Genomic DNA, 49,333 nt, shown 5'->3' on the forward strand with positions numbered 1-49,333 from the left:
GACCCCGAGGTCGCCGACGCGGCCGCCGACGTGCTGTCGGGGGTGTTCACCAAGGGCACGATGCGATCCGTCGGCGGCATCGGCCGCGACGCGGCCGGCAAGACCGGCACCACCGACGACTACGCGGCGGCTTGGTTCGCCGGGTTCACCCCGGACCTGGCCGGCGCGGTCAGCATCGGCGACCCCCGCGGCGCGCGGGATTACAAGCTGACCGGCGTCACGATCGGCGGCCGCCACTACGGCTCGGTGGCCGGGGCCACCCTTCCCGGGCCGGTCTGGAAGGACACGATGATCGGCGCGCTGAAGGGCGTGCCGCCGAGGCCGTTCGCGCCCATCGATCCGGCCCGGTTCGGGGGGTGCTCCCAGGACTGCCGGCCCGCGCCGCCCCCGTCGGAGGACGACGAGGAGGACGGGGACTCCATCGAGCTCAACGACCCCGACGACATCGAGCTCAACAGCCCCGACGGCGGCGGTGGCGGCCTGTTCGGCTAGTCCTGCGATGACACCGGGGATCGCGGCCGGCCGACACGCGTTCTGGCGACGTCCCGCGCGGGCTTCTCCTGAGTGCCGACACGCGTTCTGGCGACGTTCGGCGCGAGCTTCTCCCGAGCGCCGGGAAGCTCGTCGCCGCGCTCGGTCGCCCGGCGTCTGGACCCCGGCCGCGCTCGGTCGCCCGGCGTCCGGACCGCTTGGCCGGGTTCTGTCCCAGAGCGCGGCCGGGGAGTACTCGACACGCGGCGGGGCTCCGGCATGTGCGGCGTCGACCTGCCCGGCGGGAACAGGATCGGAACTTCTCTGATCGCATCCGGTCAAGTTCAGTCATCGACCGTATTGACTTCGAGTCGCGTAAATGTAAAGTTTCTTTCGAGAGAGCGCTCTCACGCCTCGTCCACCCCCCAGCCACCCAAGGACCAGCCGTGAGATTCACCGTGCTGACCAGCGTGGCGGTGCTCGCCGCCGCGCTTCTCGTCCCCTCCGCGACCGCACAGGCCGCCGCTGCCCCCGATCCCGGCCCCGATCCGTCCAAGGCGGCCACGGCCGAGCAGGCGATGCGGCGAGACCTCGGCCTGACCCCCACGCAGGCCCGCGTCCGCCAGGCCCACGAGGCCGGGGCGGCCGTCGTGGAGCGGCGGCTTCGCGCCCGTCTCGCCGACCGCTTCGCCGGAGCGTGGTTCACCCCCGACGAGGGGCGCCTGAGCGTCGGCGTCCTGAACGGGCAGGACGCTGACCTCGTCCGGGCGGCGGGCGCGCTGCCGGTGCCCGTACCCCGCAGCGAGAAGCAGCTCACCGCCACGAAGGCCGCGCTCGACCGCGCCGCCAACGCCAACGCCGACGCCGACGCCGCCGACGCGGCCGGCTCCGCGGACAAGGGCGTTCACAGCTGGTACGTGGACGTCGGCGCGAACACCGTGGTGGTGTCGGCGGCCGACCGCGCCGCCGCCGAACGGTTCGTCAGGGCGAGCTCTGTCGACCTCTCCGAGGTGCGGATCTCCGTCGGTGAGGCGCCCCGGCCCCTGTACGACATCCGAGGCGGCGACCAGTACGTCATCAACGGCAACACGCTCTGCTCGGTGGGCTTCTCGGTCGACAACGGCGGGTTCGTCACGGCCGGGCACTGCGGCGGCACCGGCAGCCCCACCCTCGGCTACAACAACGTCAGCCAGGGCACCTTCGCCGGGTCGTCGTTCCCGGGCAACGACTACGCCTGGGTCCGCACGAACGGGAACTGGACGCCCCGCCCGTGGGTCAACAACTACGGCGGTGGCAACGTCGCCGTGGCGGGCTCCCAGGAGGCCGTGGTCGGCGCCTCCATCTGCCGGTCCGGGCGCACCACCGGCTGGCGCTGCGGCGTCGTCCAGGCCAAGAACGTGACCGTCAACTACTCCGGCTCGCTGGTCCACGGGCTCACCCAGACCTCCGCCTGCGCCCAGCCCGGCGACTCGGGCGGCGCGTACATCTCCGGCGACCAGGCCCAGGGCGTCACCTCCGGCGGCTCCGGCAACTGCTCGACCGGCGGCAACACCTTCCACCAGCCGGTCAACGAGATCCTCGGCGCGTACGGCCTGACCCTGACCACCACCGGAGGGGGCGGCGGCGGCCGGCTCATCGGCTGGCAGGACAGGTGCATCGACGTGCCCAACAGCAACGGCGCCGACGGGCAGCGCCTGCAACTGTGGGACTGCAACGGCACCGCCGCGCAGAACTGGACGTGGCCCGGCGACGGCACCGTCCGCGCCCTCGGCCTCTGCATGGACGTGGCGTGGGGCTCCACCGCCAACGGCGCCGCCATCCAGCTCGCCACCTGCAGCGGCAACCCGGCGCAGCAGTTCGTCCTCAGCGGCGCCGGTGACCTGGTCAACCCGCAGGCCAACAAGTGCGTGGACGTCACCGGCTTCGGCGGCGGGGGCACGCCGCTGCAGCTGTGGGAGTGCAACGGCGGCGCCAACCAGAAGTGGCGGCGAGGCTGACCCGCCCCTTCCCGGTCCCGGCGCCGGGACGTTCTCCGCGCTCAGCGGGTCCGGGCGCCGGGCGTCACCCCTTGGTCTCCTGCTGGATCCGCACCATGTTGCCCGACGGGTCGCGGAAGGCGCAGTCGCGCGGCCCCCAGGGCTGGTCGATGGGCTCCTGCAGCACCTCGGCGCCCGACGCCCGTACCCGCTCGAAGGTCGCGTCGACGTCGTCGGTGCTGAAGACGCTCGTGGACAGGACGCCCTTGGTGAGCAGTTCCTGCATGGCGTCGCCGTCGGCCTGTGAACGGCCCGCGTGCGGCTCGGACAGCACGATCTCCAGGACCGGCTGGGTCGGGCTGCCGAGGGTGACCCAGCGGAACTCGCCGGAGGCGACGTCGTTGCGCACCTCGAGGCCGAGGGCGTCACGGTAGAAGGCGAGCGACTCGTCCAGGTCGTTGACGGTGATGTGGGCGTAGCGGAGTGCGATGTTCATGTCGTCAACGTTAGGCGGCGGTGGTGCGGCCCGCTTCTCGGATCCTGCTCGGCGGGTTTCTCGTCGGGCGGGTCCGCACCTTCGCCACGCAGGCGGGCATCGCCGCCACGGCGTGGTGCTCCCGGCCGCGGTACGCGCTCGGCGTCTCCCCGACGATCTCGGTGAACCGCGAGCTGAACGAGCCGAGCGACGTACAGCCGACCGCCATGCACGCGTCGGTCACGCTCATCCCCCCGCGCAGCAGCGCCATCGCCCGCTCGATCCGGCGGGTCATCAGATAGCTGTACGGCGTCTCGCCGTAGGCCGCCCGGAAGCGTCGCGAGAAGTGCGCCGGGGACATGAGCGCGCGGCGGGCCATCGTCGGCACGTCGAGCGGCCGGGCGTACTCCCGGTCGATCAGATCCCGCGCCCGGCGTAGGTGCGCGAGATTGGCGAGATCTTCCGGGCTCATGGGACGACTCTACCACCCACCTGCCCAAACCAAGATCACGGACGGGTCCGGTGAGCCGGTGAGAGCCGGAACGCTCTCACGGTGTTCCGGTACGGGAGGCGGGAGGCGGGGGTCAGGTCAGCGGGGCCCCCTCTCGCCGTTCCACGCCCCGGTGAGCAGGGTCACCTGCGGGACGCCGGTGTCCGGGCGCGCGGTCACCTCGGCCTCGACGCGGTAGACCTCGGCGAGCAGCGCCGGGGTCAGCACCTCCCCGGGCGTGCCCAGGGCGACCACCGCGCCGGAGCCCATCACGCAGATGCGGTCGCAGAAGGCCGCGGCCAGGTTGAGGTCGTGCAGCGCGATGATCGCGGTGACGCCCAGGGAGCGGACGAGACGGAGCGCGTCGAGCTGGTGGCGCGGGTCGAGGTGGTTGGTCGGCTCGTCCAGCACCATCGTCCCGCAGCGCTGGGCGAGCGCGCGGGCGATGAGGACCCGCTGCTTCTCCCCGCCCGACAGGCGGTCGAACGGCGCGTACGCCAGGGAGGCGACCTCCAGCTGCTCCAGCGCGTCCACGATGACGGCCCGGTCACCGGCGTCGTCGCCGTCGAACGCCCGCTTGTGCGGGGTACGGCCCATCGCCACCACGTCGTACACGCTGAGCTCGAAGTCTCCCGCGCTCTCCTGGAGCACGGCGGCGAGCCTGCGCGCCACCTGCCTGCCGGGCAGCCGCCACACGTCGTCGCCGTCCAGCAGCACCCGCCCCGACGTGGGACGCAGCGTCCGGTAGAACGTGCGCAGCAGGGTCGACTTGCCCGCGCCGTTGGGGCCGGCGAGCCCCATCACCTCGCCCGGCGCCACGTCCAGGCTGACCCGGCGAACCAGGGACCTGCCGCCGGCGACCACGGACACGTCCTCGGCGGACAGCGCCCCCGCCTCCGTGAATCCCTTCGCTCTCATCGAGCCCTCCGTCGCATGAGCCACAGGAAGAACGGGCCGCCGACCAGGGCGGTCAGGATCCCGACCGGGATCTCCTCGGGGCTGATGAGCGTGCGGGCGGCCAGATCCGCGACGATCAGGAACGCGGCGCCGAGCAGCGCGGCCGCGGGCAGCGCGCGCCGGTGGTCGGCGCCCAGGAGCAGCCGCACCACGTGCGGCATGATCAGCCCGACGAACCCGATCGAGCCGCTCACCGCGACGATCGTGCCGATCATCATCGCGACGAGGACGAACAGCGCGGCCCGGAACCGGTGCACGTCGAGCCCGAGGGACGCGGCGGCCTCCTCACCGGCCAGCAGCAGGTTGAGCGGGCGCGAGACGCCGAGCAGGACCGCCGTCCCGGCCAGGACGGCGGCGGCGGGAATCCACACCGTCGTCCAGGTGGTGCCGGCCAGCCCGCCGAGCATCCAGCGCAGCGCCGACTGTGTCTTGTGCGGGTCGTTGGACGTCACGATCAGGAAGCTCGCCACCGCCGAGAGCACCTCGGCCGTCGCCACGCCCGCCAGCACCAGCCGTACCGTCGTCATCCGCCCGCCCGACCTGGCCAGGAAGTAGACCGCGACCAGCGCGGCCAGGGCCCCGCAGAACGCCGCCAGCGGCAGGGAGAAGACCCCGAACAGGGTCACGTCGAACACCACGACGGCCACCGCGCCGACGCTCGCCCCCGAGGACACCCCCAGGAGCATCGGGTCGGCCAGCGGGTTGCGGACCAGCGCCTGCAGCGCCATGCCGCACACCGACAGGCCGGCTCCGACCACCCCGCACAGCAGCACCCGGGGCAGCCGCACGTCCATCACGATCGTCTCGCGGACCGCCGTCCAGGTCTGCCCGGCCAGGGCCGGGTGGATCCGGTGCAGCAGGATTCCCCAGACCTGGCCGGCCGGCAGGCCGATCGAGCCGACGGCCACCCCGAGGGTCACCGTCGCCGCGGCCAGCAGGGCGAGCAGGGCGAGGGTGAGCGGCAGGGGAGGGCCGGGGCGACGGCGCGGGACGGCACCGAAGGCCGGTTCCGTCCCTTTTATCCCGGTTGTCCCGGCTGTCCCGGTCGCTTCCGCCGCCCCGGCGGTCCGGGCGGCCTCGGTCGCGCCGGTCGCCTTGGTCGCGTCGGTCGCGTCAGTCATGTCAGTCGCGTCGGTCATTTGAAGCGGCCGGGGTGGATCTGGCGGGCCAGGGACTCCACCCCGGACGGCGCCCGGACGCCGAGCACCGTCGACGACAGGGGGAGCACCGCGAACCGCCTGTTCCTGATCGCGGGTACGTCCTTGAGTGCCGGGTTGGCGAGCAGGAACCTCTCCTTCTCCGCCGCGGACCGGTCGCCGTAGTCGTAGATGACGATCACCTCGGGGGCGCGCTCGGCCACCTGCTCGAACGACACGTCCCCCCACGCCTTGGCCACGTCGGCGAACAGGTTCACCCCACCGGCCCGCTTGATGATCTCGTTGCCGACGCCCGCGCCGCCCGCGGTGAACGCGGTCTTGTCGCCGCTGTCGTAGACGAACAGCTTGACCGGGGTCGCTCCCGCGAGCTTCTCCCCGACGGCGTCCAGGGTCGCGTGGAACCTCCGCACCTGCTCCTCGGCCCGGTCCGGCACGCCGAAGATCTTGGCGACGGTACGGACCTCCTCGTCCACCATGGCCATGGTCACCGGCCCGGACGGGCACTCCTCGACGTTCAGGTGCGAGTCGATCCCGGCCCCGGTCAGGGCGGCCCGGCCGCGTCCCTCCTTGTCGTCGAAGGCGCTGGAGAAACCCGCGTAGACGAAGTCGGGCTCGGCCGCCAGCAGTGCCTCGTAGGACGGGTACTCCTTGGACAGCACCTCGATCCGGTCATAGGCGGCCCGGTACTCCGGCAGGATCCGGTCGTCGAGGTAGCCCGTGCCGATCATGGACTTCTCCAGCCCGAGCGCCAGCATGACCTCGGTCGCGTGCTGGTTCAGCGACACCGCGCGCCCGGGTGGCCGTTCGTAGGTGGTGCTCACGCCGCAGTTGGCCACCGTGACCGGGAAGCCCGCCACGGCGGAGGCCGCCGGAGCGGCGGAGGTGCCGGCGCCTGTCCCGACGGCGGCCGTACCGCAGCCGGAGACCAGGGCGGCCGAGGCGAGCGCGAGCAGCAGGGACAGCGAGCGTCTGCCCGTCGTCATGTATGGGTCCTCTCACAAAGGGGCCGACGAGTCGTCGGCGGGAACCGGTGTCACACCGGAACGCGTCGTGAGGGGCGGTGAGGGAGTTCGGGCGTGTTCGGGTGCCGTGCGAGACAACAGCACCGGGCCGATCGGTCCCATGGGCATAACCGGCACGCCGTCCTCTCCGGGGAGATCCGCCCCAGTTCCATCGAGGAGGCGACCGCGTGAGTCTCCTGGCTCTCGGGTCGAGGCTCGTCCCGGCCTTCCCACCCGTCCTCCGGGCAGTGGCTTGTTCGGGATTCGCTCGCCGATCACAGTGGCGGGACCGCGCCGGATTCACACCGGCTTCCTCGTTCCGCGCTCGCCTTTTCGCTCGTCATCATTACACAGGATGCGACAAATCACCCGACCGGCCCTCGGGCCCGTCACCGTGTTCGCCGTCATCGTGTTCGCCGTCACCACGTTCACCGTCACCACGTTCACCGTCACCACGTTCGCCGTCACCACGTTCGCCGTCCCGCGTGACGCGGGCCCCCATCCCGGTAGGGCGGCGCGGGAAGGGCCACCCGGACTATTGCAAGGTATTTGCAAGTGATAGAAGTTCCCATGTGACTCAGCTTCTCCAGAAGTACGCCACGCTGTGCGCCGCCCTCGCCCTCGCGGTCACGGCCTGCTCCGCGCCCCGGGGCCCGGCCACCGCGCCGGACGACACGTTCGTCATCGGCCTGAGCTCGGAGTTCGACAACCTGAGCCCGGTGCTCGGGTTCTCCCCCGACGGCGGTTCGCTGATCTTCGACGGGCTGATGAGCCGGGCCCCCGACCTGACGCTCAGGCCCGCGCTCGCCGCCGACGAGCCCGTCGTAGCCGAGGACGGGAAGAGCGTCACCTTCACCCTGAGGGAAGGGCTGAAGTTCCACGACGGCAAACCGCTGACCAGCCAGGACGTGGAGTACACCTACGAGGCGCTGCTCGATCCCGCCAACAACTCCACGATCAGGAGCGACTACTCGGCGATCGAGGACGTGGCGGCTCCCGACGCGCGGACCGTGGTGTTCAGGCTCAAGCACCCCTACGCGCCGCTGGTGCAGCGCACCACACTCGGCATCGTGCCCAAGGGCACGCTGGAGAAGACCAGGCCGGTCGGCAGCGGCCCCTACCGGTTCGTCTCCTGGACACCCGGCGACAAGATCGTGCTGGAGGCCGACAAGGAGTACTGGGGCGGCGCCCCGGCGATTCCCAGGCTGGTGCTCGCCTTCGCGCCCGACGACAACGTGCGCGCGACCCGGATCCGGGCGGGCGACTTCGACGCCACCGTGCTCCCGCCGAAGGCCGCCACCGGCCTGCGGGGACAGGCGGGCCTGACCGTGTACGACGTGCCGAGCGCCGACTACCGCGCGGTCATGTTCCCGATGACTCAGCCGGTGACCGGCGACCGGGCCGTGCGCAGGGCGTTCAGCCTGGCCCTGGACCGGCAGGCGATGGCCGACACGATCCTCGCCGGCGCGGGCACCCCCGCCTACGGGCCGATCTCGCCCGACACCGGATGGCACAACCCCGAGGTGACCGGCGGCGCCGCCGACCCCGTGGCGGCCGGAAAGCTGCTCGACGAGGCGGGCTGGATCCCGGGTGAGGACGGCATCAGGGAGAAGGACGGGAAGAAGGCTCAGTTCACCCTGATGTATCCGGCGGGCGACTCGCTGCGCAAGGAACTCGCCCTCGCCGCCGCCTCCGACGCCAAGAGGATCGGGCTGCTGGTCGAGCCGGCGGGCCTGGACTGGGACGCCATCGAGGCGCGGCTGGGCGAGGACGCGGCGGTCATGGGGTTCGGCAGCCCGTACGACCCCGACTACGTCAACTACGAGCTGTTCCACTCCGACTTCAAGGGCCAGGGCTTCCTCAACCCGGGCCGTTACGACAACCCCGAGGTCGACAGGCTGCTGGAGCAGGGCAGGGCCGCGGGCGACAAGGCGGAGCGCGAACGGGCCTACACCGGCTTCCAGAAGATCGTCAGGGACGACGAGGTCTTCTCGTACCTGGTCTTCCTCAAGCACGTGTACGTGGTCCGCGGCAGGTACGAGGGCATCGTGCCGGGCGTGGACGCGCACGAGCACGCCACCGGGGGCCTGTTCGCCGGCATCCACACCTGGAAGCCGGTCGCGTGAGGGCGGTACTGAAGATGGTCGCCTGGCGGGCGGCCTTCGCCGTACCACTGCTGGTGATCGTCACGATCGGCATGTTCGCGCTGGCCCAGGCGTCCCCGTTCGATCCGGTCAGGCAGTACCTCGGCGAGCGCGCGCTGGTCACCTCGCCGGAGGTGGCCGAGTCGATCAGGCAGAACTGGGGCCTGGACCGGCCGGTCGTCGAGCAGTTCGCCACCTGGTTCGGCAACCTGGCCAGTGGCGAGCTGGGCGAGTCGCGCTCCCTGCACCGGCCGGTCGCCGAGGTCATCGGCGAGCGGCTCGGCTGGACGCTGCTGGCCACCGGGTCGGCGCTGGTGCTGATGCTCGCCGGCAGCCTGGTGGTGGGAACCGTCGCCGCCTGGCGGCGTGACTCCTGGCTGGACCGGGTGATCACCGGTGGCGCGTTCGCCAACGAGGCCGCCCCGGTGTTCTGGCTGGGACTGCTCGCCGTCTGGGTCTTCGCGGTCCAACTGGGCTGGCTGCCCGCGGGCGGCCTGACCGACCCGGCGTCGACCACGGTCGAACCCCTCGACGTGGCGCGGCACATGATCCTGCCGGTCACGGTGCTCGCCGTCTCCCAGTCGTCGTGGCTGGTGCTCTACGTGCGCGAGTCGGTCATCGGGGTGCTGCGGGAGGACTTCGTGATCGGCGCCCGGGCCCGCGGCCTGCGCGAGCGGACCGTGGTCGTACGGCACGCGCTGCGGTCGGCGCTGCTGCCCTTCCTCACCCTGCTCGGCGCCCGCATCCCGGAACTGGTCACCGGCGCGATCCTGGTCGAGACGGTCTTCTCCTGGCCGGGGGTCGCCGCGGCCTCCGTACAGGCGGCGCTGGCCATGGACTTCCCGCTGCTGGCGGCGCTCACGCTGCTGGGTACGGCGGCGGTGCTGGCCGGCAACCTGCTGGCCGACATCGCCTACACCGTCGCCGACCCGCGGGTGCGAACGCTGGGGGTGGGCTGAATGCCGTTTCGACGATCGCGAACGCCAAGGGTGGGCCGGATGCCGTTTCGACGACCGCTGACGCGGGAGGTGGGCTGAATGCCGGTGAGACTCGCGGCCGGCACCCTGGTGGTGCTGGCACTGGCAGTGCTCCTGGTGCCGCCCTTCGTGCAGCTTGACCAGAGCCTGGTGGACCTGCGCTCGGCCGGGCAGCCCCCCTCCTTCTCCCACCTCCTCGGCACCGACGAGGTCGGGCGGGACGTGCTGATCAGGTCGATCTACGGCCTGCGCGTCTCCTTCCTCGTCGGGCTGGTGGCCGCGCTGGTCAGCATGGTGATCGGCGGGCTCATGGGCCTGGCGGCGGGCAGCCTGGGGGGAGCGGCCGACCGCGTCCTCATGCGGGTGGTGGACGGGTTCAACGCCCTGCCGCACCTGCTGTTCGGCATCTTCATCGTCGCGCTGTTCGCGCCGAGCGCCGCCGCGGTGGTGGTCTCGGTGGGCGTGACGCACTGGACGACGGCGGCGCGGATCGTCCGCTCCGAGGTGCTCTCGCTGCGCTCGCGCCCGTTCGTGGAGGCGGCGATCTCCGGAGGGGCGAGCAGAACACGCGTCATCCGCCGCCACCTGCTGCCGCACCTCCTTCCCCACCTGGTGCTGGCGACGGTGCTGATGGTGCCGCACGCGATCTGGCACGAGACCGCGCTGAGCTTCCTCGGCCTGGGACTCCCGCCGCACCTGGCCTCGCTCGGCAACATGATCAATGACGGGCAGCGGTCGCTGCTCACCGGGGACTGGTGGTCGAGCCTGCTGCCGGGCCTGTTCATCCTCGTACCCACGCTGGCGGTGTCGGTGCTGGCCCAGCGCTGGCGCGACCGCCACACCCCCCGCTGGAGATCGGAGCTGGAACTGTGACCGACCAGGGACGGCTACGGGTCCGGGACCTGAACGTCGGCTTCCGCGTCCCCGGCGCGACGGTGCGGGCGGTGAACGACGCGAGTTTCGAGGTACGCCAGGGCAGGTGCCTGGCCCTGGTGGGGGAGTCCGGCTGCGGCAAGTCGGTGCTCGCGCACGCGCTGCTCGGACTGCTGCCCGCCAACGCCTCCGTCTCCGGCCAGGCTTGGCTGGAACACGGGGGAGGGGAGCCGGTGGAGCTGGTCGGCGCCTCGCAGGCCGTACTGGCCGGGCGGGTGCGCGGGCGCGCGATCGGGCTCATCCCGCAGAGCCCGGCCACCCACCTCACACCGGTGCGCACCGCGCGGGCGCAACTCCAGGAGGTCATCCGCGAGCTCGGCTCGCCCGCCACCGCCGACGACCTGGCGGCACGCTACGGCCTGCGCCCGCACGAGCTGGACCGCTACCCGCACGAGCTGTCGGGTGGCATGGCCCAGCGGGTGGCGAACGCGATCGCGCTGGCGGGCGACCCGTGGCTGGTGCTGGCCGACGAGCCGACCAGCGGGCTGGACCGTCCGCTGGTGGACCGGGCGATGGCGACGCTGCGCGAGCTGTGCGACGAGGGGCGCGCCGTACTGCTGATCACGCACGACCTGCGCGCCGCCGAGCAGGTCGCCGACGACCTCGCGGTCATGTACGCCGGCCGCCTGGTCGAGTCCGGGCCGGCGGCCGAGGTGCTCGGGCGCCCCCGCCATCCGTACACCGCGGGCCTGGTGGCCGCCCAGCCGGACCGGGAGTTCGTCCCCATCCCCGGGATGCCGCCCGAGCTGACCCGGTTGCCCCGGGGATGCGCGTTCCGGCCACGCTGCGGCCGCCACACCGAGCGGTGCGCCACATCCCCGCCGGTGGACGGCGGCGTGGCCTGCCATCACCCCTTGGAGGACAGGCATGCTTGAGGCGACCGGCGTCACCGTCAGGTACGGGGCGCACATCGCCCTGGAGGCGGCGTCCCTGACGGTCAGGCCCGGCGAGGTGACCGGCCTGGCCGGGCCGAGCGGGTGCGGGAAGTCGACGCTGGCCAGGGTCATGGCGATGATGCTGCGCCCGGCGTCGGGCACCCTCGCCGTGGACGGCACGCCCGTGACGCGCTGGCGGCAGCGCGCGGCGCGCGACCTGCGTACCCGGGTGGCCCTGATCTACCAGCAGCCCAGGCTCGCGGTGGACCCGCGTCTCACGCTCGCCGAGGTGATCGGCGAGCCGCTGGCCGCGAACGGGCGGCCCGACGCGAGCCGCGTCGCCGAGCTGGCCGATGAGACGGGGCTCACCGGTGAGCTGCTCACCCGGTGGCCGCACGAGGTCTCCGACGGGCAGTTGCAGCGGGCCTGCGTGGCCAGGGCGCTCACCCTGGAACCCCGCTACCTGATCTGCGACGAGATGACCACCATGCTGGACGCCTCCACCCAGGCGCACCTGGTCGGCGTGGTGAACACCTACCGGAAGCGCACCGGGGCGGGGGTGCTGGCGATCAGCCACGACCAGGTCCTGCTGGACCGCTGGGCCGACGGGGTCGTCGGCTTCCCGATCGGGTGATCCCCGTGGTGCCGCGTCCCGGGGGTGGGGTGCGGGGGCGGGTCCAGGGGATGGCCGTCCGCCGGCGGGGACGCGCTTCTCGCGCGGGCGACCGGCCGGTCCGGCCGCTTCCGTGCCGCTTTTCCGCGAAGCCCCCTTTCCGCGAAGCCTCCTTTCCGTGAAGCCGCTTTCCCACGAAGCCGCCTTTCCACGAAGGGCGGTCAGTGGACGCCGCGGACGGTGCCGCCGTCCACTCGCAGGGTGGTGCCGGTGACGTAGTCGGCGAGCGGGCCGCTGAGGTAGAGGACCGCGGCGGCGATCTCCTCGGGACGGCCCAGCCGGCCGACGTCGTTGGGCACCAGTTCCGCGATCGCGTTGCGTTCGATCTCCTGCCACGTCTCGCCCCAGCCGCGGGCCGGGGCGAGGTCGGTGAGGAAGTGCTGGACGCTGTCGACCAGGATGGCGCCGGGGGCGACGGCGTTGGAGGTCACCCCGGTGTCCTTCAGCTCGCGGGCCAGCGAGACCGTGAGGTTGTGGCGGGCGGCGAGGGTGGCGTTGTAGTGGGGGAGGTCGGCGCCCGGCTGCAGGCCGAGCCCGCCGCCGATCTGGATGACGCGGCCCCAGCCGCGCTCGTGCATGCGGGGGACCAGGCGCCGGATCATGCGGACGCCGGAGACGACGTTGAGCTCGTAGGTCTGGAGCCAGTCCTCGGCGGTGGCGTCCTTCCATCCCCGGTGGGGGTAGGCGCCGGCGTTGTTGACGAGGATGTCGATCGGGCCCGCGGCCAGCGCGGCCTCGGCCGTGGCGTCGGCTCCGGTGTCGGTGGTCAGGTCGCCGATGGCGACGTGGGCGCTGCCGCCGGCCGCCCGGACGGCGGAGACGACGGCCTCGGTGCGGTCGCGGTCGCGGCCGTGGACGACGACGTCGGCGCCCTCGGCGGCCAGGGCCCTGGCGACGGCTTCGCCGAGGCCGGAGCTGGAGCCGGTGACCAGCGCGCGCCTACCTGTCAGCTGGAGATCCATTTCATCCTCACATCGTGGTCGGGGTGCCGGCACAGGCCGGCCCCGCTATGTCTACATCCGTAGACTTGCTTTGAGTATACGCTTGTAGACATGAGTGACGACACAGGGTCCGGTACCTCCACGAGCCGTCCGAGGTCAGGAGACCACGCTCCGGGCGGGCGACGCCGCGACGCCGCCGCCACCCGGCAGGCCATCCTGGACGCGGCGGTCGCCGCCTTCACCCGGTTCGGCTACGACGGGGTGGGGGTCCGCGACATCGCCCAGGGCGCGGGCGTGACCGCGATGCTCATCAACCGCTACTTCGGCTCGAAGGAACGGCTGTTCGCGGAGGCGGTCGACGTGGCCTTCGCGCCGCGTACGGTGATCGCGGGCACCGGCGCGGAGCTGGCCGGTGAGACCGCGCGCGCGTTGGTGGCGCGGACGGCGCCGGAGGCGGAGGAGCTCGGGCCGTTCCTGCTCGTGCTCAGGTCGGCGGCGAACCCCAGGGCCGCGCAGATCATGCGCGAGGCGATCGGCAGGCACGCCGGACGCCACCTCAACGAGGAACTGTCCGGGAACGGAGGCGGGGACGGGGATGAAGGCGGGGACAGGGATGGGGTCGAGGTCCGGGCGGAGCTGATGCTCGCCGTCCAGGCGGGGGTGTGGCTCATGCGCAGCGTCCTGGGCACGACGGCGCTCGCCGAGGCGGAGCCGGAGGAGCTCGCCGGGCGGATCCGGTCGCTCTTCCAGGTGCTGGTGTGAGCCCTGCCAAAAATCTACATTGTAAAGACATCGGGCGGTATCAAAATCACCGACAGGCGGAAGGACAAAACCCCCACGAAGGGGGTGACGGGACACATGGACGTAGATCGTCGGAAGCGATAGCGTCAACCCCGTAACCATGGCGACGGGAGCTGCTGGATGTCATCGAAAACGGCCAGGTCACCGCGTGTCGTGGCCAAGCCGGCCGCTCGTTCGGCCGGCCGGACGCGTTACCTCCTGACCGTTCTCGTCGCCGTCGCGATAGCCGGGCCGCTGGGCTACTTCCTCGCTCTCCCCGACGCCTCCCAGGTCGCCATCGCCGACATGCGGGCGGCGGAGACGAAGCGGGACGTCCAGCAGATCGGTGAGCTGACGTCCACCGCGCGGACGACCGCCGGTGAGCTGAACGGGGTGCTGGCCGGGCTCGCCGAGGTGCTTCCCCGCGACGGGAAGCCCGGCACGCGGACGGCGGAGCAGGCGGAGGTCGACGGGTGGAAGCGCGTCCTGCGGCAGGCCGTCGACAGGCACGCGGACACTCCCTCCGGGACGACCGCGACCAACGTGGCCCGCGCGGGGCTTCGCGGCGCGGTGGACGCCATGGCGATCGCGGTCGACGCGTACGCGGCCGGCCGGGGACTTCCCGAGGACCTGCGGAAGCCCTTCCTCGACCTGGCGGCCCGCCAGCGGTCCGCCGCCGTCGCGACATGGTCCGTCGCGGCGACGCAGCTCGACCAGATCAACGTCGACGCCGGCAACGGCCACCAGCACGCCTACCTGACGAGCACCCCGGAGGACGGGGGCATGTCCGCGGACACCGTTCCGGAGGGCAGCCACTAGCTAGGACGGCTCCTCCGGGGCCGGGCCGCCCCTCGCGACGCTGGGGCGGTCGAGGCCCGTGGCGAGCTCGGCGATGACCTCGTCGACCTGCCGGCTCAGCATGGCGGTGGGCGGCGTCTCCTCCAGGCCCGGCACCAGCCACTGGTCCAGGACGACGCGGAGCGCCGCCAGCGCGGCGGCCGCGCACAGCGCGGGGTAGACGGGGTCCGGGGGCCGGTTCGTCGTCACCAGGCCGACGCGTTCGGCGATCGCCCCGGCGAGCGCCTTCTCCTGGGCGGCGAGCACGGCGAGCTGCTGGGGCACCAGCGACGGGGCCTTGCGGATCAGCCGCAGTGCCTCGATGTGGTCGCGGGTGGCGTCGCCCTGGTCCATGATGACGAGCACCGCCTCGCGGAACGCCCGCAGCACCGACTCCGCCCGCGGGCGTGCCCGGAACTCGGCGATGAGCGCCTCGGCCGCCGCCGCCGACGAGGCGAGCACGGCCTCCTCCTTGCTGGAGAAGTAGTTGAAGAAGGTGCGCAGCGCGATGTCGGCCTCTTCGGCGATCTGCTCGACGGTGACGTTCTCCACGCCGTGGCGGATGGACAGGCGAAGGGCCGCCTCGCGCAGCGCGGCCCGGGTGGCCTGCTTCTTGCGCTCGCGGCGTCCGGCCGCCGGCGCCGCGGAGCGGGCACCCTCGCCGACCGGCGCTGGGCTGACCATCCCGACCTCCTCACGCCCCGTGACCGGTCCCATTATGGGCTCCCCGGCGGGCCGGTCGCTCCGGGGCGGCCCGCCGGGTCGGGGGCGGGTCAGGACCAGGTCACCGGCAGCGAGTGCACGCCGAAGATGAGCATCTCGTTGCGGACCGGGACCTCCTCGGCGGGTACGGCCAGGCGCAGGCCGGGCAGGCGGGTGACCAGCTCGCCGAGGCCGACCTTCATCTCGACGCGGGCCAGCTGCTGGCCCAGGCACTGGTGGACGCCGTGGCCGAAGGCCAGGTGCGGGGCGCGGGGACGCTTCAGGTCGAGGCGGTCGGGGTCGGGCCAGTGCTGCGCGTCCCGGTTGACCTCGGGCGTGGCGATGACGACGGTCGCGCCGGCGGGGATGTCCACGCCGCCGAGGGTGACGGGCTCGGTAGTGACCCGGCTGACGCCGAGCTGGATGATGCTCAGGAAGCGCAGCAGTTCCTCGACCGTGTTGTCGATCAAGGTGGGGTCGGCGCGCAGCGCGGCGAGCTGGTCGGGGTGCTCCAGCAGCGCGAAGGTGCCCAGGCCGAGCATGTTGGCGGTGGTCTCGTGGCCCGCCCCGAGCAGGACGAGGGCGACGTCGACGAGCTGGGCGTCGGTCAGCGGCGGGTTCGCGTCGTGGACCAGCCCGGACAGCAGGTCGTCGGCGGGGTCGGCGCGCTTGGCGGCCACCAGCCGCTGCATGAACGCGTACAGCTCGGCGCCGGCCCGGGCCCGCTCGTCGGCGCTGCTGGTGGAGTCCAGTGCGACGGCCGTGCGCTCCTGGAACTCGCCCCGGTCGGCGTAGTCGACGCCGAGCAGCTCGCAGATGACCAGCGAGGGCAGCGGCAGCGCGAACGCCGGCACGAGGTCGGCCTCGGTGCCCGCCGCCTTCATCGCCTCGATGTGCTCGACCGCGATCTCGGTGACCCGCGACTCCAGCTCGCGCATCCGCCGGACGGTGAACTGGCCGGTCAGCAGCCGCCGCAGCCGGGTGTGCTCCGGCGGGTCCATGAAGACGAAGAACCCGTCCTCTCGGGTCTCCAGGCTCGGCGGCTCGGGCGCCTTGCCCTCCAGCTCGGCCACCTCGTGCGGCTGCAGCGAGGTGGCGTCGCGGTGGCGCATCTTGTCGGCGCTGAAGCGCGGGTCGGCCAGCACGGTGCGGGCCTCCTCGAAGCCGGTCACCAGCCAGGCCCGTGCCCCGTTGAGCAGCGGCAGCGGCTGGACCGCCTCCTGGCCGCGCCGCTGCCGGAGGCCGGGCGGCGGGTCGAACGGGCACCGGCCGCGCTCCACCATGTCGGGGGGCAGGATCCGGCGCATCGCGGTGGGGCTCGCGCTCGGGGACTCCTCGGCCAGGTTGTCGTCGTTCATCGGCACATCCTGTTCTCGGGCGGGCCGCCGGACCTTGGGGTCGTCGGGCCGTTCGCGGTGAAGGGGCAGTCCAGGCGTCAAACGTACACGACGCGCATCAATGCGTGTTGTGCACATTTACATCGGGACGGTTCCCGCGGCCGGTTGTGGCGCTCCCGCGGGCTGGGGGAGCGGTGCTCGTTCTCGTCGAAGGGTCCGGCATTCAAACCACTTCACTTGACGTACTTCAGGTGTAGTGCTCTACTTGGAGTGCTTCGGAACGAGGAAGGAGTAGGGGATGCGCCAGAATCCGGCACGGCGGGCCGCGCTGCTCGACGGCGCCATCGCGGTCCTCGCCCGCGAGGGCGCGCGCGGCCTGACCCAGCGCGCCGTCGACAAGGAGGCGGGGGTGCCCGTGGGCACCGCGTCCAACTACTTCCGCAACCGCGACGACCTGCTCGTCCAGGCCGGCGCCCGCGTCTACGAGCGGCTCAGGCCCGACGAGGACGTGCTCGCCGAGATGTTCGGCCGGGCGCGCGACGCCGCGTCGTACGGCGAGATGCTGCGCGGGAGCGTCGGCAGGATCGCCGCCTTCCGGGCCGGGCACCTGGCGCTGCTGGAGCTCCGGCTGGAGGCCACCAGAAGGCCGGAGCTGCGTACGCTGCTCACCGAGCGGGTCCGCGCCGACATCGACGAGAACGTCGCCCGGCACGAGGCCGCGGGCCTGCCCGGCGGCGCGACCGCCGTCCTGCTGATGTACCTGGCCATGAACTGGCTGATCGTCGAGCAGCTCACGCTGCCGGACGTCTTCACCGACGCCGAGCGTGAGGAGCTGGTCACGCGGGCGGTGGAGCGCATCGTCACCCCGTTCCCCGCCGTCACGGACTGACCCCCGGTGGTTCTCGGCCACCGCTCACCGCCACCGATCGACAAAGGATCTGTCTTGCGCAAGCTCGTTTACTTCGTCGCCTCCACGCTCGACGGTTTCGTCGCCGGCCCCGACGGCTCCGACCCCACCGGCCCGGGGGGCTTCTGGTCCCCGTCCCAGGACTACGTCAGCCACCTCGTCGAGGAGTACCCCGAGACCCTGCCGGGTCCGGCCCGGGCCGCGCTCGGTGTCACCGCCGAGGGCGTCCACTTCGACACCGTCCTCGAAGGCCGTAAAAGCTATGAGATCGGCCTCGCGGCCGGTGTGACCAACGCCTACCCCCACCTCAGGCACCTGGTCTTCTCCCGGACCCTGACCAAGAGCCCGGACCCCGGTGTCGAGCTCGTCGCCACCGACCCGGTGGCGGCGGTGCGTGAGCTGAAGCGCGAGGGCGGCAAGGACGGCAAGAAAGGCAAGGAAGGCAAGGACGTGTGGCTCGTCGGCGGCGGCGAGCTGGCGGGCACGCTCCACGGCGAGATCGACCGCCTGATCGTCAAGCTCAACCCGCTCACCGTCGGCACCGGCATCCCCCTCCTCGGGCGGAGCGCGGTCTTCGCGCCCACCGCCTGGGAGCTCGCCGGCCACACCGTCCTTGAGAGCGGGGTGGCCTTCCTCACCTACGACCGGCGCCCCGGCACCCCGCGATCCTCCGACGGGTAGCGGTGCGAGCGGGCGATCACCGGGACCGCGCGTGCGGACCGGCGCTCACCGGGACGCGCCGGCCGTGCCGAGAACCGTCGGCCCGCCTCCGGGACAGGGGCGGTGTCCTTTTCGGCGGGCCGGGGCGGCCGGCTGAAGGGTGGCCGGTCAGAGGGCGGGCACCGGCGGCGAGCCGGGCTGGCTGACCGGGTAGGTCACCTCGGCGAGGGCCCGCTGCCCGCTGGTGCTGGGATGGAAGTAGTCCCAGGTGCTGAGCTGCCCGAGGGTGAAGGAGTAGGAGAAGACGGCGCCGCCGTCGTACCTGCAGGTGCTGTACTCGGCGCAGACCCGCGCGAGCACGCCGTTGAAGTCGATGACCCGCTGCCTGACCCGGTCACGGCGCGCCTCGTCCTCGGCGGCGGTCGAGCGGGGGGAGGCCAGCATCGAGCGGCAGATGTCGAAGGCGGCCCAGGCCGTACGCGCCGAGGAGCTGTCCTTTCCGACGAACCACAGGCGCTTGAGGTCGGGGATGCTGGCGACGAACACCGACGCCTGCGGGATACCGGCCGCCAGCTCCTGCATCGCCGCCCGGAAGCGGCTCTCGAAGTCGGCCACCGACGTCATCGACGACTCCGAGGAGGCGCACGCGTCGTTGGCGCCCATGAGGATCGTCACGTAGTCGACGTTCCGGGAGGCCGCGGTCCTCGCCTGCCCGGCGAGGTCGGCGATCTTCGCGCCCGAGCGGGCGTCGTTGTAGGCGGTGAGATCGGGGTTCTGCGCCCTGATCCGGTTGCGGTGGCTGTCGACCGAGGTGCTCGACCCCGTCGACCACGACCGGCTGGTGCAGTCGGCGAACCAGCCGCAGGCGTTGAACCCGCGGGTGATCGAGTCGCCCAGCCCCGACATGGAGGCGGGTGGCGCGACGGTGTCCGAGGTCGCCGAGGTGGCGGGGGCCGCGGGGATCACGGCCCAGCCGAGGGCCGCGGCGAGGACGAGGGCGATGCGGAGGGCATGGCGTTTCGACAAGGGTCCTACCTCTGCCTGGGGGGTGTGTGCCGGATGTTGATCGTGCATCGCCCCGGGCCCGCCGTACATAGGGGAAACAGAAGACTTACGCCTTGGTCAATCCCGCAGTCAGAAACGCCCGCGCCGGTTCCCGCGGCGCGGGCGGCGGGGTGGGCTCGGTCTGGAGCCCGCACCGGCTTCCGGTGGTGCGGGCGGCGGGAAAAGAGGGAACGGGCCGGGCCCGGCCGCGCCGCCCGGTTCCACCCGGGAGCGGACCGGTCCCAGCGTCTTCGGTGGACCTTCGGGAGCGGCCCCGGCGTCTCCGGCGGGCCTCCGGAAGTGACCCCGGCGCCTTCGGCGGGCCTCCGGGAGCGGCCCCGGTGTCTTCGGCGGACCTCCTAGGCGGGGACCACGATGGGAGTCCCGGCGACCGGGTCGGAGACGATCAGGCAGGACAGGCCGAAGACCTTCTCGACCAGTTCGGCGGTGATCACCTCGCTCGGCGGGCCCTCGGCGACGATCGCGCCGCCGGCCATCGCGATGATGTGGTCGCAGAAGCGGCTGGCGAGGTTGAGGTCGTGCAGGACGGCGACGATGGTCTTGCCGGACTCGGTGTTGAGCCCGCGCAGCAGCCGTAGCAACTCCACCTGGTGGTTGATGTCCAGGAACGTGGTGGGCTCGTCGAGCAGCAGCAGGTCGGTGTCCTGGGCGAGCGCCATGGCGACCCAGACTCGCTGCCGCTGCCCGCCGGACAGGGCGCGCAGCGGCCGGTCGATCAGGTCGGCGGTGTCGGTCGCGGCGAGCGCCCGGGTCACCGCCTCGTGGTCGCGCTCGGTCCACCGGCGAAACCAGCCCTGGTGCGGGTAGCGGCCGCGGGAGACCAGGTCGGCGACCGTGATGCCGTCGGGCGCCACGGGGGTCTGCGGCAGCAGGCCGAGCACCTTGGCCACGTCGAGGGTGCTCAGCTCGGCGAGCGTCCTGTCGTCGAGATAGACGGTTCCCTCGCGTGGCTTGACGAGCCGGGCCAGGCCGCGCAGCAGCGTCGACTTGCCGCAGGCGTTGGCGCCGACGATCGCGGTGACCTTCCCGTCGAGTACGGAGACGTCGAGGCCGGTGATGACGGCTCGATCGTCGTAGCCCAGGGACAGGCCCTCGGCGCGAAGACGGCTCATCCGCCTGCTCCTTGTCGGTTCGTGGTGGCGAGCAGCCACAACAGGTACGGCGCGCCGACCGCGCCGGTGACCACGCCGGTGGGCAGCGCGACCGGCAGCAGGTGCACGGCGACCAGGTCGGCGGTGAGCAGGACCGTCGCGCCCACCAGGGCCGCGGCGATCACGCCGCCGGTGGCGGGGCCCAGCAGCCGGTTGGCGATCGGTCCCGCGACGAGCGCGACGAAGACGATGGGCCCGGCCGCCGCGACGGCCAGCGCGACCAGGACCACGGCGGTGGCCAGCAGGCCGGCGCGGGCGAGCTCGGTGGGCACGCCCAGCCCCCGCGCGGCGTCGTCGCCGAGTTCGAGCACGCGAAGCTGCCGCTGCAGCAGCATGGCCAGGGGCAGCAGGACGACCAGCGCGCCGAGCAGGAGCCGCAGCTCGGCATCGCTGGCCTGCCCGACCGAGCCGGTCAGCCAGTGCATCGCCTGGCGCGCCTCGAACAGCTGGGCGCGGGTCAGCGCGAACCCGGTGAGACCCTCGAAGAAGGCCGCCGCGCCGATGCCGAGCAGGATGAAGCGGTAGCCGCTCACCCCGTCGCGCCAGGCGAGCAGGTACATCAGCAGCGCGGACACGACGGCCCCCGCCAGCGCGAGCCCGGCTATCGCGATCCCGCTGACCTGCAAGAACACGATGCCGGTGACCGCGGCCAGGCTGGCGCCCGAGGAGATGCCCACGAAGTCGGGCGAGGCGAGGGGATTGCGGAGCAGGTGCTGGAAGATGGTCCCGGACGCGCCGAGGGCGAGCCCGACCGCGAGCGCGGTCGCGGCGGTGGGCAGCCGCAGGCCCAGGACGACGAAGTCCAGGCTCGGGTCGTCGGCGGTGCCCAGCAGCGACCCGATGACCTCGGCGGCGGAGAGGCGGAAGCTGCCCACCATCATGGTCACCACGAACAGGGTGGCGACGGCCGCGGCCAGCGCGGAGGTCACCAGCACGCTGCGGGCCGTACGGCCGCGCCGGGTGGCGCGGACGGCGTCGGAGACGGTCGTGAGGGTGTCATGGGTCGTTGTCATGTCCTCGGCCATGTCCTCACACCTCCGACAGACGGCCGTAGCGCACGATCACCACGAAGACCGGCGCGCCGAGCACCCCGAGGACCACGCCGACCTGCAGTTCCCCGGGGGCGGCCACGACCCGGCCGAGCACGTCGGCCAGCAGCAGCACGACCGGTGCCAGCAGCATCGAGTACGGCAGGATCCACCGGTGGTCCGGGCCGCAGAGCGTCCGCGCGAGGTGCGGCACCACCAGCCCGATGAAGACGATCGGCCCGCAGGCCGCGGTGGCCGCGCCGGCGAGCACCGCGACGACGCCGAAGGCGACGGCCCTGGTGAGGCCGACCCGCTGGCCGAGCCCCCGCGCGACGTCCTCGCCGAGCGCGAGCCCGTTGAGCGCCCTGCCCAGGAACAGCGCCGCGACCAGTCCGGCGAGCAGGAACGGCGCGACGCCCTCCAGGATCGGCGCGTACCGGCCGGCGAGCGACCCGACCTGCCAGAAGCGCAGCTCGTTCAGCGCCTCGACGTTGGTCATGACGATGCCGGTGGTGACGGAGCCGAGGCCGGCGGTGACCGCCGCGCCGGCCAGGGCCAGCTTGACGGGGGTGGCGCCCTCGCGGCCCAGGGAAGCGATCGCGTACCCCAGCAGGGTCGCGATGATCGCGCCCGCGAAGGCGAACCAGATGTAGGCGCTCACGCCCCGGATCCCCAGGACCGTGAACGCGAAGACGACGAGGACGGCCGCGCCGGAGTTGATCCCCATGATCCCGGCGTCGGCCAGCGGGTTGCGCGTGACGCCCTGCAGGATCGCGCCCGCCAGGCCCAGGGCCGCGCCCACCAGGACGCCCAGGAGCGTGCGCGGCACGCGCAGCTCCAGGGTCACCGTGCCGGCGATCGACTCGTCGGCGCCGAGGCCGCCCAGTGCCCGCAGGACGTCGGGCAGGCCGATGTCACGCGAGCCGAAGGTCACGCTGAGGAACGCCACCGCGGCGAGCAGGACGCAGAGCGCGACGAGCCCGAGTCCGAGGACCGGGGCTCGTCGTGGTGAAATCGTGCTGGACATCGAGAGGGATCAGTCGCCGAGGTTCTCGTCGGCGGCCTTGATCGCCTCGGTCAGCTTGTCCACCTCGGTGGCGAAGTCGCCGAACGTGTGCAGCCAGTACGCCGGCCAGGCCGCCACCGCGCCCGCCTTGGCCGCCTTGATCTTGAACCAGGTGGGCTGCTTCTTGCCCCACTCGGCGTTGGCCGTCAGCGTGAAGGACCGGCCGTCCCACAGGATCAGGTCGGGCTGGTACTTGTCGGCGTTCTCCCAGCTGAGGTTCTCCCAGTACGGGAAGCCCGGGTCGGGCTCGGCCGGGTTGATCACCTTCAGGCCCCAGCGCTGGAAGTCCAGCAGCTCGGGCGCGTACTCGGGGTTGGCGGCGTAGAGCCTGTCCTCGGCGGGCGACATGCCGAGGGCCGTCAGGCCGGGCTTCTCGGCGACCGCGGCCTTGAACTTCTCGACGGACTCCTCGAAGCGCTTCTTGTTCGCGGCGATCTCGGGGGCGTCGACCTTGGCGCCCAGGCTCTTGGCGAGGCTCTCGTAGCCCTCGGCCAGGTCCTCGATGGACTTGCCCTGGGAGACGCCCACCACGGGGGCGAGCTCGGCGAGCTTCTTGCTCTTCTCGTCGACGCCCTCCTCCATGCCGCTGTGCGCCTTCTCCGCCGGCCACCAGTCGGCGACGATCAGATCCGGCCGCAACCCGGCGGCCTTCTCCACGTCGATCTTCCCCCATTCCTGGCCGAGGAGCTCGATCCCGGAGAGGTCGAGGTCCTTGAGGTTGGGGTCGGTCTTGACCGACTCGTCGGCGTAGATGCCGACCGGCTTGATGCCGAACGACATCAGCGCGGCCGCCTCGCCGGAGTGGGCGATGATCCGGGTGGGGACCTTGTCGGCCTTGACCGTCTCGCCGGAGCCGTCGGTGAACGACCACGGGCCGGACGACGAGGGCTGGGCACCCGAGGAGGGCTGGGTGCCGGAGGAGTTCTGCGTGCCGGGGGAGTTCTGCGCACCGCAACCACTGAGCGCAAGGCTCAACGTCGCCACGACGAGAACCCGACGCAACGTGCGCATGCGGTGTTCCTATCTCACAAGAAAAAACTTCGCCCCAAAGTTAGGTTAGGCTACCCAAAATAGCAACCCTTGGCCCCTGTGACCGATCTCGCTCTTTCCGCCCAATGCTAACTACTTGCGTGTTTTGGGTGGGAAATGACCGAGATGACTCTCTCGATCGCACCGGCCACCCGGGGGTACGAGGCGCTAGCCCGCGACGCCGAGGAACACCGCCCCGGCCACCACGGCCACCGCCACCGGGTACGCCCACCACCTGGGCGCGTCCCCGTCCCTGAGAATCGTGACGCCGAGCGGTACCAGCGCGACGCACAGACCCGTCGCGGCGAGGACCGACATCGGGCCCGTGCCCTTGAGCACGCCCAGTGGCATGGCCGACATCAGCCCGAGCGCGACGCACCGCGCCGTCCCGGCCACCCCGGTGCCGAACACGCCGGCCCGCCAGGCGCCGGCGGCCAGGACGATCCACCCGGCGAGGACGGCGACGTTGAGCGTCTGGAAGACGTGGAACGCCGAGTACTGGTCGCCGACGGCCCCCCGCGTGAGGTCCAGGCCCCGCACGTCCACCAGCTGGAAGGCCAGGTGGCTCACGCCGGCGTGGAAGACGCGGGCGAACAGCCCGGCCAGGACCAGCCCCCCGCCCCACAGCGCCCAGCGGGGGTGGGAGAGCCCGATCCGCCCGGCCACGGCCATGACCGCGGGCGCCAGCAGGACGATCCCAGCGGCGAAGGCGCCGTAGGAGGCGGTCATCAGCGCGGGGTTGTCGGAGAAGGCCGCGAGCTGTTCGGGAAAGAAGTCGCCGGCCCCGAGGCGCAGCAGCACGCCCGCCAGGACCAGGCTCGGGCCCAGGACCAGTCCCGCCCCCTCCGGCCAGCGGCCGGGGAAGCGGAAGGCGGGCGGCGTGCCGTGTGTTCTCGTCATGCCCGAGATTCAACCGGCGCGGCCCGGCCACCGCACTGGCGCTGGGACGAGGCTCCGGGGTAGAGCGGGCACTACCCTCAGACGCCCAGGTAGGCGAGGACGGCGAGCACGCGGCGGTGCCCGTCGGTGGCCGGCGGAAGGTCGAGCTTGGCGAAGATGCCCGCGATGTGCTTGGCCACCGCGGCCTCGGTGACGAACAGCTCGCGGGCGATCGAGGCGTTGGCCCGCCCCTCGGCGATGAAGGCCAGCACCTCCAGCTCCCTGGGGGTGAGCCGCCCCAGCGGGTCGCGACGCCGGGCGAGGAGCTGGCGCACCACCTCGGGGTCGACGACGGTGCCGCCCTCCGCCACCCGCACGAGCGCGTCGGCGAACTCGGCCACGTCCCCGATCCGGTCCTTCAGCAGGTAGCCGACGCCGACGCCCCCACCTGATTCGAGGAGCTCGGCGGCGTAGGTCTGCTCGACGTACTGGCTGAGCACGAGCACGGCGAGGCCCGCGTGTTCCCCGCGCAGCGCGATCGCGGCGCGCAGCCCCTCATCGGTGAAGCCGGGCGGCATCCGCACGTCGGTCACCACGACGTCGGGCCGGTACTCCCGCGCCGCGAGGGCGAGCGCGGGCGTCCCCCACCGAGGCGACGACCGTGTGCCCGAACCGTTCGAGCAGGCCGGCGAGCCCCTCGCGCAGCAGGACGTCGTCCTCCGCGATCACCACGCGCACGGGATCTCCACTCGTATCAGCGTCGGCCCGCCCACCGGGCTCGACAGCGACATTCTGCCGCCGACCACCGCGAGCCGGTCGGACAGTCCGGTCAGCCCCGTGCCCCCGGTCGCGTCCGCGCCGCCCCGGCCGTCGTCCCGGACCTCCAGGAGCAGGGTCCGGCCGGTGAGCCGGCCGCGTACCAGGGCCCGGGTCGCCTGAGCGTGCTTGGCGACGTTCGCCAGCGCCTCGGAGACGACGTAGAAGGCGGCCACCTCCACGGCGGCGGGCAGCCGGTCATCCAGCACGACGTCCACGTCCACGGGGATCGGGGAACGCCCGGCGACCTCCCGGACGGCGGCGGGCAGGCCGCGGTCGGTGAGCACCCGCGTGTGCACGCCGCGGACCAGTTCCCGCAGCTCGCCCAGCGCCCGCTTGGCCTCCTGGTGGGCCTGCGCCAGCTGCTCCGCCGCCGGGGAGTCCGGCGGCAGGTCGAGCCTGGCCAGCCCCAGCCTCATGGAGAGCGCGACGAGCCGCTGCTGGGCGCCGTCGTGCAGGTCGCGCTCGATCCTGCGCCGTTCCACCTCGAACGCGTCCACGAGCCTGGCCCGCGACCGCAGGACCTCGTTCAGCTCCGCGTCCCGGGGGACGAGCAGGCCCCTGGCCATCGCCCCGCGCGCGCCCGCCCAGGCGGTGAACGCGTAGACCGCGGGAAGGACCAGGAGCACGCCCGCCGCGGAGACGGCCAGCGCCTGGGGCGGTGTCAGGTCGCCTTCGGGCGCCGGCGGCTGCACGAGGGGCGTCAGGATCAGCAGGACCGGGCCGGCGACGGTGAGACCGGCCATCACCACGTCGACCCACCACAGGGCCAGCAGCGAGGTGAGGGCCAGGCCGGCGCCGCGCCATCGCCCGCCCGCGGCTCCCGCCAGCGGAACGGTGTCCACCAGCCGCAACCGCCGGCGCTCGGTCCCGGCCACCAGCGGGACCGCCGCCACCAGGACGGCCAGCCCGGCGGCCACCCGGACCGGCACCGGCTCCAGCAGGGCGAGGGCCGCCGCGACCAGCCCGGCGAGACAGCACGACAGGACGCTCGACAACAGGTACGCCAGCGACATCCACGGCCACGAGGACCGCAGGAAGGCGGACGGGCGCAGGGAGATGGCCTCGAGTGCCGTTCGTACGCGCACCGTGAGACGATACGCCCGCCCGCGCCCGGCGGGTGTTCCCGGGCGGCCCCGAGATCGTTCCGGCGCGTGCCGGAGACCGGCGACCCGCGCGGGGAACCTTTTCGACGCGCTCGCCCCGGGGGCCGTCCTCACGGGCGAGCATGCCCTCGCCGCAGCCGACGTCGAGGGCGTGCCGGGCGCCGCCGGGGACGGCGCGCAGGATGTGGGGGTGGTAATGGATGTTGTGGTTCCATCGCCCGCCGTTCTTCCCTGTCATGTGATCATCCTGCCCCGGACGCCGTGCGCGCGTAGCCGGTTCGTCCCTCCGGGAGCCTCAGGGCGGGCCGGCGGGACCTTGCCGGTGAGCCCGCCCCGCCGGTTCCCGGTCCTCGGCTCCGGGCGGCGCGGACAGGCGGGCGAACAGGGCGGGCGGCTCGCCGGGGTGGAGCACGCCCAGCCGCCGGGTGGGCCGGGTGAGCGCGACGTAGAGGTCGTTGGGGCCGCGCGGCGACTCGGCCGCGATCCGCGCCGGGTCGACGACGAGCACCGTGTCGAACTCCAGGCCCTTGGACCGGCGCACGTCCAGCACCACGACCCGGCGTTCCAGCTCGGGGTCCTCGCCGATAGAGGCGTCCGGCAGCGCGGCGGCGATCTCCGCGCCCAGCTCGGCGAGCCGCCCGGTGGGCACGATCACCGCCAGCCGCCCCTCGCCGAGCGCGGCGGCCTCGCGAACCACCTGGTCCACGACCGCGCCCGCCGAGTCGGCGCGGACCCGCCACGGCTCGACGCCGGTGCCGCGCACCGGGCGCGGCGGGGTGAGGCCGGTGCCGAGCGCGGCGAGGACCTCGGCTGCCAGGGCCGCGATCTCGGCCGGCACCCGGTAGTTCACGGTCAGCTCGGCGAGCCGCCACCGGTCTCCCGCGTACGGCCCGAGGACCTCCTGCCAGGACGAGGCGCCCGCCGGGTCGCCGGTCTGGGCCACGTCGCCCACCAGCGTCATCCACCGCCCCGGGCAGCGCCGCATCAGCAGCCGCCAGGCCATCGGGGACAGCTCCTGCGCCTCGTCCACGATCACGTGGCCGAAGCTCCAGGTGCGGTCGGCCGCCGCCCGCTCGGCGGTGGTCCTGGTGTCGGCCTCCTCGTGCCGCTCGGCCAGTCGCTCGGCGTCCACCAGGTCGGCGGCGGTGAGGATCTCGGCGACCTCCCCCTCCTCCAGGTCGGTGGGGCGGGAGCCGTGGGAGATGTCCAGCACCCCCTGGGCGTAGGCGACCCGGCGCCGGTGCCGGAGCCGGGCCGCGGCCCGCTCGGCGGAGGTGTCCTCGCCGAGCAGCTCCGCCGCCTCGTCGAGCAGCGGCACGTCGGCCGGGCTCCAGCCGCCGCCGGGGTCGCGGCGCAGCAGGCCGCGTTCGGCCGCGGTGAGGCCGGGCGCGGCGCGGGCGAGCCGCTCCGGCGCGGCGAACAGGTCCTCGATCAGGCGCTGCGGGGTGAGGACGGGCCACACGGCGTCGATCGCCCGCAGCACCCCCGGGTCCCGGCGCAGGTCGTCGCGGATGAGGTCGAGGTCGGCCTCGGTGAGCAGGTCCTCGCCGAGGCGGACGGCGACCTCGCGGACCAGCGCGCGCACGACCTCCCGCGCGGCGATCGGCGCGGCCTGGTTGTGGGTACGGCCCTCGTCGCCGGGCAGCATGGAACGCCGGGCCGCCTCGCGGGCGCGCAGGCAGGCCGCGCGGTCCAGCCGCAGCGTCATGTCGTCGGTGACGACCTCCAGCGCGTCGCCGGGCACCCACTGCCGGTCCCGTACGGCCGCGGCCACCACGCCCGCCATCTCCGCCCTGCCCTTGATCGCGGCCACCTCGGGCGCCTCCTCGCGGCGGGCGTCGACCCCCGGGTAGAGCTCCCCGACGGTGGCCGGCAGGACGCCGGTCTCGCCCAGCGAGGGCAGCACCTGGCCGATGTAGCGCAGGAAGGTGGCGTTCGGGCCGACGATCAGCACACCGCGCCGGTCCAGCAGCTCCCGGTGCGTGTACAGCAGGTAGGCGGCCCGATGCAGGGCGACGACCGTCTTGCCGGTGCCCGGACCGCCCTGCACGACGAGGACGCCCCGGTGGTCGCAGCGGATGACCCGGTCCTGCTCGGCCTGGATGGTCTCGACGATGTCGCCCATCCGCCCGGTGCGGCCGGCGCGGAGCGCGGCGAGCAGGGCCGCCTCCCCGCCCCGCTCCGCGTCCGCCGCGCCGAGGTCGAGGATCTCGTCGCTGACCGCGACGACCGTGCGCCGCCTCGTCCTGATGTGCCTGCGCCGCCGCACGCCGTCCGGGGCGGCGGCGGTGGCCAGGTAGAAGGGCCGGGCGGCGGGGGCGCGCCAGTCGACGAGCAGCGGCTCGTGCTCCTCGTCGTGCAGCGCGACCCGGCCGATGTGGCGGCGCTCGCCGTCGTGCAGGTCCAGGCGGCCGAAGCACAGCCGGTTCTCGGCGGCCCGCAGCCCGGCGAGCCGCCCGGCGTACCTCGCCGCGGCGGCCTCCCGCTCGGCCCGCGCCTGGGGGCCGCCCGAGCTGTCGGCCAGGACAGCGTCCAACCGGCCGGAGACCCGCCCGCGGAGCTCGTCCAGCTGGCCGTACAACCCGGTGACGTACTCCCGCTCCTCGGCGATCTCCTCGGGAATTGACACTCAGGACTCCTTGTGAGACAATTAAGAGGGACTATTTTTATTTTTAAACGAGGGATTATTGTAGCCCTCCTCTCGCCCCTCCTCCAGTCCTGCCGTGCCGCCATGCGAGCACCGCGATCTCCGGTCGAGTACGACCCCCTTCGACGTTCCCGCGCCGTTGTCCGGTGCCCTGCCCGTGACATGACTCGGCCGGGGTACGGCGCCGCGACGGGCGCCGTACCCCGGCCGGGGGCGGGGGTCAGGAGTTGGTGACGGTGATGTCGTCGATGTAGGCGGTGAAGGGACCCGCCGTGCCGCTGCGGTCGTAGCCGACGAGGATCTTGTCGATCGTCTTGCCGTTCAGCGCGGAGCCGAAGTCGCTCTGGATCCGTGTCCACGAGCCGACCGTGCCCTTGGCCGCGCCCGGGTGCATGTCGACGCCGGTGGTCGTGGCGGCGGAGCTGTCGCGGAGCGTGGTGCCGTCCGTCATCACGAAGTCGACCGCGACGTTGCGCCCGCCCGCGTCCTTCGGCAGGAAGGAGTACTGCAGCTTGGTCGCGGCGGTCACCGGGATGTTCACGTCGAACACCTGGAAGTAGGCGTGCGAGGCCGCGGCGGAGGCGGCGCTGCCCCGGATGCGCAGGGCGGAGGAGCCGATCTGGTTGTCCTCGTTGGCCGCGACGGCGAGCGACTGGCCGGTGACGTTGGTGGTGCCGCCGCCGCCCGGCGTGTTGTTCCACGTCGGCTGGGCGTCGGTCCCCGCCTCCACGCTGGTGCGGAAGAAGACCGGCCCGGTGCTGAGCGGGATGGGCACCGTGGTCACCAGCGGGTCGAGACCGGTGATCATGCGGGTCGCCTTGCCCGCCAGGCGCAGGTAGAAGTCCGAGGCCACGTACTTGCCGTCGGCGCTGGTAGTCAGGAAGTACTGGTTGGTCGGCACCTGCGAGGAGTCCTCGGCGCCCGGCGCGAGGGCGGTGCCCTCGTCGTACTCGTCGAACATCGCGATGAACGCCTGCGGCACCCCCGCCCGGCGCACGCTGGTGGCCTGCTCCCACATGAAGTCGCCGGACCGGCGCGGGATCATGTTGCGCGCGCCGCCGTTCCAGTTGGACCAGGCGAAGCCCGGGTAGATGACCGGCTGGTAGGCCTGGCCGGTCGCGTTCAGCGCGTCGCGGTCGCCGGTGAGCAGGCCGTTCGTGTCGCCGACGTATCCCACCATCCACGGCGAGATCATGTCGAACGCCCGGTACACCGGGGCGAACCCGGGCTTGCCGGCGCCGGTGCGCCACTCGCGCGGCACGCCGCCGATGACGTACAGGCCGCGGTCCTTGAACCAGCGCACGATGCGCTCGGCCTGGGCGGCCGTGCCGGGCCGGTCCTCGAAGCCGAAGCCCCAGATCTCGACCACGGGCTTGCCGTTCTCCCTGGCGTACGCCGGGGAGTCGGTGAGGCGGAGCTGACCGGTGATCACGTCGGTCCAGTCCCGGGTGAGGACCTGCTCCACGTTGGCGTCGGTGAGGCCGCTGACGTCGTACTCGACGTAGAAGCCGCGGCCGTGCTTCTCGGCCGCGTCCCTCGCCCTGGAGGTGATCGTGTTGCGGACCTGGGCGTTGGCCGAGGCGGGATCGGCGACGTCGCTGCCGAAGCGCTGGATCGCGGCGCCGTCGATGCCGTGCTGGCCCATCCACTGGAAGTGCTGGTCGATGACGGCCGTCGGGTAGGAGGAGAAGAGCGTCGCGGGCTGGCCGTTGCCGAGCGCGGCGTACCCGGTCTGGTACCTGGCCGAGGCGGGGTACCTGCTCATGTCCGGGTAGAGCTCGAAGGTCTGGTTGCCCGGCGAGGGCTGGGTCCCGCGGGACCAGTGCCGCCAGTTGTTGAGCGGCGAGCCGTCGCCGGCGGCGTTGAACCACCCCTGGTAGCCCGCGTAGACCTTGTTCTTCACGGTGGGGGGTGCGGCGGCGGCCTGCGCGCCGAGGGCGGGGGTCGTGGCCGACCAGCTCAGGGCGGCCGCGAGGAGGGAGACGGCCAGCGTCGCTCTCAGGAGGGGTTTGTGGCGGTTATTCACCAATTCGCCTTCGATGGGGGGTGACGGAGGTTACGAATATGTAAATCCATTGGATTGACTATGTCAATCCGCAGCGGAAACCCCGTCACCGTCCCTGTAAAGTGCCCGCGTCGTCGCGGGTGCGGTCACACGGCGTCCGGGTGCGCCGTCCGCGTCCGTGAGCCCAGGCTGGGCGCGAACACCTCGTGGAACACGCTGGAGGCGGCCCCCACCGCCGCCGCGGCCCGGTTGAGGCGCGAGTGGGCGACCTCCACCTCGCGCAGGTGCCTGGCCATCGGGAACCCGTTCACGGCGGCGGCGATCTGCCCGTGGTAGATGTCGGCCACGGAGGGCAGGACGGCGGGCCCGCCGATGATGAGCAGCTCGACGTCCAGCAGGTCGATGAGCCCGGCGGCGCCCAGGCCGATCACGCGGGCCACCTCCTCGATCACCGTGACCGCCCGCCGGTCGCCGCGCGCCGCGGCCGCGCAGACCCACTCGTAGGCGGCGTCACCCGGCGGGACCACCAGGCCCGCGGCACCGGCCCGCTCCACCACCGCGGACGTCGGGGCGCACTCCGGGACGAGGTCGGGGCCGCCCTGCGGGGTGAGCCTGCCGGTCGCGATCGCGCACAGCTGGCCGACCTCGCCCGCGTTGCCCGTACGTCCCCGGTAGACGTCACCGTTGAGGAAGGCGCCGCTGCCGACACCCGCGCCCAGGTAGAGGTAGACGAAGTCGCCGGCGCGGTCGGCCGCGCCCAGCCAGCGCTCGCCGATCGCCGCGGCCGTGGAGTCCTTCTCGACGATGACGGTGACGTCCAGGCGAGCGGCGAGCTCGGCCTTGAGCGCCACGTGCTTCCAGCCCTGGAACAGCGGCGGGTCGAGCAGCAGCCCGGCGTGGGTGTCGAGCGGGCCCGGCACGGCGACCCCCACCCCCAGCAGGGCCTCGGAGGCGGGACCGGCGGCCCGGGCCGACTCCAGCGTCAGGCGGGTCATCTGCGCCAGGCACCACTGCGGGTCGGGCCGTTCGGGCAGGGGCAGGTGCCGCTGGTCGAGCAGGTCGCCGCACAGGTCGACGGCGACCACGGTGATCATCTTCGGGTCGAGGTGGACGCCGATGGCCGAACCGGCGTCGGGGCGCAGCCGCAGCGGCACCCGGGGCTTTCCCGCGCCCGCCGGCTGGCGGGCGTCCTCGGTCAGCAGGCCCGAGGTGAGCAGGTTGCGGGTGATCCGCGACACCGCCTGCGGCGTGAGGCCGGTGCGTTCGGCGATCTCCACCCTGCTCGTCGACACGGCCTGCCGGATGCTCTCGATGACCAGTTTCTCGTTGTAGGAGCCGAGGGCGAGCTGGTTGAAGGCGCGAAGCGCCGGGCGGAATCGGTTCCCCCCGCCCTCGCGCCGGCTCGGCATCGGCCCCCGATCCCCGCCCACTTCGCGCATGCCCTCATCCAACACCTTCCCCGTGCCGTCGGAAAGCGCCGGTTCCTCGGTGGGCCGCCCCCTGCGGAGCGGGTTGCCCCCCTCTGAAGCAGGTCGTCCCCTCCAGAGCGGAACGTTCCCTACGGAGCGGCCCGTCCTCTTCGGAGCGGGACGTCCCCGGCCGGGGGGCGATCCGCGCCGGCGGCCCCGGTACGCCCCCATGACACCGGCCCGCGCGGGTGGTGATCCTAGGATCGCTGGAAGGTCACCCCCCAACGATCGCCGACCCGGTATCCGGAGGATCCCCCCATGCGACTCCCACGTTCCCTGTCCGGCTGGACGATGGCCGTCTTCGGCCTGCTCGCCGTGCTGCTCGGCGTCGTCGGCCTGGTGTCGCCGGACACCATGCTCGCCCTCCTCGGCTTCGAGACGCCGCCGACGCGGGGCCCCGGCGACTACACGAAGGTGTATCTCGCCGCCTCCTCGATGGCCGCGGTGAACATGGGCGTCTACTACCTCCTGGCCGCCGCCGCCGACTACCGGCCCTTCTTCCTGTGGACGGTGCCGTTCCGCCTGCTGACGTGCGCGGTCTTCACCCTCCTGGTGGTGACCGGCGCCGCCCCCGCCCCGTTCGTCGGCGTGGGCGTCTGGGAGGGCGTGGGCGCGGTGGTCACCGGGGCCGCGCTCTGGTGGGAGCGCGGGCGCCCGGGCACCGCCGGGACGGGGGCGACCCCGGCGCGCCCGCCGAGGAGCACCTGATCGTCGTCCACCCGGGCCGTTCCGCGGAGAAGGTCATCCACCGTCCGTGGCGGCGACCGGCCGGGCGGTCCTGGCGGGCAGCGGGAGGCTGAGGCGGGGGAGGCCGTCGGCGCCCCGGCTCACCTCGGCGGCGACCCGGTAGACCTCCGCCAGCAGCCGTTCGGTCACGATCTCCCGCGGGGTGCCCACCGCCACCAGCCGGCCGTCGTGGAGCACCGCCAGGCGGTCGCACGCCGCCGCGGCCAGCTGCAGGTCGTGCAGGGCCGCCACCACCGTCACCCCCAGCTCGCCGACCAGTCCCAGCAGTTCCACCTGGTGGCGCAGGTCGAGATGGTTGGTGGGCTCGTCCAGGACGAGCAGGCCGGGTTCCTGGACCAGGGCGCGGGCCAGCTGCACCCGCTGGCGCTCGCCGCCGGACAGGCTCGCGTACACGCGCCGCGCCAGATGGGAGACCTCGCAGCGGGCCATGGCCGAGGCGATCAGCTCCCTCTCCCGGCCGGACAGGCGGCCCAGGGCACCCAGGTAGGGGACGCGGCCGAGCGCGACGATCTGCTCCACCCGGTTCTCCAGGTCGGCGGGGGAGTCCTGGGTCACGGCGGCGACCCGCCGGGCGACCCGCATGGCGGGAGTCGCCCAGACGTCGGCCCCGTCGAGACGGACCACCCCGCGATCGGGCCGGCAGCGCCGGTAGACGCATCGCAGCAGGCTGGACTTGCCGCTGCCGTTGGGACCGATCAGGCCGACGACCTCCCCGGGTTCCACGGTGAGAGCGATGCCGCGCAGAACGGGCGCGCCGCCCGGCGCCCAGTGCACGTCCTCCACCCGCAGGGCGGCCGGGGCGCGGAGCTCGGGCTCCGGCGGTGGGCGGGACGTCATGACAGGGATCTCCGATCGGCGCGTGCCAGCAGGACCAGGAAGAAGGGGGCGCCGAGCACCGCGGTGATGACGCCGATGGGAATCTCGTCGGGCTGGTTGAGCAGGCGCGCGCCGACGTCCACCCACACCAGCAGGAGCGCTCCGCCGAAGGTGCTCAGCGGCAGCACCCGGCGGTTGTCGCCGCCGACGAGCATCCGCACCGCGTGGGGCACCATGAGCGCGACGAAGCCGATGCCGCCGCTGACCGAGACGACCGCGCCCACGGTGACCGCGCCGGCCGCGATCAGGCGCCATCGCACCCGGTTCACCTCGACGCCCAGGCTGGTGGCTCCCTCCTCGCCCAGGACGAGGGCGTTGAGCAGGCCCGCGCGTACCCAGAACCACGTCGCGGCGCACGCCACGACGGCGGCGGGCACCCACAGGTCGCGCCACTGGGTCCCCGACAGCCCGCCGAGTGTCCAGAACAGCGCCGAGCGCAGCTGCGCCTGCGGTGAGGTGAGCACGATGAAGGAGGTCACGGCCTCGGCGAGGGCGGCCACGGCGACCCCGGACAGGATCAGGCGGGTGGTGGCGAGCTGGCCGCCCCGGCGTGCCAGCAGCACCACCGTCGAGAAGGTCGCCATCGCGCCGGCGAAGGCCGACAGCGGCAGGGACAGCACACCGAACCAGGAGGCGCCCGACAGCAGGGCGAGCACGGCTCCCAGGGAGGCTCCGGAGCTCGCGCCGATCAGGTATGGGTCGGCCAGGGGGTTGCGCAGCACCGCCTGCAGCACCGCGCCGGTGACCGCGAGCCCGGCGCCGACGACGGCGCCCAGCAGCACGCGGGGCAGGCGGATGTCGAGCACGATGGTGGCCTGCGGCCCGCCCGGCGCCCCGGCCGCCGCGTCCGGCCACACCGCGCCCGCGATGACGGCCCAGACCTCGCCGAACGGGATGGACACCGGGCCCAGCCCGACGGCCGCGACGAGGGAGAGGGCCAGGGCCAGGGCGAGCAGGACGACCGCGGCCGACAGGGTGAGCCGGCGCCGGGTTCCCGCCGCGCGTGTGGCCGTCACCTGGTGAGGTTCCACGCGGCCGTCACCCGGCGAAGCCCTCGGCCAGCGCCCTGAGCGCCCGGCCGCTGCGCAGGCCCGGCTGCAGGTCGTTCACCGGGACGACGACGAAGCGGTCGTTCCTGACCGCGCTCACGTTCCTGATCGGCGCGTACGAGCGCATCCACGCGATCGACGCGTCGGCGGGTTCGAATGCCTGGTCCTCCACGACGATGACCTCGGGGTCGCGTTTGACGATCTCCTCCCAGCTGACCTGCCCGAACTCGGTCACCTCGGGAAAGATGTTCTCGCCGCCGGCTCGTTTGAAAAGGTCGTTGTACAGGGCGGTCGAGCCGGTCATCATCGGTTTTTCCTTGCCACCGGCGTAGTCGAACACACGCAGCGCCGGAGTGCGCGGGGTGACGGCGTCGATCTCGCTCTTCAGCGCGGTGACGAGCTCTTCGGCCCTGGCCTCGACGTTGAAGATCTTGCCGAGGTCACGCAGGTCGGTGTAGGTGTCCTCGACGCTCGCGGTGTGGCCGGGGCAGCTCGCCGACAGCAGGTGGGTGTTGACCCCGTCCTTTTGCAGCTGTGCTCGGTCGCCCATGGCCTTGGGGCCGTAGTCGTCGGGGTAGCCGCTCACCACCAGATCGGGGTCGGCCGAGTAGACGACCTCCCGCGACGGTGGCGGGAAGGCCGACTCCGCGATGACCTTGACGCCGTCCAGGTCGGCGGCGTAGGCCTTGAGGATGTCCTTGGCCGCGACGGTGCCGGCCAGCCGCTCCCTGAGGCCCAGGGCGAGGACGACCTCGGTGGCGACCGTGCTGGAGGTGACGATCCTCTCCGGCGTTCCGGTGTAGGTGTAGACGCTCCCGCAGTTGGTCACCTGGAGCGGTCCCGCGCCGGAGGCCGTCGCGGGCGCGGTGGCCGGGGGCGCGCCGGGGGACGCGGACATCGTGTTCGTGCCGGACTGCGCGCCGCAGCCCGCGAGCAGGACCGCGGCGAGTGCTCCGGCGGCGATCGGCATCCGTGTGGTCATCGGACGTGGTTCTCCTTCATGGTTCCCGCGCTGTCGCGGGAGGTGGTGTGGGGGCGCACGGCGGCCGGTCGGGCCGTGCGCTCAGGTCGTGGCCGGGTGGGCCGGTTCAGGCGTGGGGCACCGGCAGCGGCTCGCGGGTGCCGGGCAGCGGGTCGGCGCCGTCGCCGAGGAAGGGGAAGGCGGCCGGGGCGGTGGAGCGCAGCCCGGGGACCACCACCCGGGCGACCGCGAGTCCCGACGCGGCCAGGTCGCGGGTGGTCAGGTCGACGGTGATCGGCCGCAACCCGTGCGCGGCGAGCGCCCGGCCGGCGTTCCAGTCCCGCGCACCGGGCGGCTCGGGTACGGGCGGCGGGCCCGGCGTGAGGAACCGGTCGCGGACGGCGCCGGCGACCCGCGGGTCGGCCAGCAGCTGCAGCGTGCACAGCAGGTCGGTCGCGTCGCTCAGGTCGGCGGCGTAGGAGTCGGCGTAGCGGCGGTCCTCGCGGTGGGGCATGAGGGCGCCCAGGGGTCTTTCCCACTCGGGGATGCCGGAGATGACCTCCCGCAGGGCGTCGAGCGACCGCAGCGCCTCGGCCGCGGCCTTGCGGCCGGAGGCCTCCGCGCTCCCCGCCAGCGAGCAGCCGACCCCCAGCAGCCCGTCGCTCTCGGCCAGGCACGCCACGACCGGCGCCCGCAGCAGGTTCGGTACGGCGTACCAGCGCAGCCGGGCCCCCACGGGGCGGGGCAGGGGCGGGGCGTCCAGCGCGGGGAAGGCGTGCGCGCCGTGCCAGGCAGTTGCCAGCGCGTGCCGTTCCACGACCTCGGCCAGCGCCGCGGCGCCGGCCGCCCGTGCGGTGGGGCCCGCGGCGATGCCCGCGGCGACGGGCAGGTGGACCGGACGGCCGCGCGCGGTGGCGTGCTCGCCCGGGGCCAGCCACACCAGGCAGGCGGGTACCCACACGACGCCGCCGTCGCCCGCGCGGCCGGCGACCCAGTCGACGGCGTCGGCGCGGCGCAGGCCGGCGAACGGGAAACCGGGACGCTCGTGCTGGGCGGGGGTGTACAGGGCGAGCGCGGCGGGGTCCACGGCGTCGTGCCCGTCGGCCGTCAGCCGCTCCCAGCTGTCGCGGCGCAGCCGGGAGCGGGGGATGAGGTGCCCGGCGTAGCGTTCGGCGGCCTCGCCCAGCGCGCGGGCGCGGGCACGGGCCGGGTCACCGAAGGAGGCGCCGCCGACCGTGGGATTTCCCAGCGGGTGGGCGAAGGCGCCGGTGTCGGCGAGCACGGCGGTGGCGGTGTGCAGGACGCCGTGGCTGCGGCCTGGCAGCAGCCGGGTGACCAGGCCGCTGCGCTCGTCGCGGGCGAGGGCGGGGGGCGATGTCATGGCGGCCCTCACGTGTGCGGCAGGGGAACGAGGTTGATGTCGGCCTCAGCCAGAGCGGTGGCGCGCAGGCCGAGCCGGACCGGGTCGTCGTAGAGGCGGCCGCCGCCCAGGAAGGGGAAGGCCGCCGGGGGGTTGGAGTAGGCGCCCGGGACGACGACCCGGCTGACCCGCAGGCCGGTGGCGGCGACGTCGGCGGTGGTCAGGTCCACCGCGTGAGCCGTCAGGCCCGCGGCGGCCAGCCGCCCGAGGTAGGCGGGGTAGGCGTCGCCGGTGATCGTGGGCAGCCGCTCCAGCGACACCGGCGCGTTCTCCGCGGTGATCGGCGCCAGGTGCCCGGTCATCGCCGGATCCAGCCAGATCTGGCTGTGGCAGGCCAGGTCGACCACGTCGCGGAAGTCGGCGCGGTAGGAGGAGCGGTAGGCGCGGTCGGCGCGGTGGGGCTGGAGGATGCCGGCGCCGAGGTCGCCGTCGGCCACCGCCCGCCAGATCACGCCGTCGGGTTCGAGCAGGCCGAGCGCGTAGACGCGCAGGGTGACCGCTTCGGCCAGGGCCTTGGACACGGCCGCGACGGGGTCGGGGCGGGCCGCGACGCCGAACACCGACAGCCCCAGGGTGTGGTCGCGCAGCAGCACGCCGATCACGGCCACGTCGAAGACGGTGGGGATGGCGACGACCCGGTAGCTCAGCTGCGTACCGGTTCCGGCCGCGTAACCCCAGCCCGGCCCCAGGTCCGGGGCCGGGCGCAGCAGGTGCGCCAGCCGCGGGTCGTCCAGGTCCACCGGCGCGGCCGGCAGGCGGTTGGCCCACCAGATCACGGTCGCGTCGCGCTCGATGACCTCCTCCAGTGCCGCGGCGCGTGAGGCGCGCAGGTCCGGGCCGGCGGCGATGCCTGCGAGCATGGCGAAGTTGGTGAGTGGTTCGGCCTCGCGCGGCGGCTGGAAGTAGTTGACGTAGGCCAGCGAGGACGGCACCCAGATCCCCTCCTCGTCGTCGCCGCCGTCCAGGGTGACGCCGCGGCTCCACAGCACCGGCAGGTCCGCGGTGAACCTGGTGAACGGGCAGCCCGGTTCGGCGTACTGCGCCGCCGAGTACAGGGCGAGGGAGCCGGGGTCGACGGCGCGCTCACCGGCGCGGGCGAGGTCGGCGTAGGAGGCGCGGCGCAGGTCGGCGGGGACGAAGTTGCCGCAGTAGCGTTCGATCGCCTCGCCGATGGCGCCGATCCGGGCGCGTCCGGGGTCGTTGAAGGCGGTGCCGGTGGAGACGCGGTCGGCGGGCCAGGGCAGGTGGCGGGAGATCGCCGCCACCGAGGTGGAATAGACCTCCAGCCCTCGCGGCCACCACGGCTGCGGCTCGGCCCGGTCCACGCGGGTGATCAGGCCGGTCCGGTCGTTCACCAGCGCTTTCACGCTGTCTCCTTTCACGGCGTCTTTCACGGCGTCTCCTCGCGCGGCCGGGGCAGCAGCAGCGCGGTGTCGGGGTCGAGGTCGAAGGTGAGGACGAGCGCCCGGTCCGGGGCGCGGTGGCGGGGGTGGCGGCCCGCGGTGAGTTCCAGGTGCAGCAGGTGTCCCTCGGGCAGCTCGGCGGCGACGGGGGTCAGGCGCACCTCCACCTCCCGGGTCCCCGCGGCCAGTGGCGCCGTCCCGTCGCACAGGCGCACCCGCACCCCGCCGGGCCGCTCGTGGACCAGCGTGGCGACGAGCTCGGCCGGCGCGTCGGCGGTGACCTCGCAGCGCAGCCGCGCGGCGCCGTGCCAGCGCGCCGGGGGGCGGACCGTCAGGCGCACCACGTCGTCGCGGGCGGCGAGTACGGACAGATCGGCCGAGTGCGCCAGCGACGGGTAGGGGTCATCGGGATCGTGACGCAGCGTGTGCCGCCGCGCGCGCGGTGACACCGCGACGGGCTCCAGCGCGGGTACGGCCGGTGGCAGCGGGCCGGTCTCCTTCCACCGCCCCGTCCCCAGGGTGAGGAGCAGGTCGCCGGTGACCTCACGCGGGTCGCCCTTCGCGGCGGCGGTGGCCAGCCAGGAGACGGCCAGGTCGCCGGGGTCGGGCTCGTCGGGCACCTCGATGGCGCACTCCCGTTGCAGCCGGTGGGTCAGCGGCGAGGCCCATCCGCCCATCACGACCGTGGCCTCGCGGGCGAGCGCGGCCTGGCGCAGCGACGTGCCGGCCGATCCGCAGTACCAGCTGCCCAGGTGCAGGGTGGGGATCCGGGCGGCGCGCACGCGGGTCAGGGCGCGGCGTGCCTGGGCCTTCCAACTGCCGGGGGTGGGTGGCCAGGGGCCGATCGCGACCGGCCAGCTCGCCGGGTCTGCCAGCAGGCCGCGCAGGCCGGGGTCGCGGGCGGCGGCGAGGTCGTACAGGCCCGGTCGCGGGTGGCGGCCCGTGCCCAGCTCCGTGCGCCACCACAGCTCCTCGTCCACGGCGATCACGCGGGGCGGCCAGGGCTGCCTGCTGACGACGCCGCGCACCGAGGGGTGATCGGCCGCGCACCAGGCTGCGTAGGCCTCGTAGGCGGTGCCGTACAGCAGGCTCGTCCCGTCCGACCAGCTCTGGCGGGCGATCCAGTCGAGGGCGGCGTGGCCGTCGGCGCTCTCGTCGGCGCCGGCGTCGAACGTCCCGGCCGAACGGTAGCGGCCGCGCAGGTCCTGCAGGACGACGGCGGCGCCCGCGCCGGTCAGGACCTCGGCCTCGGGCCACAGCGCCGGCGTGCCGTAGGGGGTACGCACCACGACCACCGGGGCCGGGAGCCGTCCGGGCAGGAACACGTCGGCGGGCAGGTGGCCGGTGCCGCCGGCCGGGATCGGCACGTCGACGGAGATCACGGGGTTTCCACCATCAGCAGGTCACCGGGGACCGGCAGGACGGGGTGGCGGCGGATCCGCCCGGTGGCCGGATCGGCGCCCACCTGCACCCCGGCGCCGGGGGGAGCGTCACCGTGCAGGAAGGCGCGCAGGTCGGCGGTGATCAGCGCGGCGATCAGGTGGGCGCCGATCGGGGCCGCAGGGTCGGGCTGGGGCAGGCCGCCGGCGTCCAGCCAGGCCCAGTGCGCGGCCAGCTCCCGGGGCCAGGGCGAGGCGGCCAGGCGGCGCACCCGCAGGTCCCGGTAGGAGGCGGTGTCGGGGCCGGTGTGGAAGGGACCGGCGTACCAGCGGCGGCCCTCGGCGTGTCCCAGGTGCCAGGGCAGGCGCCGCGAGCGGCAGTGCTCGTCGATCAGGGCGAACCGTTCGTCGCGCAGCCATGAGGTGACCACCACCAGGGCGGCGACGTCGCGCAGCCCCTCCAGCTCCCGCGCGCGGGGGGAGTCCTCGCCGGGCAGGACGCGAACGGCCAGGCCGGAGGCGGCGAGGAGAGGTGGCAGAACCTCCAGCAGGGGGCCTTCGCCGCACACGACGACATCGCCCGGCGTGGCGGGGGTGGCGGGGGCGCTCAGCACGCCCTCCTGCTTGAGCACCTCCAGCAGATCGGTGTTGTCCTCGCCGTCCTCGGCGAGCAGGTCCGGCACCGTGGTGGCGTGCTCGCCGTCCACCTCGACGGTGAGGAAATCCTCCTGCGGGGTGTGGATGAGCCAGCCGTCCACCGTCGGCACGAACGAGGTCCCGCCGGCAAGGGCGTCCATCGTGTTCTCCCGTCCTTCCTGGACTCTGGACTACTGTGCGAGTCCCGCGTGGGGGCGCGATTGGAGCGCGCCCCCACGCGGGCGACGACCCTCAGGTCATCGGCGGGTCACCGGGCCTCTAGCGCCAGGCGACGTTGGTGCGGGTGACGGTCGCGTGGTTGTGCGAGTGCACGCTCGCGCGGACCTGCGAAACCTTCAGCTTCTTCACCTTCATTTCGATTCACCTCCTCTGTCTCGGCTCGGCCGGATACGAGGCGATCGGCTCGGATATCGGGCGATCAGCCCAAAACCTACGAAGTAACGATAATCATTGTCAACGATTATTTGGGGATGGTTTTCACTTTCTTTTCCGGCTACCGTGAGGCGCCGTGGACGACATCAGGAACGCGCCTCCCCCTGTGGCCGAAGGGCTTCTCGCCCTGCTCGCCGGCAACCGGGACTTCCGGCTGCTGTGGTGGGGCAACCTCGTCAGCGTCTGCGGCGGCTGGTTCACCGCGGTCGCGGTCTTCGCCATGATCTACGAGCACACCGGCGCCGCCCTCGCCGCGGGCGCCTCGCTGGCCGTGCGCTACCTGCCGGGAATCGTCTTCGGCGCCTGGGGCGGCGTGCTGGCCGACCGGCTGGACCGCCGCACCCTCATGCTCGCCGGTGACGCGGTCATGGCCGTGCTCGCGCTGGCCTTCCTGCTCGCCGACAGCCCCGCCACCGTCTGGCTGGTCTACCCCCTGACCTTCGCCTCCGCCGCGGCCGGTTTCGTGTTCCAGGCGGCCCGCAACGCGTGGATGCCCTCGCTGGTCCAGCCGCGGGAGTACGTGCTGTACTCCGCCGCCGTGCAGGTCAACGGCCTGCTGTTCCAGGCGGTCGGCGGTATGGCCGGCGCCGCCGTGGTCTCCCTGATCGGCTGGCGCTGGGCCTTCGCGGTCAACGCGCTGTCGTTCGCGCTGTCGTTCGGCTTCACCGCCATGGTGCGTCGCGGTGCCCGCCGGGGCGACACCGCTCCCGGCGCCGCACGCGGCTGGCGGGCTTTCCGCGAGGGGCTCGACGTCGCCCGCCGCGACCGGGTGATCGGCGCGCTGCTCGGGCTGGAGGCCGTCTTCTGCCTGGGCCTCGGTGGCACCGTCACCACCATGACCTTCCTGGCCGTCCAGGTCTTCCACCTGGGAGACGGCGGGGTCGGCTGGTTCTACGCGGTCCAGGGCGTCACCGGCGCCGTCGTGCTGCTGCTGGCCGCCCCCCGCCTCGAACGCCTCTCCGCCCACCGCCGGCTCGTCGTCCTCGGCTGGTCGTGCGTGGGGGAGGGGGTGTTCACCGCCGCCCTGGGCCTGCCCTCCGCCGTGGGACCGGCGCTCGTGCTGTGGGCCGCCGCCGCCGCCGTCGACGTGCTGTACGGCCCCACCTCGATGGCCGCTCTCCTCAACGGCGCGCCCAACGCCGTGCGGGGGCGCGTGATCTCTCTGTGGAGCGCCGTGGCGACCACCGGCCTGGGCGTGTCCGCGGTCGCCTCCGGCGCCCTGCTGGACGTCATCGGCCCCGGTACGCTGCTGCCGATTCTCGGGGCGTGCATGGCCCTGCCCGGTGCCGTCTGGCTCCTCGCCCTGCGGTCGGGAGCCCTCGCCGCCCCGGGCTGAGCCGTCACCGCCCCCGGCTGAGCCGTCACCCGCCTGGCGTCATGCCGGAGGGAGACGTTCACGGCGGGAAGCGTCCGTGGGACGACGGCGAATGGGCGGCGGGAGCGACGTAAACGCGTCGGCCCCTGACATGAACGCCTTGATCCGTCCAAGGCGTCCGAACGTTCGCCCTTGCCGTATTCCTGCCGCCGACCTGGTTGCGAATTTGCCTGGAGACGGAATTGGCCGGGTTTTCATGGCGATTTCACGACCGTCGGGAAAACCCGGCCGCGCCCGTGCGGACTACCGGCCGCCGTGAAGATTCGCCTGAGTCTCAGTGGTCGTCCCAGTGTCCCTCGTGCGAGGCGTGGCGATGGCCGTCGTGGACGTAGTCGGTGTGGCCGTCGTGCGGGATCGCCACGTGGCCGCAGCCCTCACCGTGCCGGTGTTCGTGCCCGGCATGCTCGACATGGGCGGCCGAAACGCACTCGTCGGCATGGTCATCATGGGATCGGTGCAGGTGCCCGTCGTGGACGTAGTCGATGTGGCCGTCGTGTGGGATCGCCGCATGACCGCAGCCCTCACCGTGCCGGTGTTCGTGCCCGGTGTGCGGACGATGCTCGGTCGAAACAGACATGACTCCCCCTGCTGAACTGGTTACGTCATATTCGACGATACCCAAGGGGAGTTTGTCCTTCAAAATTCGGGAACGCGTGACGATTCGATCTGGATAACCATTGTCGATCGATGTTCCGTCTTTGTGGCTCTTCGTTTTTTCTGGAACTTCAGGGGAGATTTTGTTTTGGGAAATCGGGGACCGGAACCCGCCGGATCGGCCTCACGCGGCGGCCGGTCGTCCATCCCCTCCCGGCGGCCGAGGCCGGGGCTGGGCTCCCATCCGGCCGCCGGGTCCGCGCCGTGGCCTCAGGCTGACGCGCCGAGATCCGGCGGATCAACCTGAGGACCGCTCACCTGCCTGGTCAGCGGGACGGCGAGGTGGAGGCGTAGGGGAGCAGGGCCATCTCGCGGGCGTTCTTGATCGCGATGGCGAGCCGGCGTTGCTGCCGGACGGTGACCCCGGTGACGCGGCGACTGCGGATCTTGCCGCGGTCGGAGACGAACCTGCGGAGCAGGTCGGTGTCCTTGTAGTCGATGTAGTCCACGCCACGCAGCGGGTTGGCCTTCTTGCGGGGCGTGCGGCGGGGTTTCACGCGGAGGTCTCCTTCAGGTCGAGGTCGAGCACGAACGCGAACGGGTCGGGGTATCCGGCCCATACATCGGAGCCGGCCAGGGTCTCGGCCTCGGTGAGCAGGCAGGAGTCCAGAAGCCGATGGATGCGGTCGCGGTCCAGGTCGGGGCCGGTGAAGACGAGGTGCTGGACACGGTCGCCCAGCGGGGCGGACCAGTCGAGGGTCGCCGCCATGCGCCGGGCCGGGCTCTCCATCTCCCAGGCGGCCTCGGGCAGGGTGACCAGCCAGGGACCGGCGTCCTCGACGGTGATGACACCCGCGACGGCGTCCCAGGCGAGCAGGCGTTCGTGCCGGTTGGCGAGCCAGAACCGGCCGCGGCTGCGGACGGTCTCGGTGACCAGCTCGTCGACGGCGTCGAACAGCCGCTGGGGGTGCAGCGGGCGCAGCCGGTGCCAGACCACGGTGGAGATCTCCCCGGTCCGCGCGTCGCAGGGCAGCTGGGCGGTCGCCGGGTCGACGCGGGCGCCGAGCATCTCCACGTCGATCCCCGCGCCGGTGACGGCGGGCAGGGCGAGGGCCCAAGGAGCGGCCGGGGTGGTGGGGGTGAGGTGGCCGAGCACGGCCAGGGCCAGCTCGACGTCCTCCTCGTCCGCTCCGGACACGACGAGCGCGGTGGCGTACTCGATCTGGCGGACGAGCACCTCCGCCAGGTGGCGCGCGTCGCCCGCCGCCGCGTGCTTGCCGCGGGTGGCGAGGGTGTCGTCGCAGCAGACGTCGTCGGTCATTCGCGCCGCGTCCAATGCGGTCAGCACCCCGGTCAGGCGCAGGCGGTGCACGGTGTCCTCGTGCCAGGCGAGCGCCTCGGCCACGGTCCTGGGCTCCACCGAGTCCCACAGCTCCACGATGAGCAGCGGCGCCGAGCCCGCCAGCGACAGGAGCTCGGGGACGAGGTCCTCGCGCACGGTGCAGGTGACGCAGCCGTGCGCGAGCCGCACCTCGTGCAGGTCCAGCGTCCCCGACGCGTTCCGTACGACGCGTTGCACCCGTCCGGTGCTCACCTGCCGCAGGTCGTGGTGGATCGCCACCGAGCCGGGATGATCGGCGAGCAGGCGGTCCACCAGGGCCGAGCGCGGTTCGGGGTGCAGTCCGGAGACGATGACGACGGGGACGGACATGACAGCTCCTTTCGTGATGCGGGATGGGGTGCGGGCCGGTCTCAGGGGGTGAGCAGGCCGCGCCTGTAGGCGCGGACGAGCCGGCGCGGCACCAGCAGCTCGCGCCCGCCGACGGTGAGCGGGACGAGGTCGGGCGCGGCGGCCTTCCACTGCGAGCGACGGTGGCGGGTGTTGCTGCGGGAGGTCTTGCGTTTGGGGACTGCCATGTCGTGGTGCTCCTACCAGCTGGACTTGGTGACGCCGGGCAGCTCGCCGCGGTGGGCCAGTTCGCGGAAGCGGATCCGGGAGAGCCCGAACTTGCGCAGGTGCCCGCGAGGGCGGCCGTCGGTGCTGTCGCGGTTGCGCACGCGGGTGGCGCTGGCGTCACGCGGCTGGCGGCTCAGCTCGCGGACGGCCCTGGTTCGCTCGTCGGGGGAGCCGGTACGGATGATCTCCTTGAGCTCGGCCCGGCGCTCCGCGTGGCGGATGACGACGAGTTTGCGCCGCTCGTTGGCCGCGATCTTGCTTTTCTTCGCCATCAGACGCGTTCTCCCCGGGCACGGATGCGGGCCACGGCGGCCTCGATGCCGATCTTGTCGATGGTCCTGACGGCTCGGGCGCTGAGCGTGAGCCGTACGAAGCGGCCCTCGGCGGGCAGCCAGTAGCGGCGGGGCTGGATGTTGGGACTCCAGCGGCGGCGGGTGCGCCGGTGGGAGTGGGAGACGTTGTTGCCGAACACCGGCTTGACGCCGGTGAGCTGGCAGTGTGCGGACATGCGGTTCCCTTTCTCGCGCCACGGGGTGGGCGTCTTCTCTCACGGCTTCGGCGGCTCTCTCGGAACAGCCGGCCTCAGCGGTCTTCCCGGAACAGCGTGTGCCGGCGGATGACCGGGTCGTACTTGCGCAGGGTGAGCCGGTCGGGATCGTTGCGGCGGTTCTTGCGGGTCACGTAGGTGTAGCCGGTGCCTGCGGTGGACCGCAGCTTGACCACCGGCCGTACGTCGTTTCTGGCCAAGCGTCTTCACTCCTGGAAGGGGACGGGTGAAGCAATGATAGTGATAATCGTTTTCATTTGCGAAACCGGGCCGGCGCCGATTCGCATGCCTGGGCTGCCTGGGCTGCCCGGCCTCCTGGCGCGGGCTCGGCCTCGGCGCGCACTCGGGAGGGGACCGTGAAGATCGCCGGAGCGGAGAGGCCGGACCAGGTCGACGTACCGCTTGTGCAGATGGGGACAAGGCGTTACCTCGTCATGACACCGTGCCCCTGTGGCGTTACTAGGCTGAACCAGAATCCCGTTCCGGGTGCTCCCTGATCGCTCGGCCGCATCGGCGGCCGGGCGAGTGCTCGGACGAGCGGAGGGGGCCAGTCATGGCCATTGCCACGATCAATCCCACGACCGGAGAGACGGTCAAGACCTTCGAGGAGCTGAGCGAGGCCGAGGTCCAGCGGAAGATCGGCCTGGCGTACGAGCGGTGGCGGACCTATCGCGCCACGGGTTTCGAGGAGCGGGCCGAGTGGATGCGCGCTGCCGCCGACCTGTTCGAGAAGGAGGCCGACCTCTCGGCGGAGCTGATGACCACGGAGATGGGCAAGACGCTGGCGTCGGCCCGGAGTGAGGCGCTCAAGTGCGCGCACGGCATGCGGTACTACGCCGACCACGCGGCCGGGTTTCTGGCCGACGAGCCGCTGGCCGACCCGTCGCGGGTCGGGGCGCGGCGTGCCCTGGGCCGCTACCAGCCGCTGGGTCCGGTGCTGGCGGTGATGCCGTGGAACTTCCCGATGTGGCAGGTGATGCGGTTCGCCGCCCCGGCGCTGATGGCGGGCAACGTCGGGTTGCTCAAGCACGCCTCCAACGTGCCGCAGTGCGCGCTGTACCTGCAGGACGTCTTCCGCCGCGCCGGGTTCCCGGAGGGCTGCTTCCAGACGTTGCTGGTCTCCTCCCGGCAGGTGGAGCCGATCCTGCGCGATCCCCGGGTGATGGCCGCGACGCTGACCGGCAGCGAGCCGGCCGGCCGTTCGGTGGCGGCGATCTGCGGCGACGAGGTCAAGCACACGGTGCTGGAGCTGGGCGGCAGCGACCCGTTCGTCGTGATGCCCTCGGCGGACCTGGAGCGCGCCGCCGCGACCGCGGTGGAGGCGCGGGTGCAGAACAACGGGCAGTCCTGCATCGCGGCCAAGAGGTTCATCGTGCACACAGACGTCTTCGACGCCTTCACCGACAGGTTCGTCTCCCGCATGCGCGAGCTGACGGTGGGAGATCCCTTCGAGGCGTCCACCGACGTCGGGCCGGTGGCCACCGAGCAGGGCCGGGCCGACATCGAGGAGATCGTGGACGACGCCGTTTCCGCCGGTGCCACCGTGCTGTGCGGCGGACAGCGGCCGGATGGGCCGGGCTGGTTCTACCCGCCCACGGTGATCACCGGCATCACCCGCGACATGCGCATCTACCTGGAGGAGGTGTTCGGCCCGGTGGCCTCGCTGTATCGGGTGGGGGACATCGAGGAGGCCCTGGAGATCGCCAACGCCACCACCTTCGGGCTGGGATCCAACGCCTGGACCGACGACGAGGCCGAGCAGGAGCGGTTCGTCTCCGACCTGGAGGCCGGCCAGGTCTTCGTCAACGGCAAGACCGTCTCCTACCCCGAGTTGCCGTTCGGCGGGATCAAGCGCTCCGGCTACGGCCGTGAGCTCTCCGCTCACGGCATCCGGGAGTTCTGCAACCTCAAGACCGTCTGGATCGGCTGATCCGGCTCCACGACGGCATGAACGCGGCCAGGACGAAACGCGGCACGAGAAGGGTCTCACCATGACCACGCACATCGATCAGCGGGGCGACCGTCCGGCGGCTGTCGCACCTTCCTTCAGCGGCCCGCACCATTTCGCCTTCACCGTCAAGGACCTCGACGCCAGCGTGGCCTGGTACCAGAAGGTCTTCCGGGACATCAACAACATCCAGCTGGAAATGATCGCCACCGGGGTCTGACACGGACCACCGTTCGGGGACCGGGTACGGCCGTGACGGTCGCCGGTGGTGGCCGGGCTTCGGTACGGACCGGGGCGACCGCCAACGCGTGCCTCCTGACGAGGTCGCATCGCCCGGTGGCCGGTCGCGTTTGGGAAGGTCGAGCCCGTACGCGCTCTCCGGCGTTACTCGTACTGCTCCTCAGGGGGGTCGATCCTGATGAGGCTCTTGCCGGTGATCTGGGGGTAGACGACGCCGGTGGTCATCGTGCCGAAGGTCTGCGGGATCCAGGTGCCGGTGACCTCGACCCAGGTGTCGGCGGGTGGTTCCTGCAGTCCCCTGACCGCGACCTTCAGGGGGAAGGCGTCGGCGGCGCAGCAGGCGATCTGCATGCGGGTGACGTACCACTGCCCCTTCTTCTTCGCCGGTGAGACGAAGCCGGTCAGCTTGACCTCGCGGCCGGTGAGGGACTTCTTGTCGTCGTCCCAGGCGCGGCCGATGAAGTCGCCGAGGGTCATCTCCACGGCGCCGGTGCCGGTGAGCGGGGTGAAGGAACTCAGGGTCTGGTCGCGGGGCGGCGGGGTGTCGTCGCGGGAGGCGGCGAACGAGCCCAGCGCGGGCGGCGCGATCAGGAAGATCGCGAACACCGGCAGGCAGAGCAGCCACGCGACCCGGGGGCCGCCGTGCGCGTGGTCATGCCCGTCACCATCGCCGTCACCGGGTCCGTGCTCGCTCGTACCGGCCCGGTCGTGATCATGCGGGTGCTCGTGCGTGACGGGACGGCCGTGCCCGTCCGGCCGCTCGTGCGTGTCGTCACGCGGGTCCTCGTTCGCCGGGGTTCCCCCGGCACGGCTCGCCTGGAACAGGCCGATGAGCCCGAGGATCACCAGCACCGCTCCGGCGCCGATCAGGAACGGCCGGAAGCCCGGTTTGACGTAGTTGAGGTAGGTCGTGGAGAACGCCGAGATCCGGAGCACGGCGCAGCCCAGCAGGGTCAGGACGAGGTTCTGGGTCACACGGTTCATCGGGGGGCGCGAGTTCCTTCCGCGGTGACGGGGCGCGAGGGGGACGGGGCGGGGGGCGTCACAGCAGCAGCCACCCGAAGAGGACGCTCACTCCGACGGCGAGGGCGAAGGTCACCGGGACGAACCGCAGGGCGAAGGCCTTGCCGAACGTGCCGGTCTGCAGCGCGATCAGCTTCAGGTCGACCATCGGCCCGACCACGAGGAAGGCGA

Annotated in this window: 48 protein-coding genes, 2 pseudogenes and 1 riboswitch; of the genes and pseudogenes, 17 read left to right on the top strand and 33 right to left on the bottom strand. The window is 72.9% G+C overall.

What is annotated here, in order from left to right; translation table 11 throughout:
• Positions 1-492: pseudogene (locus ACFYWM_RS41510) on the top strand (penicillin-binding protein); the annotation flags it as partial.
• A gap of 425 nt (positions 493-917) precedes the next feature.
• Positions 918-2,468, top strand: a complete 1,551-nt coding sequence (locus ACFYWM_RS41515) for a ricin-type beta-trefoil lectin domain protein (RefSeq protein ID WP_389926341.1) — start codon at positions 918-920, stop codon at positions 2,466-2,468.
• A 64-nt stretch (positions 2,469-2,532) separates the two neighbouring features.
• Here the strand turns inward: ACFYWM_RS41515 and ACFYWM_RS41520 are convergent, their stop codons facing one another.
• The 5 genes from ACFYWM_RS41520 to ACFYWM_RS41540 all read right to left on the bottom strand — a co-directional run bounded on the left by ACFYWM_RS41520 (position 2,533) and on the right by ACFYWM_RS41540 (position 6,509).
• A complete protein-coding gene (locus ACFYWM_RS41520; protein WP_389926344.1) occupies positions 2,533-2,943 on the bottom strand; it encodes a VOC family protein in 411 nt (136 codons plus the stop codon).
• 10 nt (positions 2,944-2,953) lie between these two features.
• A complete protein-coding gene (locus ACFYWM_RS41525; RefSeq protein ID WP_389926347.1) occupies positions 2,954-3,394 on the bottom strand; it encodes a helix-turn-helix transcriptional regulator in 441 nt (146 codons plus the stop codon).
• A 117-nt stretch (positions 3,395-3,511) separates the two neighbouring features.
• Entirely contained in the window at positions 3,512-4,330 is an 819-nt protein-coding gene (locus ACFYWM_RS41530; protein ID WP_389926350.1) for an ABC transporter ATP-binding protein, read from the bottom strand.
• Positions 4,327-5,490, bottom strand: a complete 1,164-nt coding sequence (locus tag ACFYWM_RS41535; protein ID WP_389926352.1) for a FecCD family ABC transporter permease — start codon at positions 5,488-5,490, stop codon at positions 4,327-4,329. The genes ACFYWM_RS41530 and ACFYWM_RS41535 overlap by 4 nt, the downstream gene beginning before the upstream one ends.
• A gap of 14 nt (positions 5,491-5,504) precedes the next feature.
• Positions 5,505-6,509, bottom strand: a complete 1,005-nt coding sequence (locus ACFYWM_RS41540) for an ABC transporter substrate-binding protein (protein WP_389926355.1) — start codon at positions 6,507-6,509, stop codon at positions 5,505-5,507.
• 187 nt (positions 6,510-6,696) lie between these two features.
• Positions 6,697-6,896: riboswitch (cobalamin riboswitch) on the bottom strand.
• Between ACFYWM_RS41540 and ACFYWM_RS41545 the strand changes: the two genes are divergently transcribed.
• The 6 genes from ACFYWM_RS41545 to ACFYWM_RS41570 all read left to right on the top strand — a co-directional run bounded on the left by ACFYWM_RS41545 (position 6,883) and on the right by ACFYWM_RS41570 (position 12,090).
• Complete coding sequence (locus ACFYWM_RS41545) at positions 6,883-7,086, top strand: hypothetical protein (protein ID WP_389926358.1); 204 nt, start codon at positions 6,883-6,885, stop codon at positions 7,084-7,086. Its footprint overlaps the riboswitch before it by 14 nt.
• A gap of 13 nt (positions 7,087-7,099) precedes the next feature.
• Entirely contained in the window at positions 7,100-8,653 is a 1,554-nt protein-coding gene (locus ACFYWM_RS41550; protein WP_389926361.1) for an ABC transporter substrate-binding protein, read from the top strand.
• Positions 8,650-9,630, top strand: a complete 981-nt coding sequence (locus ACFYWM_RS41555) for an ABC transporter permease (RefSeq protein WP_389926364.1) — start codon at positions 8,650-8,652, stop codon at positions 9,628-9,630. Before ACFYWM_RS41550 ends, ACFYWM_RS41555 begins: the two co-directional genes overlap by 4 nt.
• Positions 9,631-9,708: 78 nt before the next feature.
• Positions 9,709-10,521: an ABC transporter permease gene (locus tag ACFYWM_RS41560; RefSeq protein WP_389926366.1), complete on the top strand. Its 813-nt coding sequence runs from the start codon at positions 9,709-9,711 to the stop codon at positions 10,519-10,521.
• Complete coding sequence (locus ACFYWM_RS41565; RefSeq protein ID WP_389926369.1) at positions 10,518-11,456, top strand: ABC transporter ATP-binding protein; 939 nt, start codon at positions 10,518-10,520, stop codon at positions 11,454-11,456. The genes ACFYWM_RS41560 and ACFYWM_RS41565 overlap by 4 nt, the downstream gene beginning before the upstream one ends.
• Positions 11,449-12,090 carry an ABC transporter ATP-binding protein gene (locus ACFYWM_RS41570; RefSeq protein WP_389926372.1) on the top strand — a complete coding sequence of 214 codons (642 nt, stop codon included), beginning with the start codon at positions 11,449-11,451 and terminating at the stop codon, positions 12,088-12,090. Before ACFYWM_RS41565 ends, ACFYWM_RS41570 begins: the two co-directional genes overlap by 8 nt.
• A 200-nt stretch (positions 12,091-12,290) precedes the next feature.
• Here the strand turns inward: ACFYWM_RS41570 and ACFYWM_RS41575 are convergent, their stop codons facing one another.
• Positions 12,291-13,091 carry an SDR family NAD(P)-dependent oxidoreductase gene (locus ACFYWM_RS41575; RefSeq protein ID WP_389926374.1) on the bottom strand — a complete coding sequence of 267 codons (801 nt, stop codon included), beginning with the start codon at positions 13,089-13,091 and terminating at the stop codon, positions 12,291-12,293.
• A gap of 90 nt (positions 13,092-13,181) precedes the next feature.
• Between ACFYWM_RS41575 and ACFYWM_RS41580 the strand changes: the two genes are divergently transcribed.
• Positions 13,182-13,832, top strand: coding sequence for a TetR family transcriptional regulator (locus tag ACFYWM_RS41580; protein ID WP_389926376.1), 651 nt, complete (start codon positions 13,182-13,184; stop codon positions 13,830-13,832).
• Positions 13,833-13,991: 159 nt separating this feature from the next.
• Positions 13,992-14,669, top strand: coding sequence for a hypothetical protein (locus tag ACFYWM_RS41585; protein ID WP_389926378.1), 678 nt, complete (start codon positions 13,992-13,994; stop codon positions 14,667-14,669).
• Here ACFYWM_RS41585 and ACFYWM_RS41590 read toward each other — a convergent pair whose 3' ends face one another.
• The gene (locus ACFYWM_RS41590; RefSeq protein ID WP_389926381.1) at positions 14,670-15,371 is read right to left on the bottom strand and encodes a TetR/AcrR family transcriptional regulator; all 702 of its coding nucleotides are present in this window, start codon (positions 15,369-15,371) and stop codon (positions 14,670-14,672) included.
• A gap of 89 nt (positions 15,372-15,460) precedes the next feature.
• Complete coding sequence (locus ACFYWM_RS41595; protein WP_389926383.1) at positions 15,461-16,747, bottom strand: cytochrome P450; 1,287 nt, start codon at positions 16,745-16,747, stop codon at positions 15,461-15,463.
• A 277-nt stretch (positions 16,748-17,024) separates the two neighbouring features.
• Here ACFYWM_RS41595 and ACFYWM_RS41600 point away from each other — a divergent pair, with 277 nt between their 5' ends.
• Together ACFYWM_RS41600 and ACFYWM_RS41605 are read left to right on the top strand one after the other, a co-directional pair.
• Entirely contained in the window at positions 17,025-17,615 is a 591-nt protein-coding gene (locus ACFYWM_RS41600) for a TetR/AcrR family transcriptional regulator (RefSeq protein WP_389926386.1), read from the top strand.
• A gap of 54 nt (positions 17,616-17,669) precedes the next feature.
• Positions 17,670-18,314, top strand: coding sequence for a dihydrofolate reductase family protein (locus ACFYWM_RS41605; protein WP_389926390.1), 645 nt, complete (start codon positions 17,670-17,672; stop codon positions 18,312-18,314).
• Positions 18,315-18,461: 147 nt separating this feature from the next.
• Here the strand turns inward: ACFYWM_RS41605 and ACFYWM_RS41610 are convergent, their stop codons facing one another.
• From ACFYWM_RS41610 to ACFYWM_RS41660, 11 genes and pseudogenes are all read right to left on the bottom strand, one after another.
• A complete protein-coding gene (locus ACFYWM_RS41610) occupies positions 18,462-19,319 on the bottom strand; it encodes an SGNH/GDSL hydrolase family protein (RefSeq protein ID WP_389926393.1) in 858 nt (285 codons plus the stop codon).
• 377 nt (positions 19,320-19,696) lie between these two features.
• Positions 19,697-20,470 (bottom strand): ABC transporter ATP-binding protein, encoded by a 774-nt coding sequence (locus ACFYWM_RS41615; protein ID WP_389926396.1) that lies wholly within the window; start codon positions 20,468-20,470, stop codon positions 19,697-19,699.
• Positions 20,467-21,522: a FecCD family ABC transporter permease gene (locus ACFYWM_RS41620; protein WP_389926399.1), complete on the bottom strand. Its 1,056-nt coding sequence runs from the start codon at positions 21,520-21,522 to the stop codon at positions 20,467-20,469. Before ACFYWM_RS41620 ends, ACFYWM_RS41615 begins: the two co-directional genes overlap by 4 nt.
• A 16-nt stretch (positions 21,523-21,538) precedes the next feature.
• Positions 21,539-22,564 (bottom strand): FecCD family ABC transporter permease, encoded by a 1,026-nt coding sequence (locus ACFYWM_RS41625; protein ID WP_389926402.1) that lies wholly within the window; start codon positions 22,562-22,564, stop codon positions 21,539-21,541.
• 9 nt (positions 22,565-22,573) lie between these two features.
• Positions 22,574-23,614, bottom strand: coding sequence for an ABC transporter substrate-binding protein (locus tag ACFYWM_RS41630; RefSeq protein ID WP_389926405.1), 1,041 nt, complete (start codon positions 23,612-23,614; stop codon positions 22,574-22,576).
• 186 nt (positions 23,615-23,800) lie between these two features.
• The gene (locus tag ACFYWM_RS41635) at positions 23,801-24,532 is read right to left on the bottom strand and encodes a hypothetical protein (RefSeq protein WP_389926408.1); all 732 of its coding nucleotides are present in this window, start codon (positions 24,530-24,532) and stop codon (positions 23,801-23,803) included.
• Positions 24,533-24,609: 77 nt separating this feature from the next.
• Positions 24,610-25,249, bottom strand: a pseudogene (locus ACFYWM_RS41640) (response regulator transcription factor).
• Positions 25,237-26,415: a histidine kinase gene (locus tag ACFYWM_RS41645; RefSeq protein ID WP_389926411.1), complete on the bottom strand. Its 1,179-nt coding sequence runs from the start codon at positions 26,413-26,415 to the stop codon at positions 25,237-25,239. Before ACFYWM_RS41645 ends, ACFYWM_RS41640 begins: the two are co-directional and overlap by 13 nt.
• 313 nt (positions 26,416-26,728) lie before the next feature.
• Complete coding sequence (locus tag ACFYWM_RS41650; RefSeq protein ID WP_389926414.1) at positions 26,729-29,062, bottom strand: HelD family protein; 2,334 nt, start codon at positions 29,060-29,062, stop codon at positions 26,729-26,731.
• A 238-nt stretch (positions 29,063-29,300) separates the two neighbouring features.
• Positions 29,301-31,106 (bottom strand): glycoside hydrolase family 71/99-like protein, encoded by a 1,806-nt coding sequence (locus ACFYWM_RS41655; RefSeq protein ID WP_389926417.1) that lies wholly within the window; start codon positions 31,104-31,106, stop codon positions 29,301-29,303.
• 125 nt (positions 31,107-31,231) lie between these two features.
• The gene (locus ACFYWM_RS41660) at positions 31,232-32,524 is read right to left on the bottom strand and encodes an ROK family protein (protein WP_389926420.1); all 1,293 of its coding nucleotides are present in this window, start codon (positions 32,522-32,524) and stop codon (positions 31,232-31,234) included.
• Between the two features lie 288 nt (positions 32,525-32,812).
• Between ACFYWM_RS41660 and ACFYWM_RS41665 the strand changes: the two genes are divergently transcribed.
• Positions 32,813-33,262, top strand: a complete 450-nt coding sequence (locus ACFYWM_RS41665; RefSeq protein WP_389926422.1) for a hypothetical protein — start codon at positions 32,813-32,815, stop codon at positions 33,260-33,262.
• A gap of 33 nt (positions 33,263-33,295) precedes the next feature.
• Here the strand turns inward: ACFYWM_RS41665 and ACFYWM_RS41670 are convergent, their stop codons facing one another.
• The 7 genes from ACFYWM_RS41670 to ACFYWM_RS41700 all read right to left on the bottom strand — a co-directional run bounded on the left by ACFYWM_RS41670 (position 33,296) and on the right by ACFYWM_RS41700 (position 41,186).
• Positions 33,296-34,138 carry an ABC transporter ATP-binding protein gene (locus tag ACFYWM_RS41670; RefSeq protein ID WP_389926424.1) on the bottom strand — a complete coding sequence of 281 codons (843 nt, stop codon included), beginning with the start codon at positions 34,136-34,138 and terminating at the stop codon, positions 33,296-33,298.
• A complete protein-coding gene (locus tag ACFYWM_RS41675; RefSeq protein WP_389926426.1) occupies positions 34,135-35,193 on the bottom strand; it encodes a FecCD family ABC transporter permease in 1,059 nt (352 codons plus the stop codon). The genes ACFYWM_RS41670 and ACFYWM_RS41675 overlap by 4 nt, the downstream gene beginning before the upstream one ends.
• Positions 35,194-35,215: 22 nt before the next feature.
• Positions 35,216-36,208, bottom strand: a complete 993-nt coding sequence (locus tag ACFYWM_RS41680; RefSeq protein WP_389926429.1) for an ABC transporter substrate-binding protein — start codon at positions 36,206-36,208, stop codon at positions 35,216-35,218.
• Positions 36,209-36,314: 106 nt separating this feature from the next.
• Positions 36,315-37,568 carry a YcaO-like family protein gene (locus tag ACFYWM_RS41685; RefSeq protein ID WP_389926431.1) on the bottom strand — a complete coding sequence of 418 codons (1,254 nt, stop codon included), beginning with the start codon at positions 37,566-37,568 and terminating at the stop codon, positions 36,315-36,317.
• An 8-nt stretch (positions 37,569-37,576) separates the two neighbouring features.
• Positions 37,577-38,974, bottom strand: coding sequence for a YcaO-like family protein (locus ACFYWM_RS41690; RefSeq protein WP_389926434.1), 1,398 nt, complete (start codon positions 38,972-38,974; stop codon positions 37,577-37,579).
• 23 nt (positions 38,975-38,997) lie between these two features.
• Entirely contained in the window at positions 38,998-40,392 is a 1,395-nt protein-coding gene (locus ACFYWM_RS41695; RefSeq protein ID WP_389926436.1) for a CocE/NonD family hydrolase, read from the bottom strand.
• A complete protein-coding gene (locus ACFYWM_RS41700) occupies positions 40,389-41,186 on the bottom strand; it encodes a hypothetical protein (RefSeq protein WP_389926439.1) in 798 nt (265 codons plus the stop codon). The genes ACFYWM_RS41695 and ACFYWM_RS41700 overlap by 4 nt, the downstream gene beginning before the upstream one ends.
• A gap of 368 nt (positions 41,187-41,554) precedes the next feature.
• On the opposite strand from ACFYWM_RS41700, the gene ACFYWM_RS41705 reads away from it, so the two are divergent.
• Entirely contained in the window at positions 41,555-42,814 is a 1,260-nt protein-coding gene (locus tag ACFYWM_RS41705) for an MFS transporter (protein WP_389926442.1), read from the top strand.
• A gap of 352 nt (positions 42,815-43,166) precedes the next feature.
• A complete protein-coding gene (locus ACFYWM_RS41710) occupies positions 43,167-43,445 on the top strand; it encodes a hypothetical protein (RefSeq protein ID WP_389926445.1) in 279 nt (92 codons plus the stop codon).
• Positions 43,446-43,773: 328 nt separating this feature from the next.
• On the opposite strand, the gene rpsR is transcribed toward ACFYWM_RS41710, so the two are convergent.
• From rpsR to rpmG, 6 genes are all read right to left on the bottom strand, one after another.
• Positions 43,774-44,004, bottom strand: a complete 231-nt coding sequence (rpsR, locus tag ACFYWM_RS41715) for a 30S ribosomal protein S18 (RefSeq protein ID WP_389926447.1) — start codon at positions 44,002-44,004, stop codon at positions 43,774-43,776.
• Entirely contained in the window at positions 44,001-45,158 is a 1,158-nt protein-coding gene (locus ACFYWM_RS41720) for a CobW family GTP-binding protein (protein ID WP_389926450.1), read from the bottom strand. Before ACFYWM_RS41720 ends, rpsR begins: the two co-directional genes overlap by 4 nt.
• Before the next feature lie 41 nt (positions 45,159-45,199).
• On the bottom strand, positions 45,200-45,364 hold the full coding sequence (rpmF, locus tag ACFYWM_RS41725; RefSeq protein WP_389926453.1) for a 50S ribosomal protein L32: 165 nt from the start codon (positions 45,362-45,364) through the stop codon (positions 45,200-45,202).
• 12 nt (positions 45,365-45,376) lie between these two features.
• Positions 45,377-45,676: a 30S ribosomal protein S14 gene (rpsN, locus tag ACFYWM_RS41730; RefSeq protein ID WP_389926456.1), complete on the bottom strand. Its 300-nt coding sequence runs from the start codon at positions 45,674-45,676 to the stop codon at positions 45,377-45,379.
• Entirely contained in the window at positions 45,676-45,912 is a 237-nt protein-coding gene (gene rpmB / locus ACFYWM_RS41735) for a 50S ribosomal protein L28 (RefSeq protein ID WP_389926459.1), read from the bottom strand. The genes rpsN and rpmB overlap by 1 nt, the downstream gene beginning before the upstream one ends.
• 74 nt (positions 45,913-45,986) lie before the next feature.
• Positions 45,987-46,151 (bottom strand): 50S ribosomal protein L33, encoded by a 165-nt coding sequence (gene rpmG, locus ACFYWM_RS41740; protein ID WP_389926462.1) that lies wholly within the window; start codon positions 46,149-46,151, stop codon positions 45,987-45,989.
• A 353-nt stretch (positions 46,152-46,504) separates the two neighbouring features.
• On the opposite strand from rpmG, the gene ACFYWM_RS41745 reads away from it, so the two are divergent.
• Positions 46,505-47,881: an NADP-dependent succinic semialdehyde dehydrogenase gene (locus ACFYWM_RS41745; RefSeq protein WP_389926465.1), complete on the top strand. Its 1,377-nt coding sequence runs from the start codon at positions 46,505-46,507 to the stop codon at positions 47,879-47,881.
• 61 nt (positions 47,882-47,942) lie between these two features.
• A complete protein-coding gene (locus tag ACFYWM_RS41750; RefSeq protein ID WP_389926468.1) occupies positions 47,943-48,119 on the top strand; it encodes a VOC family protein in 177 nt (58 codons plus the stop codon).
• 164 nt (positions 48,120-48,283) lie between these two features.
• Here the strand turns inward: ACFYWM_RS41750 and ACFYWM_RS41755 are convergent, their stop codons facing one another.
• The gene (locus ACFYWM_RS41755; RefSeq protein ID WP_389926470.1) at positions 48,284-49,123 is read right to left on the bottom strand and encodes a TIGR03943 family putative permease subunit; all 840 of its coding nucleotides are present in this window, start codon (positions 49,121-49,123) and stop codon (positions 48,284-48,286) included.
• Positions 49,124-49,333 lie beyond the last annotated feature (210 nt).

It is taken from the genome of Streptosporangium sp. NPDC002721, assembly GCF_042888905.1.
Classification (GTDB): domain Bacteria; phylum Actinomycetota; class Actinomycetes; order Streptosporangiales; family Streptosporangiaceae; genus Streptosporangium.

Coding starts and splice junctions, on each gene's coding strand:
- ACFYWM_RS41520 (WP_389926344.1), bottom strand. CDS start 2,943: ATGAACATCGCACTCCGCTACGCCCACATCACCGTCAACGACCTGGAC.
- ACFYWM_RS41525 (WP_389926347.1), bottom strand. CDS start 3,394: ATGAGCCCGGAAGATCTCGCCAATCTCGCGCACCTACGCCGGGCGCGG.
- ACFYWM_RS41530 (WP_389926350.1), bottom strand. CDS start 4,330: ATGAGAGCGAAGGGATTCACGGAGGCGGGGGCGCTGTCCGCCGAGGAC.
- ACFYWM_RS41535 (WP_389926352.1), bottom strand. CDS start 5,490: ATGACTGACGCGACCGACGCGACCAAGGCGACCGGCGCGACCGAGGCC.
- ACFYWM_RS41540 (WP_389926355.1), bottom strand. CDS start 6,509: ATGACGACGGGCAGACGCTCGCTGTCCCTGCTGCTCGCGCTCGCCTCG.
- ACFYWM_RS41545 (WP_389926358.1), top strand. CDS start 6,883: ATGCGACAAATCACCCGACCGGCCCTCGGGCCCGTCACCGTGTTCGCC.
- ACFYWM_RS41560 (WP_389926366.1), top strand. CDS start 9,709: ATGCCGGTGAGACTCGCGGCCGGCACCCTGGTGGTGCTGGCACTGGCA.
- ACFYWM_RS41570 (WP_389926372.1), top strand. CDS start 11,449: ATGCTTGAGGCGACCGGCGTCACCGTCAGGTACGGGGCGCACATCGCC.
- ACFYWM_RS41575 (WP_389926374.1), bottom strand. CDS start 13,091: ATGGATCTCCAGCTGACAGGTAGGCGCGCGCTGGTCACCGGCTCCAGC.
- ACFYWM_RS41580 (WP_389926376.1), top strand. CDS start 13,182: ATGAGTGACGACACAGGGTCCGGTACCTCCACGAGCCGTCCGAGGTCA.
- ACFYWM_RS41585 (WP_389926378.1), top strand. CDS start 13,992: ATGTCATCGAAAACGGCCAGGTCACCGCGTGTCGTGGCCAAGCCGGCC.
- ACFYWM_RS41590 (WP_389926381.1), bottom strand. CDS start 15,371: ATGGTCAGCCCAGCGCCGGTCGGCGAGGGTGCCCGCTCCGCGGCGCCG.
- ACFYWM_RS41595 (WP_389926383.1), bottom strand. CDS start 16,747: ATGAACGACGACAACCTGGCCGAGGAGTCCCCGAGCGCGAGCCCCACC.
- ACFYWM_RS41600 (WP_389926386.1), top strand. CDS start 17,025: ATGCGCCAGAATCCGGCACGGCGGGCCGCGCTGCTCGACGGCGCCATC.
- ACFYWM_RS41615 (WP_389926396.1), bottom strand. CDS start 20,470: ATGAGCCGTCTTCGCGCCGAGGGCCTGTCCCTGGGCTACGACGATCGA.
- ACFYWM_RS41620 (WP_389926399.1), bottom strand. CDS start 21,522: ATGACAACGACCCATGACACCCTCACGACCGTCTCCGACGCCGTCCGC.
- ACFYWM_RS41625 (WP_389926402.1), bottom strand. CDS start 22,564: ATGTCCAGCACGATTTCACCACGACGAGCCCCGGTCCTCGGACTCGGG.
- ACFYWM_RS41630 (WP_389926405.1), bottom strand. CDS start 23,614: ATGCGCACGTTGCGTCGGGTTCTCGTCGTGGCGACGTTGAGCCTTGCG.
- ACFYWM_RS41635 (WP_389926408.1), bottom strand. CDS start 24,532: ATGACGAGAACACACGGCACGCCGCCCGCCTTCCGCTTCCCCGGCCGC.
- ACFYWM_RS41660 (WP_389926420.1), bottom strand. CDS start 32,524: ATGCGCGAAGTGGGCGGGGATCGGGGGCCGATGCCGAGCCGGCGCGAG.
- ACFYWM_RS41665 (WP_389926422.1), top strand. CDS start 32,813: ATGCGACTCCCACGTTCCCTGTCCGGCTGGACGATGGCCGTCTTCGGC.
- ACFYWM_RS41670 (WP_389926424.1), bottom strand. CDS start 34,138: ATGACGTCCCGCCCACCGCCGGAGCCCGAGCTCCGCGCCCCGGCCGCC.
- ACFYWM_RS41680 (WP_389926429.1), bottom strand. CDS start 36,208: ATGACCACACGGATGCCGATCGCCGCCGGAGCACTCGCCGCGGTCCTG.
- ACFYWM_RS41685 (WP_389926431.1), bottom strand. CDS start 37,568: ATGACATCGCCCCCCGCCCTCGCCCGCGACGAGCGCAGCGGCCTGGTC.
- ACFYWM_RS41700 (WP_389926439.1), bottom strand. CDS start 41,186: ATGGACGCCCTTGCCGGCGGGACCTCGTTCGTGCCGACGGTGGACGGC.
- ACFYWM_RS41710 (WP_389926445.1), top strand. CDS start 43,167: ATGGCCGTCGTGGACGTAGTCGGTGTGGCCGTCGTGCGGGATCGCCAC.
- ACFYWM_RS41720 (WP_389926450.1), bottom strand. CDS start 45,158: ATGTCCGTCCCCGTCGTCATCGTCTCCGGACTGCACCCCGAACCGCGC.
- rpmF (WP_389926453.1), bottom strand. CDS start 45,364: ATGGCAGTCCCCAAACGCAAGACCTCCCGCAGCAACACCCGCCACCGT.
- rpsN (WP_389926456.1), bottom strand. CDS start 45,676: ATGGCGAAGAAAAGCAAGATCGCGGCCAACGAGCGGCGCAAACTCGTC.
- rpmB (WP_389926459.1), bottom strand. CDS start 45,912: ATGTCCGCACACTGCCAGCTCACCGGCGTCAAGCCGGTGTTCGGCAAC.
- ACFYWM_RS41745 (WP_389926465.1), top strand. CDS start 46,505: ATGGCCATTGCCACGATCAATCCCACGACCGGAGAGACGGTCAAGACC.
- ACFYWM_RS41750 (WP_389926468.1), top strand. CDS start 47,943: ATGACCACGCACATCGATCAGCGGGGCGACCGTCCGGCGGCTGTCGCA.
- ACFYWM_RS41755 (WP_389926470.1), bottom strand. CDS start 49,123: ATGAACCGTGTGACCCAGAACCTCGTCCTGACCCTGCTGGGCTGCGCC.